At 70.8% G+C, this 56,969-nt stretch carries 52 protein-coding genes and 1 pseudogene (1 of these 53 running past the window's edge); 32 read left to right on the top strand and 21 right to left on the bottom strand.

The features are described 5' to 3' along the window. The 4 genes from AB0I77_RS43960 to AB0I77_RS43945 all read left to right on the top strand — a co-directional run. Positions 1 to 1,113, top strand: the 3' portion of a protein-coding gene (locus AB0I77_RS43960; RefSeq protein WP_363288524.1) for a cytochrome P450. 192 nt of this gene lie to the left of the window's left edge; 1,113 of the gene's 1,305 nt are visible here — the last part of the coding sequence; its start codon lies beyond the left edge, outside the window; the stop codon is at positions 1,111 to 1,113. Between the two features lie 129 nt (positions 1,114 to 1,242). After that, positions 1,243 to 2,604, top strand: coding sequence for a cytochrome P450 (locus tag AB0I77_RS43955; RefSeq protein WP_363288492.1), 1,362 nt, complete (start codon positions 1,243 to 1,245; stop codon positions 2,602 to 2,604). Beyond that, positions 2,504 to 3,289, top strand: a complete 786-nt coding sequence (locus AB0I77_RS43950) for an enoyl-CoA hydratase/isomerase family protein (RefSeq protein WP_363288491.1) — start codon at positions 2,504 to 2,506, stop codon at positions 3,287 to 3,289. The genes AB0I77_RS43955 and AB0I77_RS43950 overlap by 101 nt, the downstream gene beginning before the upstream one ends. A gap of 248 nt (positions 3,290 to 3,537) precedes the next feature. Beyond that, positions 3,538 to 4,209, top strand: coding sequence for a YceI family protein (locus AB0I77_RS43945; RefSeq protein WP_363288490.1), 672 nt, complete (start codon positions 3,538 to 3,540; stop codon positions 4,207 to 4,209). Between the two features lie 162 nt (positions 4,210 to 4,371). On the opposite strand, the gene AB0I77_RS43940 is transcribed toward AB0I77_RS43945, so the two are convergent. From AB0I77_RS43940 to AB0I77_RS43925, 4 genes are all read right to left on the bottom strand, one after another. Continuing rightward, entirely contained in the window at positions 4,372 to 5,361 is a 990-nt protein-coding gene (locus AB0I77_RS43940; RefSeq protein ID WP_363288523.1) for a LacI family DNA-binding transcriptional regulator, read from the bottom strand. An 85-nt stretch (positions 5,362 to 5,446) separates the two neighbouring features. Beyond that, positions 5,447 to 6,964, bottom strand: coding sequence for an alpha-N-arabinofuranosidase (locus AB0I77_RS43935; protein ID WP_363288489.1), 1,518 nt, complete (start codon positions 6,962 to 6,964; stop codon positions 5,447 to 5,449). 95 nt (positions 6,965 to 7,059) lie between these two features. After that, entirely contained in the window at positions 7,060 to 7,497 is a 438-nt protein-coding gene (locus AB0I77_RS43930; RefSeq protein ID WP_363288488.1) for an SRPBCC domain-containing protein, read from the bottom strand. After that, entirely contained in the window at positions 7,494 to 7,829 is a 336-nt protein-coding gene (locus AB0I77_RS43925) for a metalloregulator ArsR/SmtB family transcription factor (RefSeq protein WP_363288487.1), read from the bottom strand. Before AB0I77_RS43925 ends, AB0I77_RS43930 begins: the two co-directional genes overlap by 4 nt. Before the next feature lie 120 nt (positions 7,830 to 7,949). On the opposite strand from AB0I77_RS43925, the gene AB0I77_RS43920 reads away from it, so the two are divergent. The 6 genes from AB0I77_RS43920 (at position 7,950) to AB0I77_RS43895 (ending at position 12,045) form a co-directional block, all read left to right on the top strand. After that, positions 7,950 to 8,378, top strand: a complete 429-nt coding sequence (locus AB0I77_RS43920; protein ID WP_363288486.1) for an SRPBCC domain-containing protein — start codon at positions 7,950 to 7,952, stop codon at positions 8,376 to 8,378. Between the two features lie 36 nt (positions 8,379 to 8,414). After that, positions 8,415 to 8,837 carry an SRPBCC domain-containing protein gene (locus tag AB0I77_RS43915; protein ID WP_363288485.1) on the top strand — a complete coding sequence of 141 codons (423 nt, stop codon included), beginning with the start codon at positions 8,415 to 8,417 and terminating at the stop codon, positions 8,835 to 8,837. A gap of 41 nt (positions 8,838 to 8,878) precedes the next feature. Further along, complete coding sequence (locus tag AB0I77_RS43910) at positions 8,879 to 9,331, top strand: SRPBCC family protein (RefSeq protein WP_363288484.1); 453 nt, start codon at positions 8,879 to 8,881, stop codon at positions 9,329 to 9,331. A gap of 48 nt (positions 9,332 to 9,379) precedes the next feature. Further along, complete coding sequence (locus AB0I77_RS43905) at positions 9,380 to 9,709, top strand: TfoX/Sxy family protein (protein WP_363288483.1); 330 nt, start codon at positions 9,380 to 9,382, stop codon at positions 9,707 to 9,709. Positions 9,710 to 9,901: 192 nt separating this feature from the next. Next, positions 9,902 to 10,537: a TetR/AcrR family transcriptional regulator gene (locus tag AB0I77_RS43900; RefSeq protein WP_363288482.1), complete on the top strand. Its 636-nt coding sequence runs from the start codon at positions 9,902 to 9,904 to the stop codon at positions 10,535 to 10,537. 194 nt (positions 10,538 to 10,731) lie between these two features. Then, complete coding sequence (locus AB0I77_RS43895; protein ID WP_363288481.1) at positions 10,732 to 12,045, top strand: MFS transporter; 1,314 nt, start codon at positions 10,732 to 10,734, stop codon at positions 12,043 to 12,045. 115 nt (positions 12,046 to 12,160) lie between these two features. Here AB0I77_RS43895 and AB0I77_RS43890 read toward each other — a convergent pair whose 3' ends face one another. From AB0I77_RS43890 to AB0I77_RS43865, 6 genes are all read right to left on the bottom strand, one after another. Beyond that, positions 12,161 to 13,900, bottom strand: coding sequence for an iron ABC transporter permease (locus AB0I77_RS43890; protein ID WP_363288480.1), 1,740 nt, complete (start codon positions 13,898 to 13,900; stop codon positions 12,161 to 12,163). A 4-nt stretch (positions 13,901 to 13,904) separates the two neighbouring features. Then, complete coding sequence (locus AB0I77_RS43885; RefSeq protein ID WP_363288479.1) at positions 13,905 to 15,080, bottom strand: ABC transporter ATP-binding protein; 1,176 nt, start codon at positions 15,078 to 15,080, stop codon at positions 13,905 to 13,907. A 102-nt stretch (positions 15,081 to 15,182) separates the two neighbouring features. Next, positions 15,183 to 16,247 (bottom strand): extracellular solute-binding protein, encoded by a 1,065-nt coding sequence (locus tag AB0I77_RS43880; RefSeq protein ID WP_363288477.1) that lies wholly within the window; start codon positions 16,245 to 16,247, stop codon positions 15,183 to 15,185. A gap of 754 nt (positions 16,248 to 17,001) precedes the next feature. Continuing rightward, the gene (locus AB0I77_RS43875; RefSeq protein WP_363288476.1) at positions 17,002 to 18,369 is read right to left on the bottom strand and encodes an FAD-binding protein; all 1,368 of its coding nucleotides are present in this window, start codon (positions 18,367 to 18,369) and stop codon (positions 17,002 to 17,004) included. 22 nt (positions 18,370 to 18,391) lie between these two features. Next, entirely contained in the window at positions 18,392 to 19,144 is a 753-nt protein-coding gene (locus AB0I77_RS43870; protein WP_363288475.1) for an SDR family oxidoreductase, read from the bottom strand. Between the two features lie 65 nt (positions 19,145 to 19,209). Beyond that, a complete protein-coding gene (locus tag AB0I77_RS43865; RefSeq protein WP_363288474.1) occupies positions 19,210 to 20,250 on the bottom strand; it encodes an NAD(P)-dependent alcohol dehydrogenase in 1,041 nt (346 codons plus the stop codon). Between the two features lie 95 nt (positions 20,251 to 20,345). Here AB0I77_RS43865 and AB0I77_RS43860 point away from each other — a divergent pair, with 95 nt between their 5' ends. The 21 genes from AB0I77_RS43860 (at position 20,346) to AB0I77_RS43760 (ending at position 42,160) form a co-directional block, all read left to right on the top strand. Next, a complete protein-coding gene (locus AB0I77_RS43860; protein WP_363288473.1) occupies positions 20,346 to 21,164 on the top strand; it encodes an SDR family NAD(P)-dependent oxidoreductase in 819 nt (272 codons plus the stop codon). Positions 21,165 to 21,251: 87 nt separating this feature from the next. Next, positions 21,252 to 22,802 (top strand): acyl-CoA dehydrogenase family protein, encoded by a 1,551-nt coding sequence (locus AB0I77_RS43855; protein ID WP_363288472.1) that lies wholly within the window; start codon positions 21,252 to 21,254, stop codon positions 22,800 to 22,802. 42 nt (positions 22,803 to 22,844) lie between these two features. Then, positions 22,845 to 24,830: an FAD-dependent oxidoreductase gene (locus AB0I77_RS43850; RefSeq protein ID WP_363288471.1), complete on the top strand. Its 1,986-nt coding sequence runs from the start codon at positions 22,845 to 22,847 to the stop codon at positions 24,828 to 24,830. Between the two features lie 56 nt (positions 24,831 to 24,886). Continuing rightward, on the top strand, positions 24,887 to 26,341 hold the full coding sequence (locus AB0I77_RS43845) for an aldehyde dehydrogenase (protein WP_363288470.1): 1,455 nt from the start codon (positions 24,887 to 24,889) through the stop codon (positions 26,339 to 26,341). 62 nt (positions 26,342 to 26,403) lie between these two features. After that, complete coding sequence (locus tag AB0I77_RS43840) at positions 26,404 to 27,960, top strand: GMC family oxidoreductase N-terminal domain-containing protein (RefSeq protein ID WP_363288469.1); 1,557 nt, start codon at positions 26,404 to 26,406, stop codon at positions 27,958 to 27,960. Between the two features lie 100 nt (positions 27,961 to 28,060). Next, entirely contained in the window at positions 28,061 to 28,849 is a 789-nt protein-coding gene (locus AB0I77_RS43835; protein ID WP_363288468.1) for an enoyl-CoA hydratase/isomerase family protein, read from the top strand. 5 nt (positions 28,850 to 28,854) lie between these two features. After that, the gene (locus AB0I77_RS43830; protein ID WP_363288522.1) at positions 28,855 to 29,250 is read left to right on the top strand and encodes an OB-fold domain-containing protein; all 396 of its coding nucleotides are present in this window, start codon (positions 28,855 to 28,857) and stop codon (positions 29,248 to 29,250) included. Then, a complete protein-coding gene (locus tag AB0I77_RS43825) occupies positions 29,247 to 30,392 on the top strand; it encodes a thiolase family protein (protein WP_363288467.1) in 1,146 nt (381 codons plus the stop codon). Before AB0I77_RS43830 ends, AB0I77_RS43825 begins: the two co-directional genes overlap by 4 nt. A gap of 55 nt (positions 30,393 to 30,447) precedes the next feature. Beyond that, positions 30,448 to 31,650, top strand: coding sequence for an acyl-CoA dehydrogenase family protein (locus AB0I77_RS43820; protein ID WP_363288466.1), 1,203 nt, complete (start codon positions 30,448 to 30,450; stop codon positions 31,648 to 31,650). Further along, complete coding sequence (locus tag AB0I77_RS43815; protein WP_363288465.1) at positions 31,647 to 32,630, top strand: phosphotransferase family protein; 984 nt, start codon at positions 31,647 to 31,649, stop codon at positions 32,628 to 32,630. The genes AB0I77_RS43820 and AB0I77_RS43815 overlap by 4 nt, the downstream gene beginning before the upstream one ends. 86 nt (positions 32,631 to 32,716) lie before the next feature. After that, a complete protein-coding gene (locus AB0I77_RS43810; RefSeq protein ID WP_363288464.1) occupies positions 32,717 to 33,946 on the top strand; it encodes an acyl-CoA dehydrogenase family protein in 1,230 nt (409 codons plus the stop codon). Then, positions 33,943 to 34,719 (top strand): SDR family oxidoreductase, encoded by a 777-nt coding sequence (locus tag AB0I77_RS43805; RefSeq protein WP_363288463.1) that lies wholly within the window; start codon positions 33,943 to 33,945, stop codon positions 34,717 to 34,719. Before AB0I77_RS43810 ends, AB0I77_RS43805 begins: the two co-directional genes overlap by 4 nt. Further along, on the top strand, positions 34,716 to 35,489 hold the full coding sequence (locus AB0I77_RS43800; RefSeq protein ID WP_363288462.1) for an SDR family oxidoreductase: 774 nt from the start codon (positions 34,716 to 34,718) through the stop codon (positions 35,487 to 35,489). The genes AB0I77_RS43805 and AB0I77_RS43800 overlap by 4 nt, the downstream gene beginning before the upstream one ends. Continuing rightward, on the top strand, positions 35,486 to 36,280 hold the full coding sequence (locus AB0I77_RS43795; RefSeq protein WP_363288461.1) for an enoyl-CoA hydratase-related protein: 795 nt from the start codon (positions 35,486 to 35,488) through the stop codon (positions 36,278 to 36,280). Before AB0I77_RS43800 ends, AB0I77_RS43795 begins: the two co-directional genes overlap by 4 nt. 29 nt (positions 36,281 to 36,309) lie before the next feature. After that, positions 36,310 to 37,458: an acetyl-CoA C-acetyltransferase gene (locus AB0I77_RS43790; protein WP_363288460.1), complete on the top strand. Its 1,149-nt coding sequence runs from the start codon at positions 36,310 to 36,312 to the stop codon at positions 37,456 to 37,458. Between the two features lie 96 nt (positions 37,459 to 37,554). Further along, the gene (locus AB0I77_RS43785; RefSeq protein ID WP_363288459.1) at positions 37,555 to 38,178 is read left to right on the top strand and encodes a TetR/AcrR family transcriptional regulator; all 624 of its coding nucleotides are present in this window, start codon (positions 37,555 to 37,557) and stop codon (positions 38,176 to 38,178) included. 154 nt (positions 38,179 to 38,332) lie between these two features. Further along, on the top strand, positions 38,333 to 38,704 hold the full coding sequence (locus AB0I77_RS43780; protein ID WP_363288458.1) for a nuclear transport factor 2 family protein: 372 nt from the start codon (positions 38,333 to 38,335) through the stop codon (positions 38,702 to 38,704). Continuing rightward, entirely contained in the window at positions 38,701 to 39,078 is a 378-nt protein-coding gene (locus AB0I77_RS43775) for a hypothetical protein (RefSeq protein WP_363288457.1), read from the top strand. Before AB0I77_RS43780 ends, AB0I77_RS43775 begins: the two co-directional genes overlap by 4 nt. A gap of 37 nt (positions 39,079 to 39,115) precedes the next feature. Then, on the top strand, positions 39,116 to 39,436 hold the full coding sequence (locus tag AB0I77_RS43770) for an EthD family reductase (protein ID WP_363288456.1): 321 nt from the start codon (positions 39,116 to 39,118) through the stop codon (positions 39,434 to 39,436). Positions 39,437 to 39,528: 92 nt separating this feature from the next. Then, complete coding sequence (locus tag AB0I77_RS43765; RefSeq protein WP_363288455.1) at positions 39,529 to 41,040, top strand: class I adenylate-forming enzyme family protein; 1,512 nt, start codon at positions 39,529 to 39,531, stop codon at positions 41,038 to 41,040. A 79-nt stretch (positions 41,041 to 41,119) separates the two neighbouring features. After that, a complete protein-coding gene (locus tag AB0I77_RS43760) occupies positions 41,120 to 42,160 on the top strand; it encodes an MBL fold metallo-hydrolase (protein ID WP_363288454.1) in 1,041 nt (346 codons plus the stop codon). A 74-nt stretch (positions 42,161 to 42,234) separates the two neighbouring features. On the opposite strand, the gene AB0I77_RS43755 is transcribed toward AB0I77_RS43760, so the two are convergent. Genes AB0I77_RS43755 through AB0I77_RS43745 form a run of 3 tightly spaced genes read right to left on the bottom strand, consistent with a single transcriptional unit; the run spans position 42,235 to position 45,304 of the window. Continuing rightward, complete coding sequence (locus AB0I77_RS43755) at positions 42,235 to 42,993, bottom strand: SDR family NAD(P)-dependent oxidoreductase (protein ID WP_363288521.1); 759 nt, start codon at positions 42,991 to 42,993, stop codon at positions 42,235 to 42,237. A 56-nt stretch (positions 42,994 to 43,049) separates the two neighbouring features. After that, positions 43,050 to 44,057 (bottom strand): phosphotransferase family protein, encoded by a 1,008-nt coding sequence (locus tag AB0I77_RS43750; protein WP_363288453.1) that lies wholly within the window; start codon positions 44,055 to 44,057, stop codon positions 43,050 to 43,052. 44 nt (positions 44,058 to 44,101) lie between these two features. Then, positions 44,102 to 45,304 (bottom strand): acyl-CoA dehydrogenase family protein, encoded by a 1,203-nt coding sequence (locus AB0I77_RS43745; RefSeq protein WP_363288452.1) that lies wholly within the window; start codon positions 45,302 to 45,304, stop codon positions 44,102 to 44,104. 268 nt (positions 45,305 to 45,572) lie between these two features. Between AB0I77_RS43745 and AB0I77_RS43740 the strand changes: the two are divergent. Next, positions 45,573 to 46,151 (top strand): annotated as a pseudogene (locus AB0I77_RS43740) (carboxylesterase family protein); the annotation flags it as partial. Positions 46,152 to 46,287: 136 nt separating this feature from the next. On the opposite strand, the gene AB0I77_RS43735 reads toward AB0I77_RS43740, so the two are convergent. The 8 genes from AB0I77_RS43735 to AB0I77_RS43700 form a co-directional block, all read right to left on the bottom strand. Further along, entirely contained in the window at positions 46,288 to 47,736 is a 1,449-nt protein-coding gene (locus tag AB0I77_RS43735) for an SLC13 family permease (protein WP_363288451.1), read from the bottom strand. Next, the gene (locus tag AB0I77_RS43730; protein WP_363288450.1) at positions 47,733 to 48,677 is read right to left on the bottom strand and encodes an NAD(P)-dependent oxidoreductase; all 945 of its coding nucleotides are present in this window, start codon (positions 48,675 to 48,677) and stop codon (positions 47,733 to 47,735) included. The genes AB0I77_RS43735 and AB0I77_RS43730 overlap by 4 nt, the downstream gene beginning before the upstream one ends. Positions 48,678 to 48,837: 160 nt before the next feature. After that, a complete protein-coding gene (locus AB0I77_RS43725) occupies positions 48,838 to 49,689 on the bottom strand; it encodes a class II fructose-bisphosphate aldolase (RefSeq protein ID WP_363288449.1) in 852 nt (283 codons plus the stop codon). Further along, on the bottom strand, positions 49,689 to 51,146 hold the full coding sequence (locus AB0I77_RS43720; RefSeq protein WP_363288448.1) for a four-carbon acid sugar kinase family protein: 1,458 nt from the start codon (positions 51,144 to 51,146) through the stop codon (positions 49,689 to 49,691). The genes AB0I77_RS43725 and AB0I77_RS43720 overlap by 1 nt, the downstream gene beginning before the upstream one ends. A 43-nt stretch (positions 51,147 to 51,189) precedes the next feature. Continuing rightward, positions 51,190 to 51,885, bottom strand: coding sequence for a FadR/GntR family transcriptional regulator (locus tag AB0I77_RS43715; protein ID WP_363288447.1), 696 nt, complete (start codon positions 51,883 to 51,885; stop codon positions 51,190 to 51,192). A gap of 171 nt (positions 51,886 to 52,056) precedes the next feature. Continuing rightward, positions 52,057 to 55,119 (bottom strand): glycoside hydrolase family 38 C-terminal domain-containing protein, encoded by a 3,063-nt coding sequence (locus AB0I77_RS43710; RefSeq protein ID WP_363288446.1) that lies wholly within the window; start codon positions 55,117 to 55,119, stop codon positions 52,057 to 52,059. 55 nt (positions 55,120 to 55,174) lie between these two features. Beyond that, positions 55,175 to 56,068 (bottom strand): carbohydrate ABC transporter permease, encoded by an 894-nt coding sequence (locus AB0I77_RS43705; RefSeq protein ID WP_363288444.1) that lies wholly within the window; start codon positions 56,066 to 56,068, stop codon positions 55,175 to 55,177. Further along, on the bottom strand, positions 56,068 to 56,916 hold the full coding sequence (locus AB0I77_RS43700; RefSeq protein ID WP_363288520.1) for a sugar ABC transporter permease: 849 nt from the start codon (positions 56,914 to 56,916) through the stop codon (positions 56,068 to 56,070). The genes AB0I77_RS43705 and AB0I77_RS43700 overlap by 1 nt, the downstream gene beginning before the upstream one ends. Between the last annotated feature and the right edge of the window lie 53 nt (positions 56,917 to 56,969).

The raw sequence follows: 56,969 nt of genomic DNA, 5'->3' as shown, positions 1-56,969 counted from the left end.
GAGGGCCGCGTCCCCCTGGACAGCCCGATCCTGCCGATGATGGCCTACCGGCCCAACTGCCTGTTCACTGACGGCGCGGGCCACCTGCGGCTGCGCCAGGCCGTCACCGCGAGCTTCGACCGGCTCAACATCACCCGGCTGCGCCGCGACGTCGAGCCGATCGCCGACTTCCTCATCGACCAGTTCAGCGAGCGCGGCCGCGCCGACCTGATCAACGACTACGCCAAGATGCTGCCGCTGCTGCTGTTCAACAAGCTCTTCGGCTGCCCGGCCGACATCGGCGACACCCTGACCGGAGCGCTGGGCGCCCTCTTCGACGGTATCGACGTGCAGCGCGCCAACGAGGACCTCAACGCCTGCCTGATGGAGCTGGTCTCCCTCAAGCGGCGCCGGCCCGGCGACGACATCACCTCCTGGCTGCTCCAGCACCCCGCGGGCCTGAGCGACGAGGAACTCAAGGACCAGCTGGTCATGTTGATGGGCGCCGGCTTCGAGCCCCAGCGCAACCTCATCGGCCACGCTATGCACCTGCTCCTGTCCGAGGAGGGGTCGGGCGGCTCCGGCATGCAGATCGAGGAGGCCATCGACCACGTCCTGTGGAACAACCCGCCCATCGCCAACTACGCCACCCACTTCCCCGTGCAGGACGTCGACCTCGGCGGAGTGATCGTCGAGGCGAACACCCCGGTCGTCATCAGCTTCGCCGGCGCCAACAGCGACCCCGCCCTCAGCGCGGCCCGCGAGTCCCGCAACAAGGGAGCGCACCTGGCATGGGGCGCGGGCCCGCACGCCTGCCCGGCCAAGGACCCGGCCCTGGTCATCGCCATCACCGCCATCGAGCGGATCCTCAACGCGCTGCCCGACCTCGCTCTGGCCGTGCCGGACGAGGCCCTGCAGTGGCGTCCGGGGCCGTTCCAGCACGCCCTGGCCACGCTGCCGGTGCGGTTCAGCCCGACCCCGGCCACCCGCATGGTCTCGGCCATGCAGACCGCGGCGCTGCCCGACGCGGCCGAGCAGCCGGACCGGACGGCCGGTGCCGAGCCCGTGCGGCAGGGGGAGCCGGCGAAGAAGAGGGGGTTCTGGAGCACCCTGGTCGACCTCTTCCGCGTCTGATCCGCGTCTGAGAGGCGGAACGATCTGCACCGCATGTGACGGGAGCAACACGCTCGGGCGCATGATGCCGGAGAGGGGAAGGGTAGATTCCGCCAGTAACGGAAACGCCCAGCCATAGAGGAGCTCCGCGTGACCGCCGTTGGCGACATAAGCGGCACCACCACCGACCGTCGAGCCGTCATATCCCTTCTCCGGCGCCTGCGTTCCCCCGAGGGCCAGAGCAACCCCCTGCCCGTGTGGGATCAGTTACGCGCCCTCGGCGATGTCGTATCCGCTCCCTGGGGCGGTTACCTGGTCACCGGGTACGACGCCTGCAACCAGGTCCTGCGCGGCAGGAACTGGCTCGTGCCGGACTTCGCCTGGCAAGAGAGGCAACCCCACTCCGAACGCTGGCAGGCACCCGCCGCCCAGGAGATGAGCCGGGCCCTGTTCCGGCTCAACGCGCCGACGCACACGAGTCAACGACGCGGCCTGGGCAATCTCTTCGACCGCGGCACCCTCGATTCCCTGGCGCCGCGCATCGCGGACCACGCCAGGCGGATCGTGGACGAACTGGCCGAGCGCGTACACGCCGACGGGGAGGCCGACTTCGTCACCGTCGTCGGTGACCAACTGCCGGTCCTCGCCATGGGCGAGTGGCTCGGCATCCCCGCGCGGCACCACGCGCACATCCTCGACTTCACCCACCGTCAGGTCCACTCCCAGGAACTCCTGCCCACCAAGAGCGAACTGGCCGTCTCCGCCCAGGCGACCGTGGAGATGCGGGAGTTCTTCACCGGGCTCATCCGGGAACGCCGCGCCCGCCCCGGCGACGACGTCATCTCCGGCTGGATCCGGTACTGGGACGGGCAGTTCCCGGACGACCGGGCCGCCGCCGACCAGACCGTCTACGACCTCGTCATGTTCGTCACCATCGCGTCCCTGGAGACCTCGGCGACCCTGATGACCAACGCCGTCTGGTTGGTCGCTCAGGACAGCGACCGATGGGACTGGCTGCGCCGGCACCCCGAGCACATCGACGACGCCGTCGAGGAGACCCTGCGCTACGACCCGCCCGTGCACATCAACTCCCGTATCGCCGCGGACGACACCGTCCTGGCGGGCACGCCGATCGCCAAGGACCAGATGGTCCACGTCATGTACGGCGCGGCCGCCCACGACCCGCGGCGCAACGAGAACCCGGAACGCTTCGACATCCTGCGGGGCGGCAGTCACATGACCTTCGGCGGAGGCATCCACTACTGCCTGGGAGCGGCCCTCGCCCGGCTCGAAGGCCGAACGCTCCTCACCGAGCTGCTGAATCGTTTCGCGACTCTGCGCCCGGTGTCCGCCCCCACTTACGCGCCCCGGATGGTGTTCCGCCGCGTGACCTCCCTGAAAGTGACGACAGATGACGACCCTGCCGCCGGTCCTGCGCCACGGCCTCCAGTTGAAGACGCTGAGAGTTCACCAGCGGGACGCTGTCCTGTCCATCGAGCTGAACACCCCTGAGCAGGGGAATGTCGTCACCGACGCGGCGCTGGACGACCTGCGGGCCGTCCTGGAGCACCAGGATCCGGACATACGCGTCATCGTCCTGTCCGGTGCCGGGGACGACTTCTGTCTCGGCGGCGACCGCACCGAGTTCGCCGAACACCTCCTCGAGGACCCCGCGGGCGGCGGCATCCGCGCCTCGGGGATCCAGGCCCGACGCGTCTGCGACGCACTCATCTCCCACCCCGCGGTCACCATCGCCCGGCTCCACGGCAAGGTGATCGGCGCCGGCTTCGCCCTGGCGCTCGCCTGCGACCTGCGCATCGCAGCCGAGGGCGCGAGCTTCAGGCTGCCCGAACTCGCCCTCGGTCTGCCCATGGCCTGGGGCGGGATCCTGCCCCGGCTGCTCAACGAGGTCGGCGCCGCCCGCGCCCGCGAACTCGTCCTCACCGGCCGTTCCTTCGACGCCCCAGAAGCCCTGTCCCTGTCGATCCTCCACAAAGTCGTGCCCGCCGAAGACATCGACGCGGCCGTCACGGCCTGGGCCCGGCCCATCCTCCGACGACCGCCCACCGCCCTGCGCGTTACCAAAACACTGCTCAACTCCTACACCGCCGCCACGCGCCTGGCGGACACCTCCGCGCTGGACGCGGAACTGATGGCGGCGGTGGCCGCCGAAACACACCGGGCCCGCCCCGTCTGACGCAGATGCCCGCAAAAGCGGCGGCCGGCGTCGGCCGAGTGATCGGAAGTCGCCGGCCGCCGGTGGGAATTTCGGCTGACGGAAAGGAGGCCGCCACCTTTGTGAAATTCCTGGTGGTCGTGTGTGGATTTTTCGGTCATTGTTTATGCGAAGAAAGCGCAAAAGTTTTCCGCTGGGGGGCCTGGAAAGCTCCGGCTCCGCGGTGGAGACTTGCGGGGAACATCTTGCGTGCAGTAATCAGGTGAATTATGAATCTGTTCAGCCGTGGCACCATGTTCCGCCGACCGGAACCGGCTGCTGCTCCCCAGGCCCCCGCCCAACCCCCCGCCGGGCCATGGTCCTTGGCCTCCGCCGTCCTGCCGGATCCGGATCTGGCGGCGCTGACCGGGGAATGGGTCATCGACCCCGCACACAGCCGGATCGGGTTTTCCGTCCGGCACGCCATGGTGACCACCGTGCGCGGAGCCTTCGCCGAATACCAGAGCCGCCTTTATTTCGACGGCCGTGACCCGGCTCGCTCACAGGCGGAGATCATCCTGTCCACAGCCAGTGTCGACACCGGAGTGGAACAGCGCGACGCTCATGTGGCGGGCCGCGACTTCCTGGATGCCGCGACCTACCCGCGCATGAGCTTCACCAGCACCGCCGTGCGACTCGTCGACAGCGATGTCTACCGCATGACCGGCGACCTCACCATCAAGGACATCACCCGCCCCGTCGTCCTCGACCTCACCTACATCGGACACGTCACCGACCCCTTCGGCTATCAGCGGGCCGGCTTCGACGGCACCACCACCATCAACCGCACCGACTGGGGCCTGACCTACAACACCAGACTGGCCGAGGGCGGGGCGATGGTGAGCGAGAAGGTGCGTCTCCAATTCGACATCGCCGCCATCCGCACCAGCCCGATCGGCTGACCGGTCGACCTGCACGTGGGGTGTTCCGCTGGGGTCTATGGCGTGAGGCGGTCCGAGAGCACGGGCGAACGGGCCGTCCGCCGGCGCCCCGGCGAGCCGCGTCCGACGGACTGGTGGGCGGCCCCGGGTTCCGCGTCCCAGGTACTCGGCGTCCCCACCGCTTCAGCCGCCCGTCGACTCCCGGATCACCAGGGAGAACCGGCTGATGAACTCTTCGCGGTCAGCCCCTGGCTCGGTGTTCTCGATCCGTCTGGTCAGGAGTTCGACCGCTCGCCGCGCCATCATGTCGTGGTCCGGATCCACCGTGGACAGCGAGGGGACGAGGAACTGACTCTGCTCGATGTTGTCGAAGCCGATCACCTTGACCCACCCCGGCACGGACACCCCGGCATCGGCCAGGCCGCGCAGCACGCCCATGCCCACGGTGTCGGTCACGCAGAACACGCCGTCGAAGTCGAGCCCGCTCTCCACCATCGCGCGGGCGCGGCGGGCGCCCTCGCTCATGGTGAGCGCCTCCATACGCTGCACGAGGGCGGGGTCCTCGGACAGGCCGCCGCTGCGCAGGGCCTGGCGGTAGCCCGAGAGGCGCAGGCTGGACACGTCGGCTTCCTCCCCGGCCGGCCCGCACACCATCGCGATGCGCCGGCAGCCGCGCTCGACCAGATGACGGGTGGCCGCCCGTGACGCATCCACGTTCGGCATGGCGACGTGGTCCACGGGGCCGCCGAAGATCCGCTCGCCCAGGATGACCACGGGGTAGTCCACCTTGAGCCGTTCGACGTCGGCGGGCCCCATACCCACGGTGCTGAGGATGAGCCCGTCGTAGAGCCGGTGGCGCGACAGCGACAGCGCGTCCAGCTCGTTCTCCCGGGAGGCGCCGGTCTGCTCGATGCATACCCGCAGGCCGTGCCGCTCGGCCTCGGCGATGATGGCGACGGCCAGCCGGCCGTAGTAGGGGCTGTCCACCTCGGGGACGGCGAGACCGATGGTGCCGGTGCGGCCCTTGCGCAGATTACGGGCCGCGACGTTGACGCGGTAGTCGAGCCGTGCCATGGCGTCGAGGACCTTCTCCCGTGTCGCCTCGCGCACGTTGGGATGGTCGTTGATGACGTTCGAGACGGTCATCGCTGAGACTCCGGCGGCCCTCGCCACGTCCTGGATCGTTGCCACGTTCGCCCCCGGTCTGCGTTCTCAGGACCTACCCGACACCATTACACCTCGGCTCGGCCGGCGATGATCAGACCAGCGGGGCCCGGACGGTGAGGAACGAGTGGGGCGGCAGGGTCAGGGCCAGACCCCGGTCGGTGACCTTCAGGGCGTCGAAGACGCGCGGGGAGACGGCGGCGGGTGCGTCGGCGTTGTTGTGGGCCTGGAGCTTGTCGGCTGTCAGGATGCGGGCGGTCGGCTGGCCGATGGAGCGGCCGCGCAGGTCGAGCGTCACTTCGGCGGGTTCCTCGGCGTCGAGGTTGGACAGCGAGATGAGAACGGTTTCGTCCTTGACGCTGGCCGAGGCGGACAGGGTGTCCAATTCTGCGTCCCCCACCGGGCGGCGCGCGTTGTCGGTGCGCACATGCACGTCGAGCGAGGCGGCGTCCTGGTGGCCCTTGTTCATCTCGAAGACGTGGTAGGTCGGGGTCAGGACCAGCGCGTCGCCGTCGGTGAGGACCATCGCCTGAAGGACGTTGACTGTCTGGGCGATGTTGGCCATGTACAGGCGCTCGGCGTGCCGGTGGAAGATGTCGAAGTGGGTGCTGGCCACGAGCGCGTCGCGCAGGGTGTTCTGCTGGTACAGGAAGCCGGGGTTGGTGCCGGGCTCGACGTCCCACCAGGTGCCCCACTCGTCCAGGACCAGGCCGACGGTCCGGCCGGGGTCGTAGATGTCCATGACGGTGGAGTGTCCGGTGAGGATGCGGTCGATCTTCCGGGCGGAGACCATGGTCCGGTAGTAGTCGTCCGAGTCGAAGCCGGTGGCGCTGCCCTTCGCCTCCCAGGCGCCGGTCAGCGTGTAGTAGTGGACGGACAGGCCCTGGAAGAAGGTGCGCGGGGTGGCCTCGCAGCCGAAGCAGCTGATCTGCTGCATCAGCGTCTCGGTCCACTTGTAGTCGTCGTCGGAGGCGCCCGAGGCGATGCGGTAGAGCTTGTTGTCGCCGTGGTCGCGGCAGTACGTGGCGTACTGCCGGGCCAGGTCGGCGGAGTACTCGGCGCGCATGTTGCCGCCGCAGCCCCAGGTCTCGTTGCCGATGCCCCAGAACTTCACCCGCCAGGGCTCCTCGCGGCCATTGGCCTTGCGCAGCCGCACCATGGGGCTGTCGCCCTCGCGGGTCAGGTACTCGACCCACTCGCTCATCTCCTGGACGGTGCCGCTGCCGACGTTGCCGCTGATGTACGGCTCGGCGCCGAGCAGTTCGCACAGCGCCATGAACTCGTGGGTGCCGAAGTGGTTGTTCTCCTCCACGTTGCCCCAGTGGGTGTTGACCATCCTGGGGCGCTCGTCCCTGGGGCCGATGCCGTCCTTCCAGTGGTACTCGTCGGCGAAACAGCCCCCGGGCCAGCGCAGGTTGGGGATGTTCAGCTCGCGCAGGGCCTGTACGACGTCGAGGCGGATGCCTCCTTCGTTGGGGATCGGCGAGTCCTCCCCGACCCAGAAGCCGCCGTAGACGCAGCGGCCGAGGTGCTCGGCGAAGTGTCCGTAGACGTGGCGGCTGATCTTCGGACCCTCGATGTCGAGGCTGATGATCGCGGTGGCTGTGGCCACAGGTGTGCTCCAGGGGTGCGGTGGAGGGCGTTTGTATCGATAAAAATCGCATCGCGTTACGGGGGTGTCAAGACAGGAACGTGCACAGGAAGTGCTTACATCCAGTTGTCGGGACCCGGGTCGCCACCCTCCGCCCGTACGGCCAGACGCTCCATGTAGTGCGTCCAGCCGTCCTTGTGCGCGGCGCGGGCTTCGGGGGACGTCAGGCCGCGGTGCACCAGGCGCAGCAGGGTGCCCTCGGCGATCGGCTCCAGGGTGATCTCCACGGTGGTGGAGCCGGGCGGTACGGGCATGCCGCCGTCGGCCCATCCCCAGGTGAAGACCAGACGCTTGGGCGGGTCGATCTCGAGGAAGCGGCCCTCGGCGACGTTCTCGCCCGTGACGGTGGTCCGGTAGGCGGCGCCGGGTTCGAAGGTGAACTCGCCGTCCTTGCCCATCCAGGACAGCCATTTGTCCCGGTCGGTGAAGAAGGAGAACACCGTCTCGGGGCGGGCGGCGATACGCCGCTCGAGCGTGACCCTCTCGCTGGTCATGGGGCCGTCCCTTCTGCGCCTTCCGCTTCGCCTTCCGCGCGCTCGGCCGCTTCCGCCAGTTCGGCGAGGGTGTCGAGCTTCTCGGCCCACATCGTCTGGAGGTAGTCGGCGAGCGGGCCCAGGCCCGCGCGGTCGGCCCGGTAGAAGCGTCTCTTGCCGTCCTGGCGCAGCGTAACCAGCCCGGTGTCCCTGAGCACCTTGAGGTGCTGGGAGACCGCGCCGAAGGTGACGTCGAACCGATCCGCGATCTGACCCGCGGACAGCTCCGTGTCCCACACCAGGCGCAGGATCTCGCGCCGCCGGGGCTCGGCAACCGCCTGTACCGCATCCATGCAGGTCATTTTAGCCACCACTTGAACTTGCCATCGGCCCCGACATCATTTTAGTCTCTACTAAAGCAACGGGTTCCGGCCACTCTGCCGTAACCGTTCACCGCTCATGAAGGGGCACCCATGCCTGACATCGCTCTGCAGATCCGTATCGAGGCCGACGCCGAGACCGTCTACCGCGCTCTGACCACGTCCGAGGGCGTGGCCGGCTGGTTCACGACCGGCGCCGAGATCGGGGAGGGCGTCGGAGCCGTGCACCGGCTGTCGTTCCCCGGCGCGCCGATGACCTGGGACTTCCGTATCGACCAGGCGGAAGCGGGCAAGCGGCTGGCGCAGACCGTGGTGGCCGGCCCGCCGCAGTGGCTCGGCACCGAGATCGCGTACACGCTGGAGGCACACCCTGAGGGCGGCACGATGGTGCGCCTCGACCACACGGGCTTCGCCGAGATCGACGACATGTTCCGCGAGGTCACCATGGGCTGGGCCGGCATGTTCACGCGACTGAAGGAGTACGTCGAGACCGGCAAGCCGGTTCCGTACGCCACCGTCTGAACCCGCACCGGCCACCGAGCAGCAAGGAGTCTCCCCATGTCCGAGATCGCCTTCCAGGTCGACATCGACGCCGACCGCGATGCCGTCCTCCAAGCACTGAACAGCCATGACGGACTGACCGGTTGGTGGACCACCGGCGTGAACCGTAAGGACGAGATCCTCTTCTTCGACTTCCCCGGGGTGCCCGAGCCCTTCCAGCTGCGCCGCGAGGAGGCGAGTGCGGACCGCGTCGTGTGGACCTCGGTCGGCGCCTTCCCGCCGCACTGGGCAGGCACCGTCATCTCCTGGGAACTGTCCGAAAATCCCGACGCCGACGGCACCCGGGTCCTGTTCCGCCACACCGGCTGGCAGCCCGGCGACCCCGGCCTGCCGCCGGCCGCCTACACCTGGGGCCAGCTCATGACCCGGCTCAAGGAGTACGCGGAGACGGGACGACCCACCCCCTTCTTCACTCTCTGACCGGCCCGCAGCACACCGGCGCCCACGAAAAGGCAGCACCGATGACGATCGACGAGAGGGCGGAACGGGTGATCCCGCTCCCGCCCGGCCAGGTGGCGGAGTACGCCATGGACTGGCGCCACGACGCCGACTGGACCCAGGGCATCCGCGAGGCGACCCTGACGCGGGAGGCCGACGGTGGCGGGTTCGGTGTCGGCGCCGAGGTGACCCGCACCGCCCACTTCCTCGGCAAGCGCATGAACTACGTGCTCCGCGTCGCCGAGTTCGAGCCCCCAGGGCTGCTGGACATGGTGTCGGTGGCCGGACCGATGCCGATGCACATCACCTACACCTTCGCCCCGCATCAGTGCGGCACGCTCGCGGGGATCCGGGTGCGGGGGGATGCCGGTCGCTACTACCGCCTGGCCGCGCCGATCATGGCCAGAAAGGTCCGTTCCTCCATCGGCAAGGACCTGCGTGACCTCGAGCGCAAGCTGCTGGAGCCGCCGTCATGACCGCCGACCCGCACGGCGATGGCCCCGGCACGAGAAGCGGAGTCTGTGGTGGCATTCGACGAAGGACTGGCTGAGCGGATCCGGGAGCGCCTGGGCGCGGACCCGGCGATCACCGAGAAGCGCATGTTCGGCGGCCTTGCGTTTCTGCACCGGGGCAACATGGCCGTCGGCGTCATCGGGGACGAACTCATGGTCCGGGTCGGCCCCGACGCCACCGGCACGGCACTGGCCCGGCCCGGCGCCCGCGTCTTCGACTTCACCGGCCGGCCGATGCGAGGCTGGGTGGTCGTCGCCGCATCCGCCGTCGCCGAAGACGCCGAGCTCGACGCCTGGATCGAGAAGGGGCACAGCTTCGCGGCGGGGCTCCCGCCCAAATGAACCACCCGTCACGGTCGTCATGGAGCCACTGGTGATCCGCGGGAGCGAGGAACGGCCAACGGACGTTCCCCGCTCCTCGGCATGCGGCACTCCCTGCGGGGCCTCGATCCCGGATATATTACGGTGAGCTGGGCGGAGTGGACGCGGGCATGCGGCTACGCATTGCTAGCCGGTGGACAAGGCAGGGGAAGCGTGACGTCGAAGCGCGGCAGTCAGCCGGCGGTAGCCGACCCGGGCCGCACGACGGCGGGCCGGGCCCCGGGGCCGCGTGCGGCGGAGATCCGGAACGCGGCCCTCGCCCTGTTCGCCGAACGAGGGTACGCAGCCACCACGATGGCCGACATCGGCGAAGCCGTGGGGATGCGCGGGCCGAGTCTGTACAAGCACGTGGGCTCCAAGCAGGAGCTGCTCACCCAGATCATGACCGGCACGATGGACGACCTGCTGCGCAACCACCGCATAGCTGTCGCCGGTTGTGAGGACGTGGTGGAGCGGCTGCGCCGGGCCGCCGAGGCTCATGTCCGCTACCACGCCCGGCACCGCCTCGAAGCGTTCGTGGGGACCCGCGAGATCCGCAGCCTGGAGGAGCCCCACCGTACGGAGGTCCTCGAGCGGCGCGCGGCCTACGAGCAGGCGTTCCGAACGTTGCTCAGTGAAGGAGTGCAGGCCGGGCGTTTCAGCGTCACCACGGTGAAGCTGGCCTCCTACGCGATCCTGGATCTCGGGATGGGCGTGCCCGTCTGGTACCGCGAGCACGGGGATCTGACGGAAGACCAGGTCGTCTACCAGTACGGCGACTTCGCCCTGCGGCTGGCGGGCGTGCGCTGAGCCCGCATTCCCAACAGAATCGAATCCGATTCAAAACCTCAAGCAGTTCACCGTGTTGATGTGGTGCCCTGATGTGGTGACCATGTAGCGCGGCCAAAAACTCCTGCACCAAGGCTAGCTGTACTGAGTTCAGTTCTGTACCGTCCCCGGCGTCGGCAGGTACGGGACCGTGCCGAGGGAAGGAGAGTCGGAGCATGAGTGCCACTCAGCGTTCCGCCACATCAGGGGCGGAGTCAGGGGCGGATTCAGCGGCCTACGATCCGCGTACGGTGCGCCGCGCGATGCTCGCCGGCAGCCTGGGCACCCTGATCGAGTACTACGACTTCAGCGTCTACGGCTATCTCGCCGTGGTGATGGCTCCGCAGTTCTTCCCGAACGCGGATCCGGCGGCCTCGCTCCTGGCGACGCTCGCGGTGTTCGCCACCGGCCTGGTGGTGCGGCCGGTCGGCGGCGTCTTCTTCGGGTGGCTCGGCGACCGATGGGGCCGTCGCAAGGCGCTGGTCTCCTCGGTGCTGTGCATGGGAGTGGCCAGCAGCATCACCGGACTGCTGCCGACCTACAGCCAGATCGGCGTGGCCGCCGCGGTGCTGCTCCTCCTGGCCAGGGTGGTGCAGGGCATCTCAACCGGTGGTGAGTCGGTCGGCGCCTACACCTACATCTACGAGTCGGCGCCGCCCCACCGCAGGGCCTTCCTCGGTGCCGTCACACCCATCGGGTCCAACCTCGGGTTCATGTTCGCGGCCGCCACGGCCGGGGTGATCTCCGGGCTCGCCACGAAGGACCAGATGTCCGACTGGGGCTGGCGGCTGCCGTTCCTCATGGCCGTGCCACTCACTCTGTTCTGCCTGTGGGCCCGGCTGCGGATCGAGGACACCCCGGAGTTCGAGGAGGCCGCACAGCGGGCCGACATCCCCTCGGCTCCGATCCGGGAGGTCCTGTCCACCCACCGCGCGGCGCTGCTTCAGTCCATCGGTCTGTCCATGGCGCAGGGCGGCGCCATCTTCCTCGGGCTGACGTACATCGGCATCCACCTCTCCACCGACCTGGGGTACGACTCCACGAAGGTGCTCTGGCTGAGCGCGGGCGTCGTGCTCGTCACCGTGCTGCTCATGGTGCCGGCCGGCTGGCTCGCCGCCCGGTTCGGCTCCCGTCGCATCCTGCTGTTCGGGCTGCTGGGATTCCTGGTGACCGCCTATCCCTCGATGATGCTCATGGACCGGCACAGCCTGGCCCTGGCCGGCGTCGCGTATCTGCTCTTCATGGTGAGCAGCGCGTTCGTGCAGGTCCCGGCGGCCAGTCTGTGGCCGCACCTGTTCGAACGCCGGGTCCGGTACACCGGCATGGCGATCGGGTACAACGTCGGCACCGTCCTCGCGGGCGGTACGGCTCCGTACATCGCGACCTTCCTGGTCCAGCGGACCGGGAACCTGCTCTCCCCGGCGTTCTTCGTCATGCTGGTCTGCCTGATCGGGATCGGATCCCTGCTCACCGTCCGCAAGGATGTGTAGCGGCGTCGCAGGGCAACCGCCGCTGCCGTGAGCGGCGGTCACCGGGGCCCGCAGCGTGGTCAGCCGCGGCTCGGCGGGCGACGTGAACCGGTACGCGTCGTGCGGCTGGTCCTGCTCACAGCTTCTCGAAGATGTCGGAGCCCGCGACGGACATGGCCACGAAGACGCCCGCCGAGGTCACCAGCGTCATCACGAGCGCGATCGCCGCGACCAGCGGGTAGGAGCCGTTGGACCAGTAGTCGAACAGGATGGTGCCCATGACCTGCGTCGTGGGTGCCCGCACCAGCAGCGAGGCGGTGAACTCGTGGGTGAGCAGCACGAACATCAGCGCTCCGGCACCCGCGAGCGTGGGGCGCAGCAGCGGCAGCACGATCTCGGTGGTGGTCCGCAGTGCGCCGGCCCCGCTGGTCCGCGACGCCTCCTGGTACGTGTCGCCGAGCGCCACCATCCCGGACAGTTGCATCCGGGTCGCGAAGGGCAGCATCAGCGTCACGTAGACGAGGACGATCACCGTTCGGGTGCCGTACAGAATGAACGGCTCGCGGCTGTACGTCAGCAGGAAGCCGGCGCCGAAGACCACCGCCGGTATCCCGAGGGGCATCGCCACGATGAAGTCGACCGCGGCCCGGATGACGCGGAACCGGCGCCCCTTGAGCAGCAGCGAGGCGGCGACGAAGCCGAGCGGCAGCGCGATGGCGACGGAGATGACCGAGGTGACGAGGCTGTTGACGATCGCGTCGGTGATCCCCGACTCCTGGAACACGCGCCGGAAGTTGTCGAGTGTGAACCCGCTCGGTTCGATCCTGCCGCTCCAGAAGGCGGAGAGTGACACCACGGTGAGCGCGCCCAGCGGCAGCGCCAGCGCCACCAGGCCGTAGAGGACGATGCCCGTGACCGCCACCCAGGACGGCCGCCCGCCGGACCGGAACGCCTTGCCGCCGTGCGTGACGAAGCGGCTGTGGTCGCCGAGGATCACTTTCTGGAACAGGACGACGGCGATGCCGAAGAGCAGCAGCGGTGAGCCGATCGCGGCGGCCCTGCCGTAGTCGACCGGGCTCTGCGACACGGCGACGTACATGTCGGTGGTGAGCACGTTGATGCCGTTGTTCCTGCCGAGCAGCAGGGGGCCCGTGAACTGGCCGAGCCCCAACAGCAGGGCCACGAACCCGCCGTACACCAGGACCGGTCGTAGCAGCGGCAGCGTCACCCGGAAGAACACCCCGGCCGGCGACGAACCGCTGACCTGTGCCGCCTCGATCAGTTCCGAGTTGATGTTGCCGAAGCCGGCGCTGACGAACAGGTAGACGAAGGCCGTCAGGCCGAAGCCGGTGATGAGGACGATCCACGGCAGTGTGTAGATGTCGACGGGGCCCTCGTCGAGATGGTTCCACCAGGGCAGGTTGCGCAGCGCCGCGTTGAGGTAGCCGGGGCGGGGCGAGAACAGGAACGCCCAGCCGGTCACCGCCGCCACGGCCGGGACCACGATGGGCAGCACGGGCACGATGCGCAGCAGCCGCAGGCGGGGTGGCAGGCGGGTCGCCGCCCAGGCCAGGAACGTGCCGAGGACGAGCGCGATGACCAGTGAGCCCAGCGCCATACCGGCCGTCGTGCGCAGCGTCTCGGCCATGTCCGGGTTGTCGAAGGCGGCACTGTAGCCACGGGCGTCGTCCTCGAAGGCAAGCCGTTGCAGGCCGACCAGAGGAGCGATCACCAGGTAGCCGATGGCGGCCAGGAAGGCCAGCGCGCCGAGCCGTGGCAGGTGGCGCCGCGCGCGGTTCAGCGCGGTCGGCCGCGACGAGGCCGGGGGCGGTGGTGTCGTCGTGGGGGAGGGGGCGGGTATGGCGGGTGCGGTCACGAGGTCACGCCCCCACTGCCGCGGCGGGGGCGTGCTCGGCCGTCCGTACTCCGTCGGCGTCGTAATAGATGGCCGCTTCCTTGGCGAACCACGCGGTCACCCGCTGTCCGCGGGAGAGATTCCGGGCCCATGGCTTGCCCGTCAGGGGCGCCTGGGCGTGCAGGCGGCTGTTCGCGATCGTGACGACCACGTCCATGTGACGCCCGCCGAACTGAGCGTCGACGACCTCGGCCGGGAGGCCGACGCCGTGGGCCGGCGGTTTCTCGTCGGCCGGACAGAGCCGAAGGTCCTCGGGGCGCAGCCGGGCGGCGACCTCACTGTGCGAGCGGGGCACGGGGAGCTCGTCGACCACGGTCTGGCCTGCTGCGTCGGCGTGGCCGTCGGCGCCCGACGGTGAGGCGAGGGCCCATCCGTCGCCCTGACGCCGGAGCGGAAGCCGGTTCGACATGCCGATGAAGCCGGCGACGTACTCGGTGGCCGGTTCCTCGAAGACCCGCTCCGGCGTGTCGAGTTGCTCGATCCGCCCCGCCTTCATGATCGCCAGGCGGTCGCCGAGTGCCAGCGCCTCGCTCTGGTCGTGGGTGACGAACACGGCGGTGAAGCCCAGTCGTGCGTGCAGTTCGTGCAGTTGGGCGCGTACCTGGTCGCGCAGCCGGGCGTCGAGATTGCTCAGCGGCTCGTCGAAGAGGACCAGGTCAGGCTGGGCGGCCAGGCCGCGGGCCAGGGCCACCCGCTGCTGCTGGCCGCCGCTGAGCTGCGCGGGATAGCGGTCGAGCAGGGCGGAGCATTCGACCAGCTCCGCCGCCTCCTCGATCCGCGTGCGTGCCTGGTCACGGGCCACCCGTCTGGTTCTCAGGGGATATCCGATGTTGCGGCGCACCGTCATGTGCGGCCACAGCGCGTACGACTGGAACACCATCCCGATCCGGCGCTTGTTCGGCGGGAGGTTGACCTTCCCTCGTACATCGAGCACTGTCTGGTCGCCCAGCGAGATACGTCCCTCGTCGGGCGTCTCCAGACCGGCCAGACAGCGCAGAGTCGTGGTCTTCCCGCAGCCGCTCGGGCCGAGCAGAACGATGAACTCGCCCGGCTCGATCTCCAGCGACAAGTCGTCCACCGCGACCGCCGGCGGCTTGCCGGCGAACCTCTTCGTCAAACCTTCGATGCGCACGTGGGACACCGCGGACTCCTCACATCGTCCAAAGACCGAGCGAATGGGCACCCGTCGGCGCGGGTGCCCACACTGCTGTGCACCGGCACCTGGCCGACGCACCCACCGCCCCTACTGGAACAGGGACTTCCACTTCTTCTGGTACGCGGCCACGGCGTCCGGCGTGAGCTTGGCCGGATCCTGCACCCGTACCTTGTCGTTGGTGATCACTGTGCCGGGCACCTTGGGCAGCACCGAGCCGGCGGACGGCGTGATCAGCTTCTGTCCCTCGGCGGTCACCATGAAGTTGGCGAACAGCTGTCCTGCGTTGGGGTGCGGGCCGCCCTTCAGCACCATGCCGTAGTACCGGGCACCCCACGCGCCGTCCGGCGGCATGCGGTAGTCGACCGGCGCGCCCTTCTTCTTCGCGGGCTCCAGCGCGATCGGCGCTATGAAGCTGCCGGCGGCGATCTCGCCGGACTGCAGCGCCTCACCCATCGGCAGGGAGCTGGGGTAGATGCGCGGCTTCTGGGCGGCCAGCTTCTTCACGTAGTCGGCGCCGTACGTCTCCTCCAGCCACAGGTAGAAGTCGACGAGAGACGGCGCCGTCGGCTCGATGACGCCGATCTTGCCGCCGGCGAGGGACGGGTCGAGCAGGTCCGGGTAGTCGGTCAGCCCTTTGGGATAGAGCTTGGTGTTCCAGCCGAACGTGAGCACCGCGGAGTTGGTCTCGAAGTAGTTCCCCTGGTGGACGTACCGCTTGGCGTCATAGTCGCCCTCGCCGGTCAGTTCGGGACCGGTCGGCGCCAGGAACCGCCCGGCCTCGGCCTGCGGTTTCACCCAGGACAGGCTCGCGCTGACGTACATGTCGGCGATGCCTTTGCCGGTGTTGAACTCCGTCTCGACCTTCACGCCGAGGTCACCGTCGACGCCCCGGACGGTCTTGACGTCGATCCCCGGGTACTTGGCCTCGAAGGCCTTCGCGAGGTTGTTGAGGGCGGTCAGATCCTGGGCCGAGTAGACCGTGATCTGTCCTTCCTTCTTCGCTGCGGCGACCAGTTCGTCGATGCCCGCCGCCGCGGGCACGACCTTGGACTCGGCGTTGTCGTCGTTGCCGCCGCCGCACGAGGCGACCAGCAGCGTGGTGATCGATAGCAGGATGAGCAAAGCCCCGCGCCGTCGCGGATCTGATCTCATTCTCGGCTCCCTTAGGTGAAACCGGCTGCCGGCCGAACCGGCGCAGGACCGAGTGGACTGTGCGCTGGGATGGTGACCGGATGGCCAAGATTGCGTGGAAGCTACCAAACTGAACTTGGTTAGACAATAGAAATCGCAGCGGTGCGAGGGAGGGGTGGCGCGGCGGCCTGGGTCTGTAGCGCTCGCTCAACTCCGGCCCACTGTGGCGAGAGTGGAGTTTGGCCCGCGCTCGTCGGCTGTACTGGACTTATTTCAGTTCAGTATTGGCTCGCTTGAGGTGTCGGATGGGTGGGTCGGCATCACGGGGTGCTTCTGGGCGCCCCGCTCGGCCCGCCTCGGTCGGCGGCGTCCTCACCATGCGGAACATCGTCGATCCGCACAAGTGTCTTACCTGTGTTGTCACCCCGCGGCAGTCCCGCCGGCGCCACCGAGGCCTGTGCCGGCCCGTCGATGAGGTGGGGCCGCTGCCTCGGAAGGCCATGATGCCGTCCATCGGTTCTTCGAGGGGGATAGCCGGAAAGCGTTCCGGATCAGCACCTCGCCCGGGCGCGGTTGCCGCCCCCGGAACCTCGACGACGCTGCGCCGCGCCACCCGGCATGAGGGCGCGTCGGCATGGGAATCGAGGCGAGTTCAGGCACCCCGGTTGGCGGCATGTGGGTGGCGTCCGCCTCGCAAGAGCCTCAGACGCCGACGGCGGAAGCGCTTCGGAAGGCATCGCGACGCCGCGCCCACGACCTCACCGCCGATACTTCGTCAGCCGCAGCTCCCCCGCCCAGGGGACGCCGCGCGGACCGTCGCGGTGTCGGCCGCGGTGAGTCCGAACACCAGGGCCGACGCGATGCCGCCGGCGTAGGCCCGGTGCCAGAGGCCTCCGGTGTCCGAACCGGCCGCGAGGAGCCCTTCCACGCGCCCGCCGTCCTCTCCCAGCACGCGTGCCCGGTCGTCGATACGGATCCCGTGGAAGGGGAAGGTGATGGCCGGCACCGTCTCGATGACGTAGTAGGGCGGTTCGTCGAGCGGCAGGCGGTCGAGGCGGCGGCCGGGCGCCGGATCCTCACCCGCCGCCGTCTGGGCATTGAACCGCTCGACGGCCGCGCGGACGGTAGGGCCGTCGTATCCCCACTCCTCGGGAAGGTAGGCGAGTTCGTCGAGGTCCTCGGCGAAACCGACACGGCCACCCCGTTTGCCGGCCAGCGCGAACTTGTCGACGGCGACCGCCCCTTCCACGTACGAGCCCACCACCCAGTCGCGGAACACGCGCGCGTCGGCGATGAGGAGCCCGCGGTTCTCGGGCTGTTCCATCAGTGCCATCGCCGTCAGGTGATCACCCAGCGTCTCGTCGGTGAATCGCTCGCCCAGCAGGTTGAACAGCAGCGCGTGCTCGCTGTAGTACAGCGACAGGTCGACGAAGTCCGACGGATCCGCGAACGCGATGCCGCTCGGGATCAGATGCCCGTAGAAGCCGGCCCCGGGCAGCCCGGTCGATGCCCCGGCGGCGGTCGCCAGGCGGTAGCCGGCCCCGCGGCTATGGGGGTTGGAGCGTAGTTCCATGCGGTCGGCGTGGGGGTGGACGAGCTTGTCGCGGAGGTCCACGTCCCCCTGGAAGCCCCCGGTGGCCAGGAGCGTCGAGGTGGCGCGCACCTGTCGTCGCGTGCCGTCGCTCGTGACGAGTTCCGCTCCGGTCACGGCCCCGTCCTCCAGGAGGAGTCGCTCGGTATCGGTGGTCAGCAGCAGTTCGCCACCCGCCTCGACGATGATGCGGCGGCAGGTGTCTACGTAGTGATTGGTGTCGAACTGGTGTCCCTGGCCGAAGCTGAGGATGGGCTGCGCGCCCTTGGCCTCGACTCCCGTGCTCCGGATCCAGGCGATGCCGTCCTCGAAGCGGTCCACGAGGGCGCGCTTGAGTGAGGTGTCGCCACCCGGGTTGTGCCGCTCCATCACCTCGTGGCTCGGGGCGGTCCAGGCGTAACCCGCGTAGCGCGCGGATCCCCCGACGTCACCGCCGATCTCGACGACCACGACGGACAACCCGTCGCGCACGGCTCTTGCGCCAGCGGTGAGGCCGGCCATTCCCGCCCCGACGACGAGCAGGTCGACCGTTCGGTGGTCCCGGTCCCGCATGAGCACCCAACCCCTTTCTTGGCTACTGGCCAGCTGCCGCGCGGGCGTGACCGACGTGGCCGATGGTCTGGCCGCCGTCGACGAGGAACTCGCCGCCCGTGGTGTACGAGGCGTCGTCGCCGGCGAGGAAGAGCACCATGCGCGTGACCTCCTCGGGCTCCCCGATGCGCGGTACCGGCTGATCGGCGAAGAGTTCGGGTGCGGCGCCGTCACCCATGGACGTGCGGATGACGCCCGGATGGACCGAGTTGACGCGCACCCCGCTGCCCGCCATGTCCAGTGCGGCGGCCTTGGTCATTCCCCGAATTCCCCACTTGCTCGCCACGTAGCCGATGCCGTCGGCGAAACCCATGAGGCCGGCGGCCGAGGAGATGTTGACGACCGCCCCGTGGCCGCGGTCGCGCATGCCGGGGAGGACGGTGTGCATGCCGAGGAAGGTGCCCACCACGTTGACGTCGAGGATCCGGCGGAAGTGCTCGGGCGACTGCTCTTCCACGCCGCCGAAGTGAATGATCCCCGCGTTGTTGACCAGGACGTCCACGGGGCCGAGGGTGTCCTCGACGGTGCGGACGACGGACTGCCACGCCTCTTCGTCGGTGACGTCGAGGTGGTGGTACCGCGCGTCGGGCAGGCCCTCGGCCAGGGCCTTTCCCTCGTCGTCCAGCAGGTCGCAGACGGCGACCCGGGCGCCTTCCGCGGTCAACCCGCGTACGTGTGCGGCGCCCATGCCCCGGGCCCCGCCGGTGACGATCGCGACCTTCCCGTCGAAGCGCATCCCGAACTTCCCTTCCGCGTATGCGTGTGTGTCCGAACCCGGGTGTACGTGATGTCTGAACCCGGTCAGTCGGGGACGAGTACGGCCCGCCCGCGCACTCGGCCCCGTCGAAGCCGGTCGATCGCCTCCGGTGCGGCGGACAGGGGGAACCGCTGCGTCTCGACGTGAATCGCCCCCGAGCGTGCCAGCGCGACGACCTCGGCGAGTTCGGGGCGGGTTCCCCAGAAGGGCAGCGAGAGCCTGAAGCCCGGCGGGAGAACGCCCGGCTTGGAGACCGTCAGACGGCCGCCTCCGCTGCCGACGACGGCGAGTTCACCACCCGGCCGCAGGACACCGGCGGCGAGTTCCAGCGTCTGCGTGGTGCCGACGAAGTCGAGCACGGCGTCCACTCCCACGCCACCGCTTCGCGCCTTCAGGACCTGAGCGGTGTCCGGCCGCACCAGGGTGCCGAAGTCCGCGCCGGAGCGGTCCGCGAGAGCCAGGGCATCCTCCCGGACGTCGACCGCCAGCACGCGACTCGCGGTGGTCGCGCGGAGGATCTGCACGGCCAGGTGACCGAGCCCGCCGACACCGATGACGGCGGTGGTGGTTCCCTCCCCGAGCGCGTGCCGGAGCCCGGCCACGGCGTGATAGGAGGTCAGGCCCGCGTCGGAGAGCGGAGCCGCCTGATCGGCCGGCAAGTCGTCGATCGGCACCAGATGGCGGGCGGACGGGACGAGCACGTACTCGGCCATTCCGCCGTCCCGGCCCAGTCCCGCCCCGTGCCAGGCGAGGGTGTCGCGCCGGTCGCAGTAGTTGTCCCGGCCCGTGGCACACCGGTCGCAGGTGCCGCAGCCCCACGGTCCGTAGAGCACCACGCGGTCACCGATCCGCACCCCGTCGGCGTCGGGCCCCAGGGCCGCGGTCCGCCCGGCGACTTCGTGGCCGAGGGTGAACGGGAGCTGGTAGGGGAGTGCCCCCGCGGCCGCCGCGATGACGTGCAGGTCGGAGTGGCACAGTCCGGTGGCTTCGACCCGCACCAGTACCTCGGCGCCGCGGGGGACGGGCCGCTCGACCTCGACCCGTGTCGGGGGCTCGCCCCACGCCGTCAGTCGCAGTGCCCTCATCTTCACCGTCCCAGGTCTTGTCAGCCCCCCGGCCGCCACGGTAACAGAGGTGAAGTCAGTTCAATACAGTCGAGAGTGGTGAAGGGGAGATCGCCTTGACCGGCACAGACGTGAACGTGCGGAACGTGCGGACGGACAGCTTCGCGGGCAAGGTCGCCATGGTGACGGGCGCCGGCTCCGGCATGGGTGCGGCGGTCGCCCGCAAGCTCGCGGCGGACGGGGCGCGGGCCGTCGTCCTGCTGGACGTGGACGGCGACGCCGCCGAGGCCGTCGCGAAGGAACTGCCCACCGCTCGGGCGGTCGCACTCGACGTGGCGGACGCGGCCGAGGTCGATGCCGCCGTCCAGGATGTACTGCGCCGGCACGGGCGACTCGACGTCCTGGTGCACGCGGCCGGGGTCGACGACCCCGAGGCCAAGCAGCGCATCGCCAACGCGCTGGTCGAGGGCCGGCCGGTCGAGATGGCCGATTCCCTCGACGACGCCTCCTGGCGGCGCGTCATGCGAGTGAACCTGGACGGCACGTTCCATGTGCTGCGCGCCGCGGTGCGCGCCATGCGCCCCTTCGGGGCCGGGGCGATCGTGGTGATCGGTTCGTCGTCCGCCTTCGACACACCCGTCGGCTATCCCCACTACGCCGCCTCCAAAGCCGGTGTGCACGCACTGAGCCAGGCCGTGGCCAAAGAGGTCGTCGCGTCCGGGATCCGCGTGAACGTGGTCGCTCCGGGGCCGACGGAGACGGGGATGGCGGCGCGCACGCCCGAGGCGCTGCGTGCCGGCTTCGCCGACCCGCGGGTGCGCCCGTACGCGACAGCCGAGGAGATCGCCGACATCGCGCTCTTCCTGGCGAGCGATGCCGCGGCGAACCTGGTCGGCGCGGTGCTGCTCGCCAACGGCGGCCGGTTCACGGCCTGAGCCGAACCGACTCGTGCACAGGTCTTGCCCGGCCGGAGACTTGTGCCTACGGTCAATGAATTGAGTTCAGTTTTGTGAGGAGCTCCCATGCGTCGTCGTCACCCCGAGATCGACCCCCAGTCGCTGTCCGAAACCGACGAACAGCGGCAACTGCGCGCCGTCCTGCGGGACTTCTTCACCGAGGCGAGCAGTCCCGAGGACGTCCGCAAGCATCTGGGCACCCCGCGCGGATACGACGAACCGGTCTGGGCGCGGCTCGCGGGCGAGATCGGGGTCCATGGACTGGCCGTTCCCGAGGAGTACGGCGGGGCCGGCTTCACGTTCGCCGAACTGGCCGTAGCCCTGGAGGAATCCGGGCGCGCCCTGTACTGCGCGCCGCTGCTGCCCACGGTGGCCCTCGCCGCGCACGCCCTGCTGTACAGCGGCGACCATACGGCGTGCGAGTGTTACCTGCCGCGGATCGCCGACGGCACGCTCACCGCGACCGTGGCCGGGTTCGACGCCCCTGAACCCGCCAGTCCCGCCAGTCCCGACGGGCCCGACGAGCCCGGCGTCACGGCCGAGCAGGTCGGTTCGGGCTGGGTGCTGCGCGGTCAGGCGGACTTCGTCCTCGACGGGGCCGGCGCGGATCTGATCCTGGTACGGGCGCGAACCCCCGCCGGGCCGAGGCTGTTCGCCTGTGAGCCCACGCAGGACACCAGCCGGCGCACTCCGCGCCGGGTCCTGGACGAGACGCGGCGCCAGGCGCTGGTGGAGTTCCGGGGGGCGCCGGCCACCGCCTTGGGCACGGCGGAGGGGACCGAAGAAACCGTCGCGGCGACCCTCGACGCGGGGCGGGCCGCGCTGGCGGCCGAGCAGGTCGGCGGCAGCGGACACGCGCTGGACGCCACGGTCGAATTCGCCGCCCAGCGCCACCAGTTCGGGCGGCCCATCGGTTCCTTCCAGGCCGTCAAGCACCGGCTGGCCGATGTGCTGGTCGCGCTGGAGGCGGCACGCACCGCGTCCGCGTACGCGACTGCCTGCGCGGCCGCGCGGGCGATGTCCTCGCCGTCCGCCGTCGCCTCGTCGCAGCTGCCGGTGGCCGCCTGTGCCGCCGCCGTGGTCTGCTCCGAGACCTTCCGTCTCGCGACGGCCGAGTACGTCCAACTGCACGGCGGCATCGGCTTCACCTGGGAGCACCCGGCCCATCTGTACGTGCGCCGCGCGCGCGGCGGCGAGGTGCTCTTCGGCACGACGGACCGGCACCGGACCCGACTCGCCGAACTCATCGGCCTCACCACCGGAAACGATCCCACCGCCGGCACCGGCTCCACTGCTGGCATTGGCCCCACTGCTGGCACCGGCCCCACCGCCGGCATCGGCTCCACTGCTGGCACCGGCTCCAGCGCTGGCACCGGCTCCACTGCTGGCATCGGCCCCACTGCTGGCACGGGCTCCACCGCTGGCACGGGCTCCACCGCTGGCACCGGCCCCACCGCCGGCACCGGCCCCACCGCCGGCATCGGCTCCACTGCTGGCACCGGCTCCACCGCTGGCACGGGCTCCACCGCCGGCATTGGCTCCACCGCCGGCATTGGCCCCACCGCCGGCATTGGCCCCACCACCGGCATCGGCCCCACCACCGGCTCCGCCGCCTGACCAGGCAGGAGGACGGACGAGACGACAGAGAGCCGCAGCCGCATGACAGCGACGCCCCGCACCCCGCCCGACCTCGCCGCACCGTTCACACTCGGCGATCTCACCCTCCGCAATCGTCTCGTCGCCACCGCCCACGCCACCGCTGCCGTCAGCGACGGCGCACCCACCGAGGCCGACGCGACCTACTGGCGGCGGCTGGCCCAGGGCGGCGCCGGCCTGGTGATCACCGGAGGCACCGCCGTGGCCCCCGAATCGACGCTGCCACAGCGCTATCTGACCGAAGCGTGGCGCCCCGAGATCAAGGACGCGGTACGCCGCCGCGCCGAGGCCATCACCGACGAGGGTGCCGTGGCCGTCGCGCAGCTCGTCCATCTCGGCCGGGAGACCCTGGGCGCCGGCACGTACTACGCGCCGGTCTCCGCCGCGGCCGTCCGCTCGCCCCGTGAGGCGGCCCCGCCCCGCCCGCTGAGCGCCGAAGAGGTACGCGGCGTCGTCGAGGCGTTCCGCGTCTCCGCGGCCAACAGCGTGCAGGCGGGTTTTCACGGTGTGGAACTGCACGCCGGCCACGGCTACCTGCTCGCCCAGTTCCTCTCCCGGGCCAACAACACCCGCGACGACGAGTACGGCGACCGCATCGCCCTGCTCGCCCAGGTGATCGACGCCATCCGCACCGAGATCGGTGAACTCCCCATCGGCGTACGGGTGTCGGTGGAGCCCGGCGAGGACTCCGGACTCGGCCTGGGCGACCTGACCGAACTGCTGCCACGGCTGTGCGCCGCCTCGCCCTTCGGGTACGTCAACGTCACCACCGGCGTCCGCAACACCTACGTCCCCGGTATGGCCACCACTCGCCCGCCGCTGCTGGAGTCCGTGGCCCGGCTCCGCTCGGCGGTCGCCCTGCCGCTCCTGGTCAGCCAGGGTTTCCGGTCGGTGGCGGACATCGAGCGGGCGCTGGACTCGGGGGCCGATCTGGTCGGGATGGCCCGGCCGTTCATGGCCGACCCCGACTTCGCCCGCAAGGTGATCGCGGGCGACGAGAGATCCGTACGCCCCTGTACGGGCTGCAACGAGGGCTGCCGGACCTTCGAGCCCACCGGGTCCTGCTCGGTGAACCCCGAGCTGGGTCCGCCGGGAGCCGCCACCCGCCCGGCTGTTCCGCTGCTGCTCACCCGGCCGGGCGGTCGCAGCGGTCCTGCCGCCGGCGGTCCTGTCGCTGTCCTGGGAGCGGGCCCCGCCGGCATGGAGTGCGCGTTGGCGCTCGCCCGTTCCGGCGCCGAGGCGACCGTCTTCGACACGGCCCGGCAAGCCGGCGGCCAGGCACGCCTCGCGTCCCTCGCCCCGCACCGTCCCGGCTGGCAGAAGTTCGTCGACTACCAGCGCGAGCAACTCTCCGATCTCGGCGTGCGGGTGCTGCTGGGGGCCTCCCCAGAGCCCGACGACCTCGACGACCTGGCGGCGTACGACCGAATCGTGCTCGCCACCGGCGCGGAGGAGGCGTCCGTCTCCGTGCCCGGCGAACTTCGGACACTCACGAGTTCCCTTTTCCTGAGCCGGTGCACGGACGTCGTACCGGACGCGCCCGTCGTCGCCGTCCTCGACGACGGCTTCGGCTGGTGGCAGGGCATCAGTGCCGTGGAGAGCGCGCTGGCGGCCGGCGCCAGGGAAGTCACGTTCATCACCCCCGGCACCGGTTTCGCCACCGGCCTGTCGCCGGAGAACCGCACCCAGCTGATGAACCGGCTCACCGGTGCGCCCCTGCGTGTCGTCGCGATGAGCACCGTGACCTCGACGACCACCGACGGCGTACGCCTGCGCCATGTCCTGGACGGTCAGGAGACGCCCCTCGCCGCCGATGTCCTGGTCACCGTCGGCGAACGGCGCCCGCGCCGCCCCGACTTCTCCCCGGCCGCCCACCAGACCGTCCGCGCGGTCGGCGACTGCGTCGTGCCGCGCCGCATCGCGGACGCGGTCGCGGAGGGGCGCGCGGCGGCCGAGTCCTTGGCGGCACGGGCCGCGAGGCCGCTGTGACGAGCCGCTTCCGCGCTTCCTCGTTTCTCGCGTTTCCCCAGAGAGGCAGTCACCGCATGGCACACCACTACGACCGCATCCTCATCGGAGGCCGGCTCACCGCCCCCTCCACCGACCGCGTCGCGCAGGTCGTCTCACCCAGCACCGAGGAGGTCATCGGTCACGTTCCCCTGGCCTCCACGGTGGACGTCGACGCCGCCGTGGCCGCGGCCCGCCAGGCGTTCGACGCCGGCCCCTGGCCGAGGTGGAGCGTTCACCAGCGCGCCGCGGCCCTGCGCGACCTCGCCGACCGCCTCGACACGCGCGCGGCCGAACTCGCCGGACTGGCCATGGCCGAGACCGGCTGCCCGCGCGGCTTCGCCGAGGGCTACTTCGCTGTCGCGCCCTCCAACTACCTGCGCTTCTACGCCACATTGGCCGAGGGACACGTCCTCGAGGAGGAGCGGGTCAACGGACCGACCCGCACGCTCGTCGTCCGCGAACCCGTCGGCGTCGTCGTGGCCATCCCCGCCTGGAACGGCCCGCTGCCGCTGAGCGCTCAGAAGATCGCCCCCGCCCTCATGGCCGGCTGCACGGTCATCGTCAAGGTGCCGGTGCAGGATCCGCTCGCCTGCCATGTGTTCGCCGAGGTCGTCGCCGAATCGGCCGTTCCCGAGGGCGTCATCGGCCTGTTCGCCGCCGACGCCGAGGAGAGCGCGTACGTGGTCGCCCACCCGGGTGTGGACAAGGTCAGCTTCACGGGAAGCACCGCGGTCGGCGCCCGTATCGCCGAGGCGTGCGGCCGCGACATCCGCCGAGTGACCCTGGAACTGGGCGGGAAATCGGCGGCGATCGTGCTGGAGGACGCCGACATCGACGCCGTCGTCCCGGGACTCGTCGGCTGCGGCGCCGCCTTCATGCAGGGCGAGATCTGCACCGCCCAGACCCGCGTCCTGCTGCCGCGCTCCCGCTACACCGAGTTCACCGAGGCCCTGGCCCGCCACATGAGCGCCCTGCCCATCGGCGACCCGGCCGATCCCGCGACCGTGATCGGGCCGATGATCACCGAGGCGCACCGGGCGCGCGTCGAGGAGTACATCGCCCTCGGCAGGAAGGAAGGTGCCACCGTGGCCTGCGGCGGTGGCCGCCCCGCCGACCCGAGCACCGGCTGGTACGTCGAACCCACCCTCTTCACCGACGTCACCAACGACATGCGGATCGCGCAGGAGGAGATCTTCGGCCCCGTCGTCGTCGCCATCCCGCACGACGGTCCCGACCACGCCGTCGAACTCGCCAACGACTCGCCGTACGGGCTCTCCGGAACCGTCTGGACCCAGGACGAGGAAGCCGCCCTCCGGATCGCCCGCCGCGTACGCACCGGAACCTTCAGCATCAACGCCTACACCCTCGACATCAACGCCCCCTTCGGCGGCAGCAAGAAGTCCGGCATCGGCCGCGAGAACGGCCCCGAAGGCCTCGACGACTTCCTCGAATCCAAGTCGATCGCCCTGTCCGGCGCACCCCTGGGCTGAGGAGCGGCTTCACCTCCACGAAGAAGAGCTTCATCTCAACGAAGAGAAGAAGAGAGGTAACCATGGCACGTCGCATAGTGGTGTGCGGCGGAGGTTCCGCCGGTGGTGTCCTGGCCGCCAGGCTCAGCGAGGACCCCGCGAACACCGTCACGCTGGTCGAGGCGGGTCCCGACTACCGCACCCCGGAGGAGACCGCCCCGGAGGTGCTCGACGCCGACCAGTTCGGCTTCACCACCCACGACTGGGGCTACGAGTCCGCCGACCACGTCGTCGACGCCGACAGCATCCCGATGTTCGGGATCGTCCAGCAGGGCGTCGTACCCGTCCTGCGGGGCAAGGTCATCGGCGGCTCGTCGTCCGTCAACGGCGCCAACGCCCTGCGGCCCACCCCCGAGGACTTCGCCCGCTGGACCGGACTGGGCAACGACCGCTGGTCCTGGGACCAGGTGCTCCCGTATCTGAAGAAGCTGGAGGACGACCCGGTCGGCGGGGAACTGCACGGCACCGGAGGCCCCGTACACATCGAGCGCTTCACCGAGGGCAACGGGCTGCGCCCGGTCATGTCCGCGTTCCTGGAGGCCTGTGCGCAGGCCGGCCACCCCCTCCACCAGGACATCAACGGAGCCCGCCGGCGCGGCGCGGGCCCGGTCCCCTTCAACCGCAAGAACGGCATCCGGCAGAGCTCCGCCATCGCCTACCTCGGCCCGGCCCGCCACCGCGAGAACCTGACCGTACTGGGCGAACGGACCGTGGACCGCGTGGAGTTCACCGAGGACGGCACGGCCCGTGCGGTGATCCTCGCCGACGGCACCGCTCTCGAAGCCGACCTGATCGTCCTGTCCGCCGGGGCCATCGGCAGCCCGGCGATCCTGATGCGCTCGGGCATCGGCCCGCGGCGGCTTCTCGAAGAGCTGTCCATCCCCGTGATACGGCACCTCGAAGGCGTCGGCAGGAATCTGCGCGACCACCCGATGGTCTACCTCACCTACGCCGTGGACGCGGAGGCGGTCGGGGAGGAGCTCATGCCGCCGCTCCAGACGGTCCTGGCGTTCTCCTCGGCGGGCGGCGCGGGCACGGGAGCGGTCGGCCAAGGCGAAGTCGACCTGCACGCACTGCCGTTCACCATGGAGCCCGGGGTGATGCTCGTGCCCCTCGCCGTGGTCCGCCCGTACTCGTTGGGCAGAGTGGAGATCACCTCACGCGCCCCTGAGGCCGACCCGAGCATCCGGTTGGGGCTGTTCGACCACCCCGACGACGTACGGCGCATGGTGGCCGGCATCCGGCAGATCCGGGAGATCGTGGGCTCGGGCCCTCTGGAGAAGTACGTACGTGCCGAGACCTGGCCGGGCCCCGAGGCGACCACGGACGCCGACCTCACACGAGCCGTCCTCCAGGGCAAGAACACCTACTGCCACGCGGTGGGCACCTGCGCGATGGGCGGGGAGGGCACCCCGGCCGCGGTGGTCGACCAGGCCGGCAAGGTGCACGGGGTCGACGCGCTGTACGTCGTCGACGCCTCCGCCATGCCGGACATCCCGGCCGTGCCGACCAACACCACGGTCATGATGATGGCCGAGCGCTGGGCGGACCAACTTGGCACGGTAACTGAACCGAAGTAGGCCTGTATCGATCAAGGGGTTGACAGGGACAGGCATCGCTTTCACACTCGTAATGAATTCAGTTCAGTTTGAGCATCGGTTCGTTCGAAGGGGTTGGAAGATGGCAGTGGAAGACGAGATCCAGTTCGAGCGCGACGGCCACGTCGCCCGTGTGTGGCTCAACCGCCCGTGGAAGAAGAACTGTGTCACCGTGCCGATCCTGGACCGGCTCGACGAGATCATCACCGAGGTCGACGAGGATCCCGAGCTGCGGGTCCTGGTGGTGCGCGGCCGGGGCGGCACCTTCTGCTCGGGCTTCGACCTCGACAGTCTGAAGGCGGAGTACGTCGGCAAGTCGAACGCGATCGACGTCGCGGTGAAGTCCGCGAAGGTGTGCGACCGCCTCTACTCGATGAAGACCCCCTCGGTCGCGGTCCTGGAGGGCTACGTCACCGCCGGCGGCTTCGAGATCATGATCTCCTGTGATTTCGCCATCTCCGTGGACGACGCCAAGATCGGCGACTTCCACATCCGCCGCGCGCTGTTCGGCGGGGCCGGCCCGATCTACCGGGTGCCGCGCATGATCGGCATCCGCAAGACCAAGGAGCTGATGCTCACCGGCAAGCTCCTCTCCGGTGTCGAGGCCGTCGAGTTCGGACTGATCAACAAGTCCGCCCCGGCCGACAAGCTGGACGAGACGGTCGATGACTTCATCGGGGACCTCGTCGACAAGAGCCCCTTCATGATGTGGCTGACGAAGATGACGATCGACCGCAGCCTGGACGCCGACATCCAGTCGCTGATGGTGATGGAACACCTCGCCGTGGGCGTGGCCCTCAACTCCGAGGACGCGAACGAAGGCGTGTCGGCGTTCCTGGAGAAGCGCGAACCCAAGTGGACGGGGCGCTGATCCGCATGGTCACGGATCCGCGGAGTCCGACCGCCGTCGCCGCCGCCGTCGGGCTCCAGGGCTCACGCTGCTCCGGCTGCTCGGTGACGGCCTACCCCGCGGAGGACGCGTGCCCGCGCTGCGGTGGACCGGCCGATCCGGCGGTCCTCCGGGGCACGGGCAGGCTGTGGACCTGGACGGTGCAGCGGTACGCCCCCAAGTCCCCGCCCTACAAGGCCCCGCCCGGCGGCTTCGAGCCGTTCGCGCTCGGCTACGTCGAGCTGGTGGAAGGCGTGCGGGTGGCCGCCGTCCTCGAAGTCGACGACCTCGACGACATCCGTATCGGCATGCCCCTCACCGTGACCGCCGGCCACGGTGTCCCGCGGGCCAGGCCCACGACCCCCGGCGAGGAGGGAACATGAGTACGGACGTCCTGATCTGCGGCGCCGGGCGCACCCCGTTCGGCCGGTCGGAGGCGAGCGGCCGACAGCTGGCCGTGGGTGCGGTGAACGCCGCGCTCGCGGACGCCGGGATCGAGTGGTCGCGGGTGCGGGCCGCGTTCGGCGGCAGCGACAGCGCCGGCCTCGCCGACACCCTGGTGGCCCAACTCGGCCTCACCGGGCTGCCGTTCGTCAACGTCAAGAACGGCTGCGCCACCGGCGGCAGCGCGCTGGTCTCCGCCGTGAACGCGATCCGCTCCGGCATGGCGGACGTCGTCCTCGCCGTCGGCTTCGACAAACACCCGCGCGGCGCCTTCGACCCGAGGCCAGAGGACTGGGGGCTGGGGGAGGAGTACGGCAGCGACGGGCTGATGGTCACCACCCAGTTCTTCGGCATGAAGATCCAGCGCTATATGCACGACCACGGCATCACGCCACGGACCCTGGCCCTGGTCGCCGAGAAGGCGTACCGCAACGGTGGGCTGACCCCCGAGGCCTGGCGCCGCAAGCCGGTGTCCGCCGAGGAGATCCTCGACTCCGGCATGGTCAGCGATCCGCTGACCCGCTTCATGTTCTGCTCCCCGGGAGCAGGCGCGGCCGCGCTGGTGCTGTGCTCACCCGAGGCCGCACGCACCGTGGAGGGCACGCCGGTCACCCTGCGCTCGGCGGCGGTACGCACCCGGCGCTTCGGCTCGTTCGAGGTGTTCAGCCCCTGGATCCCCGGGGGCCCGCTCACCAGCGTCAGCCGCGATGCCTCGGCCGCCGCCTTCGAGGAGGCCGGGATCGGCCCGGGCGACATCGACGTCTGTCAGTTGCAGGACACCGAGAGCGGCGCCGAGGTCATGCACATGGCCGAGTGCGGGTTCTGCGAGGACGGCGAGCAGGAGCGGCTTCTCGCCTCCGGTGCCACCGAGATCGGCGGGGCCCTGCCGGTCAACACCGACGGCGGCTGCATCGCCAACGGCGAACCCATCGGCGCCTCGGGCCTGCGCCAGGTCTACGAGATCGTCCAGCAGCTGCGCGGACGGGCCGGCGAGCGACAGGTCCCCGGCGAACCCGTGATCGGCTTCACCCATGTGTACGGCGCCCCGGGCGTGAGCGCGTGCACGGTGCTGTCCCGCTGAAGTGGCCTGCTGAAGGGCCCGATGAATGCCCCGCTGAACGGAGGTGGAGGAAGAGATGAGTGCCATCCCGGAACCCGAGGAGTTCCGCGCCCAGGCCCGGCAGTGGCTCGCCACGGTCGCTCGGCGCCGCACCGCCGACGGGGAGTGGGGCAGTGGCTCCGACTCGGTCGCCGTCTTCGAGAACTGGACCGAGGAGCAGGAGCGCGAGCACACCGCCCGCACTCAGGAGTGGGAACGCACCCGCTACGACCACGGGTGGGGCGCGCTCAACTGGGAGGAGCCGTACGGCGGACGTGGTCTGCCCGCCTTCTACGAGCAGCTCTACCGCGCCGAGGAGGCGGCCTTCGACGTGCCGCATCGCACCGAGGTCTTCCCGGTGACGCAGCAGCTCGTCGCCCCCGCGATCGGCATCTGGGGCACCGAGGAGCAGAAGGAGCGCTGGCTGCGGCCCATGCTGCGCACCGACGAACTGGCCTGCCAGCTGTTCTCGGAGACCGAGGCCGGATCCGACCTCGCCGCGGTGCGGACCAGGGCGGTGCGCGAAGACGACCACTGGGTGCTTCAGGGGCACAAGGTGTGGACCTCCGGGGCCCGCGTCGCGACCTGGGGCGTCGCGGTGTGCCGTACCGATCCGGACGTCCGCAAGCACGCCGGCATCACCGTCTTCCTGGTGCGTATGGACGCGCCGGGCGTGACCGTACGGCCCATCCAGCAGATGACCGGCGGCACCAGCTTCAACGAGGTCTACCTCGACGGCGTGGTGGTGCCCGACGCCGACCGGCTCGGGCCGGTCGGCGAGGGCTGGCGGGTCACGCTCAGTGTGCTGGCCGCCGAACGGCTCGACTCCGGCAACCTCGGCCTGGACAACGCCGACCGGGCGCTGGAACTCGCCGGGAACCTGCACCGCCCGCTCACCGGCAGCGAGCAGCAGCGGGCCGCCGACCTCCACATCCGCACCCTCGTCCAGCGGCTCATCGGACTGCGGGTGACCGCCGCCCTCGTCGCCGGACGCGAGCCCGGCGCGGAGGCCTCGGTCGGCAAGCTCTACGCCACCGAGACCATGCGGCGCACCAGCGATCTGGTCTCCGAGCTGCTGGGCCCGAGCCTGGTCGCGGACACGGGGGAGTGGGGCACCTACGCCTGGACGGAACACCTGCTCGGCGCCCCCGGCTACAGCATCGCGGGCGGCACCGACGAGATCCAGCACAACATCCTCGCCGAACGCGTGCTCGGCCTGCCGAAGGAGCCCGTCCGATGAGCACGGCCGCCACGCGGGTGCCGGAGCTGTCCGTCCGGGTCCGCGACCGGCTCGCCCGCCGCCATCCGGGGGCCCGGGTCGGGGAGTTGGAAGTGCTGCCGGGCGGCCACTCGGGGCTGACGTACTCGGTCACCGCAGGGGATGCCCGGTACGTCGTCAAGGCCGTGCCTGAGGGGCAGCGGCCCGTCGGGCGCAACGACGTGCTGCGCCAGGCGCGGGTCCTGCGTGCGCTGGCCGGGTCAGTGGAGCAGGTGCCGGTGCCGGGGGTCGTGGCCGTCGACGAGACCCAGCCGGCGTGGTTCGCCATGGACTTCGCGGTCGGCGAGGCCGTCGAGCCCGTACTCGACGAGCCCGAGGTGCCCGCCGCCACGGCCCGCGCCCGCATGCTGGAGATCGCCTCAGTGCTGCGGCGGCTGCACGCCACCGACACCCGTACCCCCGGGCTCGACGCGCCGGAACCGCTCGACGCGGGCGGTGAGTTGGCGCGGTGGAGCCGCACCCTGCACGCCGTACCACCGGAACTCCGGCCGGGCGGCGAGGAGTTGCTGGCTCGCCTCGCCGCCGACGTGCCCGGCGGCCTCCCGCCGGTGCTGCTGCACGGGGACTTCCGGCTCGGCAACGTGCTGTGCGCAGGCGAGCGTGCGGTGGCCGTCGTCGACTGGGAGATCTGGAGCGTCGGCGACCCGCGCATCGACCTCGGCTGGTTCCTGCTCTTCGCCGACCACCGCAACTTCCCCCAGCTGGGGCACGCCGTGCCCGGCCTGCCCAGCGAGGCCGAACTGCTGGACGCCTACCTCGACGGCCGGCCGGCGCTGCCCGCGATGGACTGGTTCCGGGCGCTCGGCCGCATGAAGATGGCCGCGATCATGGGCCACAACCTGCGCCGGCACCGTGAGGGCAAGCACCACGACCCGGACCAGGAGCGGCTGCCGCCCACCATCGCCGCGATGATCGGCACGGCGCGCGACATCCTCGGCTGATCCGGCCCGACCACACGAACCACGGCACTGCCGCACCCCGGCACCCCCGCACCTCGGCAACCCCCCGCCCCCGGACAGGAGCAATCGTGGATTTCGGATTCTCGCCACGGGCGAGTGAACTCCAGGACCGCATGCGGTCGTTCATGGAGCAGCACGTCTTCCCCGCGGAAGCGGTCTACGACCGGCAGCTGGCCGAGGCCGACGACCCGCACGCGCTGCCGCCGGTGATGCGCGAGCTGAAGGAGAAGGCACGCGCCGAGGGGTTGTGGAACCTCTTCATGGCGCACGGCGACTGGGGCGCGGGGCTCACCAACCTCGAGTACGCGCCGCTCATGGAGCTGGCGGGCCGCTCCATCATCGGCCCCGAGGTGTTCAACTGCTCGGCGCCCGACACCGGCAACATGGAACTGCTCGCGCTGTACGGCACCCCCGAGCAGCAGAAGCGGTGGCTGAGCCCCCTTCTGGAGGCGGAGATCCGCTCCTGCTTCGCCATGACCGAGCCGGAGGTCGCCAGCTCCGACGCCCGCAACATCCGTACCCGCATCACCCGCGACGGCGACAGCTACGTCGTCAACGGCCGCAAGTGGTACACCTCCGGGATCCTCGACCCCGACTGCAAGCTGATCATCCTGATGGGCAAGACCGATCCGGACGCGCCCGCCTACCGGCAGCAGAGCATGCTGCTCATCCCCCGGGACACCCCGGGCGTCACGGTCCTGCGCGACCTGCCGATGTTCGGCTACACCGACCGGCTCGGACACGGTGACGTGCTCTTCGAGGACGTCCGCGTGCCGGTGGAGAACATCCTCAGGGGCGAGGGAGAGGGCTTCGCGCTCGCCCAGGGGCGGCTCGGTCCGGGGCGGATGCACTACGCGATGCGCGCCGTGGGCTTCGCCGAGCGCGCCCTGGGGCTGATGTGCGAGCGCGTCACCGAACGCACCGCCTTCGGCGGACCGCTCGCCGACCAGGGCGTGGTGCGCGAGTGGATCGCCCGCAGCCGCATCGAGATCGAGCAACTGCGCCTCCTCGTCCTCAAGTCCGCCTGGCTGATGGACACCGTCGGCAACGCCGCCGCCCGTATGGAGGTCGCCGCGATCAAGGTCGCGGCGCTGGAAGTCGCCCACAAGGTGGTCGACCGCGCGGTGCAGGCGCACGGCGCGGCGGGGGTCAGCGACGACACCGTACTGGCCCGGCTCTACGCCATCACGCGGGCGCTGCGCATCGCCGACGGCCCCGACGAGGTGCATCTGCGGACGGTGGCCCGCCAGGAACTCGCCAAGTACCGCACGACCGATATGAAGGCAGGGGCAGCGTGAGCGCCAATACTCTCGACGGCCGGGTCGCCGTCATCACCGGCGGGTCCCGCGGCATCGGGTTCGGCATCGCCGCCGCCTACCGGGCGGCCGGGGCCCATGTCGTGATCGCGGCCCGCAAGGCGGCCGGACTCGCCGAGGCGCGCGAGGAGTTGCTGCGCGTCAAGGGCGACGGCGACCTGCACACGGTGGTGGCCAACGCCGGCGAACCCGAGCAGGCCGAGGCCTGCGTCGACGAGACCATGGCCCGCTTCGGGCGGGTCGACATCCTCGTCAACAACGCGGCGACCAACCCGTACCACGGCGATCTCCTCGACCTGGACCTGCCGCGCGCGGAGAAGACCGTCCGCGTCAACCAGTACGGAATGATCGCCTGGACCCGGTACGCCTGGCGGGCCTGGATGGCCGAGCACGGGGGAGCGGTGGTCAACATCGCCTCCGTCGGCGGTCTCATCGTCGACCCGCACATCGGCTACTACAACGCCACCAAGGCCGCCATGCTGCACATGACCCGGCAACTCGCCTACGAACTCGGGCCACGGGCACGGGTGAACGCCATCGCCCCCGGGCTGATCAAGACCGAACTGGCGCGGGCGGTGTGGGAGGTGCGCGAACCGATCCTCACCGCCAAGCTGCCGCTGCGGCGTCTTGGCACGGTGGAGGACGTGGCGAACGCGGCGCTGTTCCTGGCCTCCGACGCCTCCTCCTGGATGACCGGCCAGACCCTGGTGCTCGACGGCGGCGCGACCGCCCTGCCGATCGGGGTGGACGAGTGAGCGCGCCGCGATCCGCTGCCGAACTGTTCTCACTCGAGGGCAGAACGGCCGTCGTCACCGGCGCCTCCGCCGGGCTCGGCGCACGCTTCGCCGCCGTCCTCGCGCAGGCCGGCGCCACCGTGTTCGCCGCGGCCCGCCGCATCGACCGGCTGAAGGAACTCGCCGACTCCCACCCACGTATCCACCCCGTGGCCTGCGACGTCGCGATCGCCGCCGACCGTACGCGGCTGGCCGAGGCCGCGCTGGCCGCTACCGGCCGCATCGACATCCTGGTCAACAACGCGGCCTCCTCCGGTGAGACACGCGCCGAGGACGAATCGCCGGACGCCTTCGCCGACGTCCTCGGCGTCAACCTCACCGCGCCCTACCACCTGGCCCGCCTCACCGCCGAGGCACCCGGCGACACGGGCGGCAGGAGCATCATCAACGTCTCCTCCATCCTCGGCCTGGTGACCGCCGCCCCCCTCGGCGGCGCGAGCTACTCGGCGTCCAAGGCCGGACTGATCGGCCTGACCCGGGAGTTGGCCGGGCAGTGGGGTCGTAGCGGCATCCGCGTCAACGCGCTCGCCCCGGGCTGGTTCCGCACCGAGATGACCGCGGACCTCTTCGGCGACGAGCGCTCCAGCCGCTGGGTCGAGCGCAACACCCTGCTCGGGCGCGGCGGCGACGGCCACGAACTCGACGGCGCCCTGCTGTTCCTCGCCTCGGACGCCTCCTCGTACTGCACCGGACAGGTGCTGACCGTCGACGGCGGATGGACGGCGCGATGAGTGTCGGCACAGAGATCGACGACGACGGTCTGGCCCAGGTCACCTTGCGCCGGGGCGGGGCGGGCAACGCCATCGACCTGGACCTGGCGCGCGGGCTGCTGGACGCGGCACGCGCCTGCGAGCGTGCGGACGTACGGGCCGTGCTGCTCACCGGCGAGGGGAAGTCCTTCTGCGTCGGCGGCGACCTCAGGGAGTTCTCCCGGCTCTCCGGCGAGGCGCTGGAGAAGCACCTGACCGCCGTGACCGACGCGTTGCACGACGCCCTGCGTACGTTCGCCGCGATCGACGCGCCCATGGTGGCCGCCGTCCAGGGCGCGGTCGCCGGCGCGGGCATCGGCCTGGCCGCGGCCGCCGATGTCACCCTCGCCGCCGACAACGCCACGTTCACCGCCGCGTACACCGGCATCGGCTACTCACCGGACGCCGGAGTCAGCTGGTTCCTGCCCCGTCTCGTCGGCCCCAAGCGAGCCCTGGACCTGCTGCTGACCAACCGCCGCATACCGGCGGCGGAAGCCGCGGCGATCGGACTGGTGAGCCGGGTCGTGGCCCCCGACCGACTGGCCGCCGAGGCGGCGCGCACGGCTGAGGCCCTGCGGGTCGGCCCCACCGCCGCCTTCGGGGTCACCCGCCGGCTCGTCGCCTCCGGTCTGACCGCGGACCTCGGGCCGCACCTGGACCGCGAGGCCCGCGCGCTCGCCGCCGCGGCCGCCTCCGGCGAGGGCCGTGAGGGCGTCGCCGCCTTCCTGGGCAAGCGCGCGCCCGACTTCACGCGCGTCCCGCCCAGCAGCTGAACCCGTACCCGAAACCCCTGGAGCCCACCGTGTCGGAAGCATTCATCGTCGGAGCCGTCCGCACCCCCGTCGGCCGCCGCAAGGGCACGCTCAGCGGCGTGCACCCCGCCGATCTCGGCGCCCATGTGCTGCGCGCGCTGCTGGAGCGCACGGGCGCCGACCCGGGCGCCGTCGACGACGTGTACTTCGGGTGCGTCAGCCAACTCGGCGCACAGACCGGCAACATCGCACGCACCGCCTGGCTGTCGGCCGGGCTGCCGCAGCACGTTCCCGGCACCACCATCGACCGCCAGTGCGGTTCCTCTCAGCAGGCCGTGCACTTCGCCGCGCAGGCGGTCGGCTCCGGCGCCGCCGATCTGGTGGTCGCCGGCGGGGTGGAGGTGATGAGCCTGGTGCCCATCGCCAGCCCGATGTTCGTCGGCGAGCAGGCCGGCATGGGCAGTCCCTTCGCGGGGGACGGCTGGCGCGAGCACTTCGGGGACCAGGAGGTCTCGCAGTTCCGCGGGGCCGAGCTGATCGCCGAGAAGTGGGGCGTCTCCCGTACGGACATGGAACGGTTCGCGCTCACCAGCCACCAGCGGGCCCTCGCCGCCCAGGCCGACGGTGTCTTCGACGACGAGATCACCCCGGCCTTCGGGCTCGCCGCCGACGAGGGCCCGCGTGCCGACACGACCCTCGAGAAGATGGCCGGCCTGAAGACCCTCACCGAGGACGGCCGGCTGACCGCCGCCGTCGCCAGCCAGATCTCCGACGGCGCCGCCGCCCTGCTGATCGCCTCCGCGGAGGCGGTACGCCGCCACGGTCTGACCCCGCTGGCCCGCGTGCACAGCATGGCCGTGGTCGGCTCCGACCCGATCCAGATGCTGACCGGCCCGATCCCCGCCACCGAGAAGGTCCTGAAGAAGGCCGGGCTCTCGATCGGCGAGATCGACCTGGTCGAGATCAACGAGGCCTTCGCTTCCGTCGTCCTCGCCTGGCAGAAGGAGATCGGCGCCGCCGAGGAGCGGGTCAACGCCTTCGGCGGCGCCATCGCGCTCGGGCATCCGCTCGGCGCCACCGGTGCCCGGCTCATGACCACGCTCGTCCACCAACTGCGCAGGACCGGCGGACGTTATGGTCTTCAGACGATGTGCGAGGGCGGCGGCATGGCCAACGCGACCGTGCTCGAGCGCCTGTGAACGTCTGTGGCCGGAAGTCGATTGGCAACTGAGTTCAGCTTGGGTCTACTCTCGGGTACGCACGAGGTGGGCGGCAGCCAGGAGACGGGTCAGTTCATGGCGACAAAGATCGTTGAACCGGAAGCGGGGCCGAGGTCCAAGCGCGCGGCCATTCTGGCGGCCGCCGTCGACTGCTTCGGCGAAACGGGCTTCGAGGCCACCAAGTGGTCCACCGTGGCGGAGCGGGTCGGCATCGGGCAGACCGCGCTGTACCACTACTTCGAGTCCAAGACGCACTGCCTGCTCACCATCATGCGGCTTGAGCTCCAGCGCTCCCACGACAAGTTCACGGAAGCGACCGCGGACGTCGCGGAGCCGGTCGAGGCGCTTCGGGCGGCCGTTCGCGCGGCGTACGACGTCTCCGACCAAGAGGTCCTGCAGATGCGCATCCTGCAGAACCACATGGACCTGCTCTCCGGCCCGCGCAAGTCGAAGCGGGAGGAGGCGGAGCGCGTCGCGGCCCGCCAGCTGGTCCAGCTCGTCGAGCGGGACTGGACGAACCTGCTGGTACGGGGCATGTCCCAGGGTGCGTTCCCGCTGCGCGACGCACAGTTGCTGGGGGCAAGCGTGCTCGGCCTGATCGTCAGCGTCTGGCGGTGGTACCGGCCGTCGGGGCCGACGCCGCTGGCGGAGGTCGGCGAGCTGATCGAGGGCGCCTGCGTGCGGATGGTCGCCACGTGACGTTCTGAGCGGTTCCCGCGGCTCCCTGCCCCCTGGAGGTCATCTTTCAGGGGGCTTCCGCATTGCTATTGCCACGCTTGTTTCGGCGGGATTACCATCCAAACTGAATTGAATTTGACTCAGGTTGAGTCGCCGCCAACCGAAAGGGCTCCCCATGGGGTTGCGCGCGTACATGGCCAGCATGGACAGCCGGCATCCGGAGCGGACGCTGGACCTGCTCGAACCCGACTTCTCCTTCCTCATCGCCCTGCCGGGCAAGGAGGCCATCGGCAAGTCCAGGGAGGACTTCGCCGCGTACATCGAGGGCCGTAACGCTGTGGACCGCTCGCACGAGATCCTGCGCCACAGCCGGGACGGCGACCTCGAGACCGTCTATGGAGTGGTGACGGAGGGCGGGCGGTACGTCGGCTCCTTCCTCTCCGCCGCGGTGATCTCGCCCGGCGGACTCCTGGCGCGCTACCAGTCCTTCTTCACCACCTCGTTCGAGCTGGTCGACTGGTCCGCACAGGACAGGAGCCGGGCATGACGGACACCTCGACCGCGGCCCCCTTCCTCACGGCATGGTTCGAGATCCTCGACGGTGACGAGCCGACCCGGATCCTCGACCTGATCAGCGACGACTTCTCGCTGTCCATCCTGTTCTCCACCGGCGACGGCAACGCCACCGACTTCGCCGGCGACCGCGCCGCCCTCGTGGGCTACCTCGAACAGCGCGAGAAGGGCACCCGCACCCACCACCGGCTGTCGGCGACCACGCTCGGCCAGGACGAGCTCTTCCTGGGGGAGGTGCGACGCGCGGGCGTCCCCGAGGCGAGCTTCGTCGCCGCCGGGCGGGTGAACGACGAGGGCCGGCTACAGCGCCTGCTGATAGGCCGCTCGTCCGAGATCCGCTTCGACTGATCGCACGCCCTCACCCCACCGCCTACGGAGGAACCTCATGTACAACCTCGTCCTGCTGGCAGCCCGGCCTCCGGAATGGACGCACGAGCGGTTCATCGAGTGGTGGCGCGCCGACCACGCGGAGCTGACCTATCGCCTGCCCGGACTGCGAGCCTGGCGGCACACCGAGATCGACGCCGCTCTGGAGCCGCGCTCCGAAGGCTGGGACGGGATCTCCGTGCTCGGCTTCGACTCCCCGGAGGATCTGAAGAAGGCCCTCGCGAGCCCCGAGTGGGCCGAGGCCGTCGCACAGGTCGGAGACATGAAGGGCCGCCGTATCGCGGTCATGGGGCACGAGGCGGAGATGTTCGCCGCCTGAGGTCGCTCCTGCCGGACGATCCCGGCGCACCGGCACGGCACGTATCTCAGCGTTCAACAGACGGAGTTCGGCGCAGCGCAGCGAGGGACAAGATGCGACAGGTAGTGCGGGAGTTCCAACACAAGGCGGACGAGGCGGACTTCGTCGCGGTCATCGACGACGCGGGTAGCCATACGGCCCGGCAGTTGCTCGACGAGGCCACGCTCGTGGCCCGAGCGCTGTCCACCACGAGGGCCGGCGGAGCGGGCGGCACCGTCCTGGTCCAGGCCGACAACTCATGGCGCACTGTCGCCGCCACCCTCGCCGTCGGCCTGAGCGGCGGCGTCATCGCGGTCGTCAATCGGCACACCACACACGCCGAGTTCACCGCGGCCTGCGAGGACATCCGCCCGGACGCGGTGGTCGCCGAGCCCTCCGCGATCGACGAATGGGCGGTGGCCGAACGGCTGCCGGGCCGGCCACAGCAGGTGCTCGACGGCTGGACGTGCCTGTCCACACCCCAAAAGCGTGAGGTGTCGCGCTGGTCGGGCGGCGCTCTGATCGGTCTCACCTCGGGGTCGACCGGGCGGCCCAAAGGCGTCGTACAGTCCGAGCCGGCCCTGCGCTATGCCGCCACGAGCACCATCACCGTCAACGGACTGTCGCCCGGCGACGCCGTCGCCGCGATCGTGCCGCTGTCGTCGACGGCGGCGTACTGCTTCGGTGTCTACCTCTCCCTCATGCTGCGCGGGCCGCTCGTCATGACGGGGAAGTGGGACCGGGCCGTCGCACTGCGGCGGATGGCCGACGCCGACGTCCGCTGGACCATGTGCGTACCGACCATGGCGCTGCAGATGGGCGCCGAGGCGGCCGGCTCCGGCATCCTTCGGCGCGTCCGATCGATCACCGTCGGCGGCGGACCCATGGACCGCGGAGCACTGGCCCGGGCGGAGCAGTCCCTGGGCACGAAGATCCTGCGCGTCTTCGGCATGTCCGAGTGCCTCGGTCACACCTCGCCGAGCCCCGACGACCCCGAGGAGATCCGGCTCGGCAGAGACGGCCGCCCTTTCCCGGGTACGGACGTACGCGCGCTCACCCCCGACGGGCGGCCGGCCGGTCCCGGCGTGACCGGCCGGGCGCAGGTGCGCGGCCCTTCCCTCTTTCTCGGCTACGCGCGCAACGGCGAGGTCGATCCGCCGGCCCTGACCCAGGACGGCTACCTGCCCACCGGCGACCTGCTGATGACCCACGAGGACGGCACCCTCAGCATCATGGGCCGGGAGAAGGACATCATCATCCGCGGCGGCCGCAACATCGACATCACCGAGATAGAGCGCGCGGTCGCCAGTTACCCACGCGTGGCCAGGGCCTGTGTCGCGGCGGTTCCCGACGACGTGCTCGGCGAACGCGTGGCACTGCTCGTCGTCACCGAGGACGGCGGCGGCATCGACCTGGCCGAGGTGACCGGGCACCTGGAGAGCGCCGGCCTGTCCAAGACCAAATGGCCCGAATTCGTGTACGGCATCGAGGAACTGCCCCAGACCAAGGTCGGCAAGCTCGACCGGAGCGGGGCCCGGGACCTGGCCGTCCGACTGACGGCCCGTACGCTCGACGACCGGGCCTGACGAGGCGACGATTCGCGAACTGTGCCGTCACGCATGCCATCCGGCATGATCCCGCGGCGGTCACATCACAAGGAGGATCATGACGACGCGGTTCGACCAGGGCCCGTGGGCCGCAGCCGGAGTCCAGACCGTACAGCCCGGGGTGCACCGCGTTCCGCTGCCACTTCCCAACGACGGTTTGCACGCCGTCAACGTCTACCTCCTGGAGGACCTCGCCGACGACGGCGGCATCGTCATGATCGACGGCGGCTGGGCGATCCCCGAGGCGCGCAAGGCGCTCGAGGAGGCCCTGGCCGCCATCGACCGTGACCTCGGCGACATCAGCCACATCCTGGTCACCCACATCCACCGGGACCACTACACGCACGCGGTGGAACTGCGCCGGCTGCTGGGCTCGCGCGTCTACCTCGGCGCGGGGGAACGCCCGGGTCTGGAGATGCTCGACCGACTGCGCAGCGACGAACCCGCCAGCTCACTGGAGACCCTGCGCAGGGCAGGCGCCGGCGAACTGGCCGACCGTATCCGGGCGATGGACCACGGCGGTTTCGACCCGAGCGTGTGGGAGGCCCCCGACCGCTGGCTCGCCGCCGAGACCCTCGACTTCGGGGACCGCGAGCTGCGCGTCGTACCGACTCCGGGACACACCAAGGGACATGTGGTCTTCCTGGACGAGCAGCGGGGGCTGCTGTTCTCCGGGGACCACGTCCTGCCGCACATCACCCCGTCCATCGGCTTCGAACTGACCGAGCCGGGAGGCCGGCCGCTCGCCGACTACCTGGACTCGCTGCGGCTGATGAACCGTTACGCCGACGCCCGCCTGCTGCCCGCGCACGGGCCGGTCTCCGACAGCGCGCACACCAGGGTCGCCGAGCTGCTCGCCCACCACGACGACCGGCTGGCCAAGAGCCTGACGGCGCTGGGCGAGGACACGCTCGACGCCCACGCGGTGGCGCGGGGGCTCGGATGGACGCGCCGTGCGGTGCCGTTCGGCGAGCTGAACGCCTTCAACCAGATGCTCGCGGTCAACGAGACGGCGGCGCACTTGGATGTCCTCGTGCTCCGGGGGCGGGCGACAGTGACGTCCGTGGGCGGCGTGAATCAGTACACGCGCGTGCGGTGACCTCGTTGGGACGGGATCAGTACACGCGCGTGCGGTGACCTCGTCGGCAAGGGACGGGTGTGGGGAGCCGGGCCTCAGCGTGCCGTCCAACCCCCGTCCACGTACAACTCGGAGCCGGTGACGAAGCTAGCGTCCGGCGAAGCGAGGAACGCCACCGCTCCCGCGACCTCGTCGGGCCGGCCCAGCCGCCCCAACGGGGTGCCCTCGACCATCGCCGTGTGCCGGGGCGTGCCCCGCCACAGTTCGCGGGAGCGGGGCGTTTCGATGAAGCCGGGGTGGATCGAGTTGACGCGCACGCCGCGCGTGGCCCAGTGCAGCGCGGCGTTCTTCGTCATCAGCCGGACGGCGCCCTTGGCCGCGTGGTACGAGAACTGGCTTCCGAAGCCGCCGACCGTACCGAAGATCGAGGCGATGTTGACGATCGAGCCGCCACCGGAGCGCTCGATCGCGGGCCCGCCGTGCTTCATGCCGAGCCACACACCGGTCTGGGTCACCGCGATGACCTTGTCCCAGGATTCCCTGGTCTCCGTCTCCACGGTTCGCATCTCGGCGATGCCCGCGTTGTTGACGAGCACGGACAGCCCGCCCAGCTCGGAGACGACCCGCTCCACCGTGCGACGCCACGTCTCCTCGTCGCTGACGTCCAGGGCCAGGCCGAGCGCGCGCGCCCCGCCGTCCGTCAGCTCCTTCGCGAGTGCCTCACAGCGGCCGGCGTCCACATCGGTCACCGCGACCGCGGCACCCTCGGCGGCCAGCCGGCGTACGACGGCGTCGCCTATGCCGCCGGTCGCGCCGGTAACCAGGGCGGTCATTCCGGACAGCCGGTCTCGCACGGGGTCTCCTTCGTCGCGGACGTCGGTTTCGTCAGATACGTCGGTGTCAGTGATCGTCATGCCGGCAGCTCCAACCCTGAGCGCAGCAGCGCCGGGACCGCGGAGCCGACCAGTTCGAAGCCGGTGCCGACGGTCTGACCCGCGAGATAGCGGGCGTGGATGCCCTCGGCGATGACGGCGAGCTTGAAGCAGCCCAGCGCCTGGTAGAAGGCCAGGGCCTCGATGTCCCGGCCGGATCGCGTGGCGTACCGCTCGGCCAGCTCGCGGCCCGCGGGGAAGCCGGGGTTGGCCGTGGGAACGTGGCGTGCCCCGAGCACGGGCTCGCAGACGGGGTCCCAGTACATGAGCAGCATCCCGAGGTCGGCGAGGGGATCGCCGAGCGTGGCCATCTCCCAGTCGACGATCGCGGCGATCCGCCCGAAGTCGCCGGGTGCCAGGATGGTGTTGTCCAGGCGGTAGTCGCCGTGCACGATCGCCGGGGCGCCGCTCACGGGCCGGGCGCGGGCGAGCCTGCGGTGCAGCGCTTCGAGGTCGGGCAGCGCACGGGTGGCGACCTTGTCCCACTGGCTGCGCCACCGCCGCACCTGGCGCTCCAGGTAGCCGTCGGGACGGCCGAAGTCGCCGAGCCCGACGTCGGCCGGGTCGACCGAGTGCAGTGCCACCAGGGCGTCCACCAGCGCGTCGGCGCTGCGCCGCGCGTCGGCCGGGGGCAGCGCGGCGACCTCGTCACCGTCGCGCAGTACGGCGCCGTCCACGAAGTCGACGACGCAGAACGGCGCCCCGATCACCGCCGGGTCCGTGCACGACAGCACGGCTCGGGCCACCGGTACTCCGGTGCCGCCCAGCGCGGCGACGACACGGTACTCGCGGTCCATGTCGTGCGCGGTCGGCGTGAGCACGCCCAGCGGTGGCCGACGCAGCACCCATCGGTGTGCCCCGTCGGTCACCTCGTAGGTGAGATTGGAGCGCCCGCCGTGCAGCAGCTCCACCCTCAACGGGCCCGCGCACTCAGGTACGTGGCGCTCGAAGTAGCGCTGGAGCGCGGTCTCATCGATACCCACCACGGCCGTTTCAGCCGTTTCAGTCGTTTCAGTCGTTTCAAAAGAGGTCACCGTACGGCCTTCCGCTCCCGCGCCGCCCGCACCGCGCGTTTGGCTATGGCCCAGCGGTGGGTCTCGGACGGGCCGTCGTAGATCCGGAAGGGACGCACCTCCCGGTACAGCCTCGACAGCGGGGCGTCTGAGGAGATGCCGAGCGCGCCGCACACCTGCACGGCCCGGTCGACCACGCGGTTCACCGCCTCCGAGACGTACGTCTTCGCGATGGAGGTGTGCTGGGCGGCCGAGCGGCCCTGGTCCAGTTCCCAGCAGGCCCGCCACAGCACCGCGCGACTGGTCTCGATGTCGATCTCGGAGTCGGCCAGCAGCTGCTGCACCATGCCCAGTTCAGCCAGTGGTTTGCCGAAGGCCGAGCGATCCACCGCACGCTCCAGGGCGATGTCCTGTGCCCGGCGTGCCACCCCGAGCCAGCGCATGCAATGCGTCATACGGGCGGGCCCGAGCCGCACCTGGGCATGCGCGAAGCCCTGGTCGACCTCGCCCAGCACGGCGCCGTCCGCGACCTCGCAGCTGTCGAAGACGACCTCGCTGTGCCCGCCGAACAGGCCCTGATCCAGGGTGTCGATGTTCCGGACGATCTTCATGCCCGGGTTGTCGGCGTCCACGAGGAACATGGTCGCGCCGCCCGCGTCGCCCGGGACGCCGCTCGTACGGGCCATGCAGATGGCGAAGCCGGCCCCGTCGGCGCCGCTGATGAACCACTTGCGGCCGTCGAGCCGCCAACCGCCCCTGGTTCTCGTCGCCGTGGTGGCCAGCGCACGAGGGTCGGATCCCGCGCCCGGCGCCGGCTCGGTCATCGCGAAGCAGGAGCGCACCTCGCCGGCCGCCAGCGGCCGGAGATACCGCTCTTTCTGCTCCTCGTCGGCGACCACTTCGAGCAGGTGCGTATTGCCCTCGTCGGGCGCCGCACAGTTGAGGGCGAGCGGGCCCAGCAGCGAGTATCCGGCCGCCTCGAACACCACTGCCTGGCCGCAGAGATCCAGCCCGAGCCCGCCCCACTCCACACCCACATGCGGGGCGAACACACCCGCGGCCCGGGCCGCCTCCTGTAGCCGGCGCCGCAAGGGCTCCGGCCCGTCATGGACGTTTCCGTCGCATGCCTGCTCCTCGGGCAGCACCACGTCCCGGACGAACTCGGTGGTGCGCCCCGCGATGTCGGCGACCCGCTCGTCGGTCTCGAACCCGATCGACACGTTGACCCCTGACCTTGGCTACTAGTCATTAGCCATCACAGAGGTGAACGGACTTGTATGTCAAGAGCTCTGCATGACATCGCGTTCGAAGCGGAGGAGTTAGGCTAATTATCAATAGCCTCAGGACCCGACCTGTCGGAGCCGGCTGAGTCCGAGGGCGCGCTCCCACGCACGGCCGCGTGGTCAGCGCGTCGGCAGGGTGATCGCGGAGGGGTGTTCCGGGTCGTGGAGACCTGCTGATCGGCGGTGCGGAGGGTGGTGGCGCCGGATGACGGTCAACGTCTGGACGCCGGCCCCGGATCCGGCCGCCCGCCGTCCGGTGATGGTGTGGATCCACGGCGGCGCCTACAAGCTCGCCTGCTCGATCAGGTCGCCGCTCCGGAGTGGGTGCGGGAGAACATCACGGCGTTCGGAGGGGCCCCGGCCAGGTGACCGTCTTCGGCGAGTCGGCGGGCGCCGGGTCCATCGCCGCGCTGCTGGTCATGCCCGGCGCGGCGGGGCTCTTCGGGCGGGCCATCGCGCAGAGCGTGCCGGGCACGTTCTGCGCCGATGCCCTGGCCAGGGACGTCGCGGCGGCGATCGCGGGCGAGGCGGGTCTGCGTCCGGCGGGCAGGGAGCTGTCGGGTGTGAACCCACGACAACTGGCGGCGGCCGGACGGGCGCTGGAGCCGAAGATGCGGCAGTACGAGGATCGCCGGGGCTCCTTGGGCGCACACGCTGTCCCCCTACTCTCCCGTCGTCGACGGCGAGGTGCTGCCGGACGCGCCTTGGCAGGTGCCGGCGCGGGGCTGGACGGCATGTGGAGCTGATCGTCGGTCACAGCCGCGACGAGTTCCGCCTGTTCGTCCGCACGCCGCCGTCGGTCACGGCGTACCCGGAGGAGACCTCGCGCCGCCTGTGGCACGACCACGTCTTCGAGGCACATCCCCTGCTGACCGCCTGACGTCTTCAGGCGGTCAGCGACCAGCTGGTGGCGTCGCCCCTCAGACCAGTGGCCACAAAGCCGCGGTCAGGGCGAAGCCGGCGAAGCCCATGACGGTCGTCAGGACGGTCCAGGTCCGCAGTCCGGCGGCCACGTCGAGTCCGGCGAGTTTGGTGAACATCCAGTACCCGGCGTCGTTGATGTGTGACACCGAGAGCGCCCCCGCGCCCATCGCCAGTGCCACCAACGACAGCTGGCCGGTGGACAGGTCGGCCCGCTGAAGGAGCGGGGTGAGGATGCCGGCCGTGGTGATCAGGGCGACGGTCGCCGATCCCTGGGCGGCGCGCAGGGCCAGACAGGTGAGGAAGGCCAGGAACAGGGCGGGCAGCCCGGTGCGTTCCAGGATGTCGGCGATGGCGCCGCCGATGCCGCTGGCGACCAGTACCTTGCCGAAGACGCCGCCCGCTCCGGCCACCAGGATCACCATGGCGACCGGCGGCAGGGCGGAGCCCATGACCTCGGCGATGCGCGCACGGTTCCAGCCGCGGCGGGCGCCGAGGAAGTAGCCGCACAGGGTGACGTCGATGAGCAGCGCCACCATGGGAGCGCCGAGCACGGTGAGGACGGCCCGCAGGGTCGAGCCCTCGGCGAGGGCGTTCTGGCCGATGGTGCCGAGGAGGATGAGCAGGATCGGCGTGACGATCAGCGTCAGCACCATGCCGAACGACGGCGGCCGGACTTCGGTGGCCGGGGCGACCGGCTTGGCCAGGACGGCGGTGGCATGGCCGCCGTCGTTCTGCGTTCCCTCGGCCGGTCTCGCGGCGGGCCTGCTGTCACCGCGGTCCCCGGCGTCCGGCTCGCCGTAGACCTCGGCGTACACGACCGGGTCCATCGGGTACTCGCGGCGGGTGAGACGGCGGGAGAAGAGGTAGCCCAGCAGGACCACGACGGCCGTGACCGGGATGCCCATCAGCAGCACCAGGCCCTGGCTGGCGCCGATCGCCTCGGTGACCGCGACGGCGCCGGGGTGGGGCGGCAGGAAGGCGTGCACGGTGAGCATCGCGGCGCCCATGGGCAGCGCGTACACCAGCAGCGGCTTGCGGGAGGCGCGGGCGACGCCGTAGGCGATCGGCATCAGGATGATCAGGCCGACCTCGAAGAAGACCGGGATGCCCAGGACGAACCCGGCGACGGTCAGGGCGAGCGGGGTGCGGCGGGAGCCGAACCTGTCGATGAGGGAGTGGGCGAAGGAGTGGGCGCCGCCGGAGAGTTCGATGATCCGGCCGATCATGGCGCCCAGCGCGATGATGGTGGCGATGTGCCCGAGGGTGGCGCCCATGCCGTCCTCGATGGTCTTCACCAGGTCGGCGGCGGGTACCCCGGCGGTGAGCGCGACGCCGATGCTGACGACGACGAGGGCGACGAAGGGCTGGACCTTGGCCTTGAGGATGAGCAGGAGCAGGACCGCGACACCGGCGACGGCGATGGTCAGCAGGGTGGTGTGGCTCATCGTCCTTCTCCCTCGGTGCCGTTGACGGTCTTGGGGGTCTTGGGGGCCTTGGGGGAGAGGATGGTGACGACGGAGGAGTCGTCGCGGGCGCCGAGCCCGGAGCCCTCGCCGAGCAGGTACAGCTGTTCGGCCGCGGCGGCCAACGGCACCGGCACGTGGGCGTCCTTGGCGATGCCGGTGACGATGCCCATGTCCTTGACGAAGATGTCGAGCCGCGACTTGACCTCAGGCTCGGGGCCCTCGTCGTAGGTCTGGACCATGCGCGGGCCGCGGTCGGCGAACATGAAGGAGCCGGCGGCGCCGTGCTTGAGGCTGTCCACCACGGTGGCCGGGTCGAGGCCGAGTCCGCGGGCGAGGGCGATCGCCTCGGCGGCGGCCGCGATGTGCACGCCGGCCAGCAGCTGGTTGATGGCTTTGAGCGCCTGCCCGTCGCCCGGGCGCGGTCCGACGACCGTGAGGGTGGACGCGAGCAGGGCGAGGACGGGCCCCGCCGCCTTGAGCGCCACGTCGTCGGCGCCCACGACGATCAGCAGGTCGCCGTTTCCGGCGCGTACCGGGCCGCCGCTGACCGGCGCGTCCACGGTCAGTACGCCGAGCTCGGCGAGCCGCCCGGCGGTGGAGCGGGCCGCCTCGGGGCCGACCGTGCTGGTGAGGACGACGACCGAGTCGGGGCGGAGCGTCTCGGCGGCACCGTGCTCGCCGAACAGGGCGCCCTCGACCTGGGCCTGGTCGCGTACGGCGAGCACGACGACCTCGGCGTCCCGGGCGGCCTCAGCGGGGGAGGCCGCCTCCCGGGCGCCCTCGGCGACCAGTTCGGCACGCCGGCCGGCCGCGATGTCGTACACGGTGACGGGGAGTTCGCCGGACAGGCGCCGGGCCATGGGCAGTCCCATGGCGCCGAGGCCTATCACGGCGGTGCGGGGACGGGGGTGGTCAGACATCTTTGTCCTTCGGGGAGATGGGGCCAGGGGAATTGAGGCCAGGGGAATGGAGCCAGGGGGATGGGGAGTGAGCGGAGAGCGTGCCGGGGGATGGGGAGAGCCCCGCACGAGGGGTGCGGCGGATTACCGAGCGCGTTACGGGACCGCCTCACGAAACGGCTTACTGGACCGGCGGGCTCAGCCGCGAGATGACCTCCACAGCGGCGGCGGTGACCGCGTCGCGGCCCGCCGACCACAGGGAGACGACGTCGGAGCCGGGCAGGGCCCGCGGAAGGTGGTCGCGGACCGCCTCCAGATAGGCGCGGCGCAGTTCGGCGTTGACGTTGACCTTGGCGACGCCGCGGGCGAGGGCGCCGTGGAGCTGTGCGACGGGCAGGCCGCTGGCGCCGTGCAGGACGAGCGGCACCGGCACGACCTGGTGGATGGCGGCGAGCCGGTCCAGGTCGAGCCGGACCGGGTCCTTGGTGAAGCCGTGCACATTGCCCACGGAGACGGCGAGCGCGTCCACACCCGTCGCGGCGGCGAACTCCGCCGCCTGGGCCGGATCGGTCATCGCAGCCGACTGGGCGATGGCGTCGGTGGAAACGTCCTCGTCGCCGGGCAGCGCGCCGAGCTCGGCCTCCACCCAGGCCCCGTGGTCGCGGGCCCGGCGGACGGTCTCCCGGGTCAGGGCGATGTTGGCGGCGAACGGCAGATGCGAGCCGTCGACCATGACCGAGGTGTAGCCGGCCTCCAGGCAGGCCGTGATCTCGTCCAGGTCCCGGCTGTGGTCGAGGTGGACGCCGAGCCGGGCGGTGGAGCGGTCGGCCGCGTCCCACGCCAGTCGCATCAGCGCGTGTCGGCCGGCGTGCTTGAAGGGGCTGGCGCCCGCCTGGATCAGGACGGGCCGTCCGGTGGCCTCGGCGGCGGCCGTGATGCCCTGGACCGTCTCCAGGTTGTAGGCGACGAACCCGGCCAGGGCCTGGCCGGCGGACGCGGCCTGCTTGAGTGCGTCGGTTCCGTGCAGCAGCATCACGCGCTCCTGAGCAGGTCGAGGGCGTCGGCGAGGGCCTCGTCGCCGCCGACGTTCCCGGCGAAGACGATGTACGGGATCCCGGCGGCGGGGCCGTCCACCGGCTCCCACAGCGAGACGATCCCGGGCAGGAGCGTGCCCCGCGCCCAGGCCCGGCGGATCCCCAGACCATGGGTCGCGGTGTCACTGGAGGTGATGCCGCCCTTGGCGACGACGAACGCGGGCCGGCGGGACGCGTTGACCCGGCGCACCACCTCCACCAGCGCGGCCGAGACCCGGCGCGAGATCGCCAGACTGTCGTCGGCGTCCACACCCGTCACCAGCGTGCGCGAGGTGCGGATCACGGCGTCCGCGCTCTCCAGCGCCCCGGCGGCGGCCGCCGCGACCTCGGCGATGTGTGCCTCGCGCCGTTCCGTATCCAGCAGGAGCGTCACGTCGAGCTCGTACTCGGCGATCGAGCCGCGCTCCCGCAGCCGGTCCAACTGCCGTGTGGTCAGGGAGACATGAGAGCCTACGGCGATCAGCCCGTGCGGGGCGTCCCCGCGCAGGGGGCGCAGTTGCGCGGGGGTGAGCGGTGCCCGGGCGGTCTGACCGGCGCGGGCCCGCACGAACGACGGGCCGACCCGGTACAGCAGCCGGGAGCCCTGCTGCTCCGCCTCGGCGAGCGCCAGGGCCAGTACGCGCAGGTCGTCGTCGCACACCGCGTCGACCACGGCGGTGCGGCCCCTGTGCAGGGACAACAGCAGCGCCGCCACGTGGGCCGAGCCGCCCCCGCGCAGATCGTCGAGCGTGATGCGCAGGACCTCGTCCGCGGCCACGCGCCCCGCCGTCTTCTCCTCGACCCACTCGGGCAGCGAGGAACTGCGGTAGCCGAACGTGGCGTCCCGGGCGAACTCGCTCTCGCCCACCGGCAGCAGACCGCCGGACGTCCGCATCCAGTGGCGCGAGTCCACGGTCAGCCGGCCGGCCTCGATGTAGGCGGGCACCAGCACCACACCGTCCACCGGTCCCGCGCCCAGCCGGGCGAGCTCCTGGGCGAGGACGTCCGTCTCCAGCGGGAAGTGGCCGCGCAGCGTCGAGTCGCTCCGGCTGGCCAGGACGTAGCCGGTGCCCTCGGCCGCCGACGCCTCGTGCAGGGCGCGCACCACCTCGCGGTTGCGCACGGCGGCGTCCTCGGGCGACAGGCTGCGGGTGTTGGTGAGTACGAAGAAGGCGGAGCTGTCCTGGCGCAGAGCCCAGCGCAGGTCGTCCACCGTCCACGAGGTCAGGACCGGGACGCCGGCGACGGTCTGGGTACCGGTCGGATCGTCGTCGAGGACGACCAGACGCGGCCCCCGCGCGATCCGGGCGGCCACTTCGTCGGCGGACACCTCACGGACCGGAGGCAGCCCGTCCAGCACCTCGTGTTCGGGCACCGGCGTGCCGGGCCGCGTTCGGGCATGGAGGGGTAGGGACATGGTGAATTCCTGTACTTTGTGCGGGCGTTGGAGGAGCGGGGCGTCAGCCGCGGTCGCGCTTGATGACGTGCGTGCGCAGATCGTCGGCGGTCTGGTTCATGTGGGCGTCCATCGCGGCGCGCGCCGCCGCGGGGCTGCCGGACTCCAGCGCGGCGAGCACCGCCTCGTGGTGCGCGATGGCGTTCGTACGGATCTCGGTGAAGGCCGAGGTTTCCCGGCGGCCCTCGACGAGCAGCGGACCGAACGGCTCGAAGAGCAGCGGGACGAACAGGTTGCCCGTCGCCCGCATCACCGTGGCGTGGAAGTCGATGTCGGCCTGCACGAACTGCTCGGTGTCGCCCGCCTCAGCCGCCTCCCGCATGGCGGCCAGATGCTGCCGCAGCGCGTCCAGGTCGTCCTCGGTCCTACGCGAGGCGGCCAGCTCGCAGGCCCCGTTCTCGATCAGCCGGCGCGCCTCGATCAGCCGCTCCGACAGCGCCCCACTGGTCCGCGAGGCCGCTCGCACCACCGGCTCCAGGGCCGTCCACCGGTCCGGCGGGTTGACGTAGGTGCCCCGGCCGCGCACCACACGGACGATGTTCGTCGCGCGCAACTGCTTGACCGCCTCGCGCACGGTCAGCCGGCTGACCCCGCCCTGCTCCGACAGCTCGCCCTCAGGAGGCAGGGCGGAGTCCGGCGGGTACTGGCCGTCGATGATCGCGGTGAGCAGCTGCTCCGCGAGGTCGTCCGAGAGTGACATGGTGAGAACCCCTGCGTTCGCCCTTGACGTCAGACATCAGACATCAGATGTCTATGTGCCGGAAACGATGACACCGGGGAGGGGTCCCGTCAATCTCTCGGCGGGAAAAGTTTTGGACGGCGTCGGAGGGCGGGACGCACACCTCCGACGCCGCTCATGGGACCCGTCGCGTCAGCTGCCCGGCAGGGGCCGCAGCCGCAGCGTGAGGATCTGGAAGGGGCGCAACGTCAACTGGATGTCCGCGTCGGAGCGTTGGTGGCTCGTCGGGTCGTCCAGGGGGCGTTCGAGCAGGTCCGTCGCGGTGACCGAGGCCAGCGGGAATCCGGGGGTGAGGGTGGCGCGGGCTCGGGTGCCGCGGGATTCGTAGAGGCGGACGACGATGTCGCCGCAGCGGTCGTCGGCGAGCTTGACGGCCTCGACGACCACGCCCTCGTGGTCCACGCGGACCAGGGGGGCGACCGCCGCGCTGCCCGGCAGGGTGCGCTCGGGCAGGTTGAAGCGGTAGCCCTCGCGCACGGCATCGGTGAGGTCGGCGCCGATCACCAGGGCGTAGGCCAGCCGGTGGGTGCCCTGGTCGGCGTCGGGGTCCGGGAAACGCGCGGCGCGCAGCAGGGAGAGGCGGACCGTGGTCGTCGTACCGCCGTCGGCGCGGACGTCCCGGGTGACGTCGTGACCGTAGGAGGAGTCGTTGACCAGCGCGGCGCCCCAGTCGGGCTCGCCGACGTGCAGGAAGCGGTGGGCACAGACCTCGAACTTGGCCGCGTCCCAGCTGGTGTTGGTGTGGGTGGGCCGCTGCACGTGCCCGAAGGGGATCTCGGCGGTCGAATGCGCGGCCCGTATGTCCAGCGGGAAGGCCGCCTTGAGGAGCTTCTCCCGCTCGTGCCAGTCGACGACGGTGTCGATCACGAGCCGCCGCGAGCCGGCCGGCAGGGTCAGGGTCTGCTCGATCCGGGAATCGCCGAAGGTGCGGACCACCCGGACGTGCTCCCCGGTCGCGGTGACCGAGTCGGCCTCGGTGAGATCGCGGACCGTGTTGCGGTAGAAGACGTCGACGTCCCACGCGTCCCACTGATTCGGGAAGTCCTGGTGGAGCTGGAGCAGGTTGCCGACCGCGCCGGGCGCCAGCGCCTCCCGGCCCGCGGCGATGTCGTAGGCGGAGGTGATCAGGCCGCGGCCGTCCACCGTCACCCGGACCAGACCGTTGTCGAGGACGAACCCGTCCCCGTCCGCCACCGGCGGCACGGGCGTGTCGGCCGGCTCGGGGCGCGGGCCCGCGCCGAGCGCCGGGACGCCGCCACGGGCGTGGGGCGCGGCGTTGAAGATGACCGTCCCTCCGGGCGGCCCGGCCAGCGCACGCTGGGCAGCGCCGGTCACGTCCGTCAGCTCCCGGGCGACGGCCGCGTACGTCTCCTCGGCCTCCCGGTGCACCCAGGCGATCGAGGTCCCGGGCAGGATGTCGTGGAACTGGTGCAGGAGCACGGTCTTCCACAGCCGGTCCAGCGCGTCGTACGGGTAGGGGTGCCCGTGCCGCACGGCCGCCGTCGCCGCCCACAACTCGGCCTCGCGCAGCAGGTGTTCGCTGCGCCGGTTGCCCTGCTTGGTGGCGAGCTGGCTGGTCAGAGTGCCCCGGTGGAACTCCAGATACAGCTCCCCGGACCACACCGGGGCGCCGCCGTTCTCCTCGTACTCGGCATGCGCGCGCTCGAAGAAGTCGGCGGGCTTCTCCATCTCGATCCGGGCCGAGCCCTCCAGGTCCCTGAGCCGGTCGGCGCGGGCGAGCATCTCGCGGGTGGGGCCCCCGCCGCCGTCGCCGTAACCGAACGGGATCAGTGACTGGCTGGAGCCGCCCTTGTCCTGGAAGTTCCGTACGCTGTGGGCCACTTCGGCACCGGACAGGTCGCTGTTGTAGGTGTCGACGGGCGGGAAGTGGCTGAAGATCCGGGTGCCGTCGATGCCCTCCCACCAGAAGGTGTGGTGCGGGAACTTGTTGGTGGTGTTCCAGGAGATCTTCTGCGTCAGGAACCAGCGCACCCCGGCCAGCTTCATCAGCTGCGGCAGGGCCGCGTTGTAGCCGAACGTGTCCGGCAGCCACATCTCCTCGGTCTCGACGCCGAACTCCTCCAGGTAGAACCTCTTGCCGTGCACGAACTGGCGCACCAGCGCCTCGCCGCCGGTGATGTTGGTGTCCGGCTCCACCCACAGGCTGCCGGTGGGCAGGAACTGCCCGGTCTTCACCTTCTCCTGCGCCCGCGCGTACACCTCGGGCCGGTGCTCCTTCAGCCAGGCGAGCTGCTGCGCCTGGGACATGACGAACTTGAACTCCGGATGGTCGTCCATGAGTTGGGTGACGTTGGAGACGGTCCGGGCCACCTTGCGCACGGTCTCGCGCAGCGGCCACAGCCAGGCGGTGTCGATGTGCGCGTGTCCCACCGCCGACAGCCGGTGCGCGCTCGCGTGCGCGGGAGCCGCCAGCACCGGGGCGAGTGCGGCCCGCGCGGCGACCGCGCCGCCGCTCACGTCCTGGAGGTCGATGGCGTCCAGGGCCTGGGAGACAGCCCGCAGGATCTGCCAGCGGCGCGGGGACTCGGCCGGCAGCTCGTGCATCAGCTGACCCAGTACGTCCAGATCCTGTACGAGTTCGTGGACGCCCCGGTCGAAGACGGCGAGGTCCAGCCGCCGCAGCCGGTACAGGGGCTCGCCCGGGTCGGAGGCCGGGTCACCGAGCCAGGGCGCGCGTGCGCCGACCGCGGTGGGCCCGAAGGTGAGCTCGTCCGGACCGGTGTGCATGACGACCGGATTGGCGGCGGCCTCGACGAAGGCCACGAACTCCTCGCCGCCGAGGGCGACTTCGACGACCGGCAGCCAGATGTTGCGCGGGTTGAGCGCCTTCACCGCGGTGCCGTCGGCCCGGTAGACCAGTCCCTCGGCGGAGAAGCCGGGGGAGTGGGGGGAGAAGCCGAGGTCCAGTACGGCCTCGACGCTCGTCCCGGCCCATTCCTCGGGGATCCGGCCGCTGACCTTGAACCAGCTCGTGGTCCAGGCGGGCCCCCACCGGTCGCCGACGCGGGCCGGACGGAAGGGAGCGGCCAGGCCCTCGTGGACCGGCACCGGTTCGCCGGACACGTCCCAGACCGCTACGTCGAGGGGGACGGACCGGGCATGGACCGCGGGCCGCAGACGCTCGTTGAGGACGCGGGCGAGCCGCTGTTCGGTGACGTCACGGTCGTTGTGCATGGGGATTCTTCTCCGTGGTGGCGGGGCAGGTGGGGGTACGGCCGTGCGCGTGGGGTCAGCCCTTGAGCGCGCCGCCGAGGGCGAAGCCTCCGCCGAGTTTGCGGGCAAGCAGCAGGTAGAGCAGGACGACGGGCAGCGAGTACAGCAGCGAGAACGCGGACAACTGGCCGTACTGCGTCTGGTCGTGGGCGCTGAGAAAGGTGAACACGCTGACGGACGCCGGGAGTTTCTCCGGGGACAGCAGCAGGATGAAGGGGACGAAGAAGTTCCCCCACATGCCGATGAAGGTGAAGATGGTGACCACGACGACGCCGGGCCGCATCAGCGGCAGCACCACCCGCCACAGCACCTGCATGGTGTTCGCGCCGTCGATCCGGGCGGCCTCCTCCAGGACGACCGGTACGCCGTCCATGAAGTTCTTCATCAGCCAGATCCCGAAGGGCAGCGCGGAGGCGGCCAGGAACAGGGTCGTGCCGGGCATCGAGTCGATCAGGTTGACCTGCACGAACATGCTGTAGACGGGGATCATCACGGCGGTGATGGGCAGCCCGGTGGAGAACAGGATGGTGTACAGGAACGGCCGCCGCACCCGCGAGCGGTAGCGCGACAAGGGGTAGGCGGCGAGCACCGACACCACCACGGTCACCGCCGTTCCGAAACCGCACAGCAGCAGGCTGTTGAGCATCGGCCGGTAGGTGGTGTCGACGTTGAGGACCGCGTCGAAGTTGTCGAGAGTGAGCGACGAGGGCAGCTTCAGGCGGAAGGTGTTGGTGTCGCTCACCGAGGCGAGGACCATCCACAGCAGCGGCAGCACGTACAGCACCGACACCGCCAGCAGGACGGCGTTGACCGCGACGCGGCCGGGCCTCACGCGGCGCCGCCGCGGGGCGGGCGCGGTGGCGGCCGGCGCGGCGGAGGTCAGGGGCGGCGGCGTGGCTACGGCGACCATCAGTCTTCCTCCAGTTTCAGGAGCCGGATGTACACCACGGAGAACAGGGCGCCGACCACCAGCAGCACCAGGGCGATGGCGGTGCCGTAGCCGATCAGGCTGTTCTGGAAGGCCTGTTGGTACATGAAGATCGGCAGGGTCTCGCTCTTGTTGCCGGGTCCGCCGCGGGTCATCGTGTAGATCAGGCCGAAGACGGAGAGCGTCTGAAGGGTGATCAGCATCAGGTTGGTGAGGATCGACGGCCGGATCACCGGCAGCACGACCCGCCACAGCCGCTGCCAGGGACTCGCGCCGTCCATCTCGGCGGCCTCCAGCAGCTCTTGGGGCACGTCGTTGATGGCGGCGGTGAAGACCATCATCGAGAACGCGGTGCCGCGCCAGACGTTGGCCAGACACACGGCCAGGATCGGCATCGTGTACAGCCAGTTCTGCTGCGGCAGATGCACGGCGTCCAGCAGCGAGTTGAGCGAGCCCTGGTCGTAGAAGAAGGCGTACATCAGGTAGCCGGCCACCACCTCGGGCAGCACCCACGCCGCGATGACCACGCCGTTGACCAGCGACCGTACCGGCTTGGTGGCCTTCTGCATCAGGACGGCCAGCGCGAGCCCGAGCGTGTTCTGGCCGACGACCGCGGAGCCGACCACGAACACCAGGGTCAGCTTGACCGCGTTGAGGAAGTCGGCGTCCTCGAACGCCCTGGTGAAGTTGTCGAAGCCGACGAAACTGGTGCCGGCGGCGCCGGTGAGCTGCATGTCGGTGAACGCGTAGTAGACGCAGTACGCGATCGGGCCGCCCAGGAACACGGCCAGCAAGAGCGCGGCCGGCAGCGTCGGCAGGCCGCGCAGCAGCGTGCGGACGACGGGGGCGGGCGCCCCGCGGGACCGGCGGCCACCGCCGGTCC

This window comes from Streptomyces sp. NPDC050619 (genome assembly GCF_040654815.1).
GTDB lineage: Bacteria > Actinomycetota > Actinomycetes > Streptomycetales > Streptomycetaceae > Streptomyces.
Note: the sequence above shows the minus strand (reverse complement) of the source record. Positions and strands in the feature narration are given on the sequence as shown.

Excerpts from the sequence above, each read along its gene's own strand:
- AB0I77_RS43895 (WP_363288481.1), top strand. The coding sequence starts at position 10,732 with ATGAGTGCCACTCAGCGTTCCGCCACATCAGGGGCGGAGTCAGGGGCG.
- AB0I77_RS43920 (WP_363288486.1), top strand. The coding sequence starts at position 7,950 with ATGCCTGACATCGCTCTGCAGATCCGTATCGAGGCCGACGCCGAGACC.
- AB0I77_RS43715 (WP_363288447.1), bottom strand. The coding sequence starts at position 51,885 with ATGTCACTCTCGGACGACCTCGCGGAGCAGCTGCTCACCGCGATCATC.
- AB0I77_RS43910 (WP_363288484.1), top strand. The coding sequence starts at position 8,879 with ATGACGATCGACGAGAGGGCGGAACGGGTGATCCCGCTCCCGCCCGGC.
- AB0I77_RS43710 (WP_363288446.1), bottom strand. The coding sequence starts at position 55,119 with ATGCACAACGACCGTGACGTCACCGAACAGCGGCTCGCCCGCGTCCTC.
- AB0I77_RS43865 (WP_363288474.1), bottom strand. The coding sequence starts at position 20,250 with ATGAGGGCACTGCGACTGACGGCGTGGGGCGAGCCCCCGACACGGGTC.
- AB0I77_RS43875 (WP_363288476.1), bottom strand. The coding sequence starts at position 18,369 with ATGCGGGACCGGGACCACCGAACGGTCGACCTGCTCGTCGTCGGGGCG.
- AB0I77_RS43855 (WP_363288472.1), top strand. The coding sequence starts at position 21,252 with ATGCGTCGTCGTCACCCCGAGATCGACCCCCAGTCGCTGTCCGAAACC.
- AB0I77_RS43825 (WP_363288467.1), top strand. The coding sequence starts at position 29,247 with ATGAGTACGGACGTCCTGATCTGCGGCGCCGGGCGCACCCCGTTCGGC.
- AB0I77_RS43730 (WP_363288450.1), bottom strand. The coding sequence starts at position 48,677 with ATGTCTGACCACCCCCGTCCCCGCACCGCCGTGATAGGCCTCGGCGCC.
- AB0I77_RS43830 (WP_363288522.1), top strand. The coding sequence starts at position 28,855 with ATGGTCACGGATCCGCGGAGTCCGACCGCCGTCGCCGCCGCCGTCGGG.
- AB0I77_RS43880 (WP_363288477.1), bottom strand. The coding sequence starts at position 16,247 with ATGAGATCAGATCCGCGACGGCGCGGGGCTTTGCTCATCCTGCTATCG.
- AB0I77_RS43930 (WP_363288488.1), bottom strand. The coding sequence starts at position 7,497 with ATGACCAGCGAGAGGGTCACGCTCGAGCGGCGTATCGCCGCCCGCCCC.
- AB0I77_RS43780 (WP_363288458.1), top strand. The coding sequence starts at position 38,333 with ATGGGGTTGCGCGCGTACATGGCCAGCATGGACAGCCGGCATCCGGAG.
- AB0I77_RS43820 (WP_363288466.1), top strand. The coding sequence starts at position 30,448 with ATGAGTGCCATCCCGGAACCCGAGGAGTTCCGCGCCCAGGCCCGGCAG.
- AB0I77_RS43775 (WP_363288457.1), top strand. The coding sequence starts at position 38,701 with ATGACGGACACCTCGACCGCGGCCCCCTTCCTCACGGCATGGTTCGAG.
- AB0I77_RS43840 (WP_363288469.1), top strand. The coding sequence starts at position 26,404 with ATGGCACGTCGCATAGTGGTGTGCGGCGGAGGTTCCGCCGGTGGTGTC.
- AB0I77_RS43925 (WP_363288487.1), bottom strand. The coding sequence starts at position 7,829 with ATGGATGCGGTACAGGCGGTTGCCGAGCCCCGGCGGCGCGAGATCCTG.
- AB0I77_RS43765 (WP_363288455.1), top strand. The coding sequence starts at position 39,529 with ATGCGACAGGTAGTGCGGGAGTTCCAACACAAGGCGGACGAGGCGGAC.
- AB0I77_RS43770 (WP_363288456.1), top strand. The coding sequence starts at position 39,116 with ATGTACAACCTCGTCCTGCTGGCAGCCCGGCCTCCGGAATGGACGCAC.
- AB0I77_RS43815 (WP_363288465.1), top strand. The coding sequence starts at position 31,647 with ATGAGCACGGCCGCCACGCGGGTGCCGGAGCTGTCCGTCCGGGTCCGC.
- AB0I77_RS43760 (WP_363288454.1), top strand. The coding sequence starts at position 41,120 with ATGACGACGCGGTTCGACCAGGGCCCGTGGGCCGCAGCCGGAGTCCAG.
- AB0I77_RS43950 (WP_363288491.1), top strand. The coding sequence starts at position 2,504 with ATGACGACCCTGCCGCCGGTCCTGCGCCACGGCCTCCAGTTGAAGACG.
- AB0I77_RS43845 (WP_363288470.1), top strand. The coding sequence starts at position 24,887 with ATGGCACACCACTACGACCGCATCCTCATCGGAGGCCGGCTCACCGCC.
- AB0I77_RS43870 (WP_363288475.1), bottom strand. The coding sequence starts at position 19,144 with ATGCGCTTCGACGGGAAGGTCGCGATCGTCACCGGCGGGGCCCGGGGC.
- AB0I77_RS43705 (WP_363288444.1), bottom strand. The coding sequence starts at position 56,068 with ATGGTCGCCGTAGCCACGCCGCCGCCCCTGACCTCCGCCGCGCCGGCC.
- AB0I77_RS43945 (WP_363288490.1), top strand. The coding sequence starts at position 3,538 with ATGAATCTGTTCAGCCGTGGCACCATGTTCCGCCGACCGGAACCGGCT.
- AB0I77_RS43735 (WP_363288451.1), bottom strand. The coding sequence starts at position 47,736 with ATGAGCCACACCACCCTGCTGACCATCGCCGTCGCCGGTGTCGCGGTC.
- AB0I77_RS43850 (WP_363288471.1), top strand. The coding sequence starts at position 22,845 with ATGACAGCGACGCCCCGCACCCCGCCCGACCTCGCCGCACCGTTCACA.
- AB0I77_RS43785 (WP_363288459.1), top strand. The coding sequence starts at position 37,555 with ATGGCGACAAAGATCGTTGAACCGGAAGCGGGGCCGAGGTCCAAGCGC.
- AB0I77_RS43725 (WP_363288449.1), bottom strand. The coding sequence starts at position 49,689 with ATGCTGCTGCACGGAACCGACGCACTCAAGCAGGCCGCGTCCGCCGGC.
- AB0I77_RS43835 (WP_363288468.1), top strand. The coding sequence starts at position 28,061 with ATGGCAGTGGAAGACGAGATCCAGTTCGAGCGCGACGGCCACGTCGCC.
- AB0I77_RS43915 (WP_363288485.1), top strand. The coding sequence starts at position 8,415 with ATGTCCGAGATCGCCTTCCAGGTCGACATCGACGCCGACCGCGATGCC.
- AB0I77_RS43795 (WP_363288461.1), top strand. The coding sequence starts at position 35,486 with ATGAGTGTCGGCACAGAGATCGACGACGACGGTCTGGCCCAGGTCACC.
- AB0I77_RS43720 (WP_363288448.1), bottom strand. The coding sequence starts at position 51,146 with ATGTCCCTACCCCTCCATGCCCGAACGCGGCCCGGCACGCCGGTGCCC.